Source organism: Microbacterium sp. CIAB417, assembly GCF_022788845.1.
Map to the genome: position 1 here is coordinate 1 of NZ_JAHZUT010000017.1, position 50827 is coordinate 50827.

The 50827-nt window shown below is 69.4% G+C and carries 57 protein-coding genes, 2 tRNA genes and 1 pseudogene; 34 read left to right on the top strand and 26 right to left on the bottom strand.

Features of this window, described 5'->3' with window-relative positions; genetic code table 11:
• Positions 1-45: 45 nt before the first annotated feature.
• Both KYX17_RS30810 and KYX17_RS30815 read right to left on the bottom strand, forming a co-directional pair.
• Positions 46-387, bottom strand: a complete 342-nt coding sequence (locus KYX17_RS30810; protein ID WP_243233476.1) for a hypothetical protein — start codon at positions 385-387, stop codon at positions 46-48.
• Positions 384-710 (bottom strand): hypothetical protein, encoded by a 327-nt coding sequence (locus KYX17_RS30815; protein WP_243233478.1) that lies wholly within the window; start codon positions 708-710, stop codon positions 384-386. Before KYX17_RS30815 ends, KYX17_RS30810 begins: the two co-directional genes overlap by 4 nt.
• Positions 711-807: 97 nt before the next feature.
• Between KYX17_RS30815 and KYX17_RS30820 the strand changes: the two genes are divergently transcribed.
• From KYX17_RS30820 to KYX17_RS30830, 3 genes are read left to right on the top strand one after another with little or no spacing between them, the layout of a single operon-like run.
• The gene (locus tag KYX17_RS30820; RefSeq protein ID WP_243233479.1) at positions 808-1323 is read left to right on the top strand and encodes a MarR family winged helix-turn-helix transcriptional regulator; all 516 of its coding nucleotides are present in this window, start codon (positions 808-810) and stop codon (positions 1321-1323) included.
• Between the two features lie 58 nt (positions 1324-1381).
• Positions 1382-1981, top strand: coding sequence for a hypothetical protein (locus tag KYX17_RS30825; protein ID WP_243233480.1), 600 nt, complete (start codon positions 1382-1384; stop codon positions 1979-1981).
• A gap of 26 nt (positions 1982-2007) precedes the next feature.
• A complete protein-coding gene (locus tag KYX17_RS30830; protein WP_243233481.1) occupies positions 2008-2955 on the top strand; it encodes a DMT family transporter in 948 nt (315 codons plus the stop codon).
• On the opposite strand, the gene KYX17_RS30835 is transcribed toward KYX17_RS30830, so the two are convergent.
• Together KYX17_RS30835 and msrB are read right to left on the bottom strand one after the other, a co-directional pair.
• Complete coding sequence (locus KYX17_RS30835; protein WP_243233560.1) at positions 2956-3471, bottom strand: nitroreductase family protein; 516 nt, start codon at positions 3469-3471, stop codon at positions 2956-2958.
• A gap of 20 nt (positions 3472-3491) precedes the next feature.
• Entirely contained in the window at positions 3492-3899 is a 408-nt protein-coding gene (gene msrB / locus KYX17_RS30840) for a peptide-methionine (R)-S-oxide reductase MsrB (protein WP_243233488.1), read from the bottom strand.
• Positions 3900-3968: 69 nt separating this feature from the next.
• Between msrB and KYX17_RS30845 the strand changes: the two genes are divergently transcribed.
• The 5 genes from KYX17_RS30845 to groL all read left to right on the top strand — a co-directional run bounded on the left by KYX17_RS30845 (position 3969) and on the right by groL (position 8042).
• The gene (locus KYX17_RS30845; RefSeq protein ID WP_243233489.1) at positions 3969-4973 is read left to right on the top strand and encodes a DUF2332 domain-containing protein; all 1005 of its coding nucleotides are present in this window, start codon (positions 3969-3971) and stop codon (positions 4971-4973) included.
• Between the two features lie 9 nt (positions 4974-4982).
• The gene (locus tag KYX17_RS30850; protein ID WP_243233490.1) at positions 4983-5252 is read left to right on the top strand and encodes a DUF3263 domain-containing protein; all 270 of its coding nucleotides are present in this window, start codon (positions 4983-4985) and stop codon (positions 5250-5252) included.
• Positions 5253-5298: 46 nt separating this feature from the next.
• On the top strand, positions 5299-5901 hold the full coding sequence (locus KYX17_RS30855; protein WP_243233492.1) for a LytR C-terminal domain-containing protein: 603 nt from the start codon (positions 5299-5301) through the stop codon (positions 5899-5901).
• Between the two features lie 135 nt (positions 5902-6036).
• Entirely contained in the window at positions 6037-6240 is a 204-nt protein-coding gene (locus tag KYX17_RS30860; protein WP_137417657.1) for a cold-shock protein, read from the top strand.
• A gap of 182 nt (positions 6241-6422) precedes the next feature.
• A complete protein-coding gene (groL, locus tag KYX17_RS30865) occupies positions 6423-8042 on the top strand; it encodes a chaperonin GroEL (RefSeq protein WP_243233494.1) in 1620 nt (539 codons plus the stop codon).
• Between the two features lie 80 nt (positions 8043-8122).
• Here the strand turns inward: groL and KYX17_RS30870 are convergent, their stop codons facing one another.
• From KYX17_RS30870 to KYX17_RS30895, 6 genes are all read right to left on the bottom strand, one after another.
• Complete coding sequence (locus KYX17_RS30870; RefSeq protein WP_137417655.1) at positions 8123-8410, bottom strand: WXG100 family type VII secretion target; 288 nt, start codon at positions 8408-8410, stop codon at positions 8123-8125.
• A gap of 108 nt (positions 8411-8518) precedes the next feature.
• A complete protein-coding gene (locus tag KYX17_RS30875) occupies positions 8519-10207 on the bottom strand; it encodes a HAMP domain-containing sensor histidine kinase (RefSeq protein ID WP_308220994.1) in 1689 nt (562 codons plus the stop codon).
• Between the two features lie 74 nt (positions 10208-10281).
• Positions 10282-10968 (bottom strand): response regulator transcription factor, encoded by a 687-nt coding sequence (locus tag KYX17_RS30880; protein WP_137417653.1) that lies wholly within the window; start codon positions 10966-10968, stop codon positions 10282-10284.
• A gap of 57 nt (positions 10969-11025) precedes the next feature.
• Positions 11026-12687, bottom strand: coding sequence for a DNA repair helicase XPB (locus KYX17_RS30885; protein WP_243233495.1), 1662 nt, complete (start codon positions 12685-12687; stop codon positions 11026-11028).
• A gap of 47 nt (positions 12688-12734) precedes the next feature.
• Complete coding sequence (locus tag KYX17_RS30890) at positions 12735-14456, bottom strand: helicase-associated domain-containing protein (protein ID WP_243233498.1); 1722 nt, start codon at positions 14454-14456, stop codon at positions 12735-12737.
• Between the two features lie 2 nt (positions 14457-14458).
• On the bottom strand, positions 14459-14734 hold the full coding sequence (locus tag KYX17_RS30895) for a multidrug ABC transporter ATPase (RefSeq protein WP_243233500.1): 276 nt from the start codon (positions 14732-14734) through the stop codon (positions 14459-14461).
• Between the two features lie 117 nt (positions 14735-14851).
• Here KYX17_RS30895 and KYX17_RS30900 point away from each other — a divergent pair, with 117 nt between their 5' ends.
• Together KYX17_RS30900 and KYX17_RS30905 are read left to right on the top strand one after the other, a co-directional pair.
• On the top strand, positions 14852-15235 hold the full coding sequence (locus tag KYX17_RS30900; protein WP_137419171.1) for a cold-shock protein: 384 nt from the start codon (positions 14852-14854) through the stop codon (positions 15233-15235).
• The gene (locus tag KYX17_RS30905; RefSeq protein ID WP_308220995.1) at positions 15219-16007 is read left to right on the top strand and encodes a DUF3027 domain-containing protein; all 789 of its coding nucleotides are present in this window, start codon (positions 15219-15221) and stop codon (positions 16005-16007) included. The genes KYX17_RS30900 and KYX17_RS30905 overlap by 17 nt, the downstream gene beginning before the upstream one ends.
• A gap of 109 nt (positions 16008-16116) precedes the next feature.
• Here the strand turns inward: KYX17_RS30905 and serC are convergent, their stop codons facing one another.
• Positions 16117-17229: a phosphoserine transaminase gene (gene serC, locus KYX17_RS30910; RefSeq protein WP_243233504.1), complete on the bottom strand. Its 1113-nt coding sequence runs from the start codon at positions 17227-17229 to the stop codon at positions 16117-16119.
• 96 nt (positions 17230-17325) lie between these two features.
• Here serC and KYX17_RS30915 point away from each other — a divergent pair, with 96 nt between their 5' ends.
• The 3 genes from KYX17_RS30915 to KYX17_RS30925 all read left to right on the top strand — a co-directional run bounded on the left by KYX17_RS30915 (position 17326) and on the right by KYX17_RS30925 (position 19935).
• Complete coding sequence (locus KYX17_RS30915; RefSeq protein WP_243233507.1) at positions 17326-18027, top strand: metal-dependent transcriptional regulator; 702 nt, start codon at positions 17326-17328, stop codon at positions 18025-18027.
• 226 nt (positions 18028-18253) lie between these two features.
• Positions 18254-19138 carry a M23 family metallopeptidase gene (locus KYX17_RS32170; RefSeq protein WP_283818263.1) on the top strand — a complete coding sequence of 295 codons (885 nt, stop codon included), beginning with the start codon at positions 18254-18256 and terminating at the stop codon, positions 19136-19138.
• A 299-nt stretch (positions 19139-19437) separates the two neighbouring features.
• Positions 19438-19935, top strand: a complete 498-nt coding sequence (locus tag KYX17_RS30925; protein ID WP_137417646.1) for an HNH endonuclease — start codon at positions 19438-19440, stop codon at positions 19933-19935.
• 6 nt (positions 19936-19941) lie between these two features.
• Here KYX17_RS30925 and KYX17_RS30930 read toward each other — a convergent pair whose 3' ends face one another.
• Positions 19942-20439, bottom strand: coding sequence for a MarR family winged helix-turn-helix transcriptional regulator (locus tag KYX17_RS30930; RefSeq protein ID WP_243233509.1), 498 nt, complete (start codon positions 20437-20439; stop codon positions 19942-19944).
• A 40-nt stretch (positions 20440-20479) separates the two neighbouring features.
• Between KYX17_RS30930 and KYX17_RS30935 the strand changes: the two genes are divergently transcribed.
• The 5 genes from KYX17_RS30935 (at position 20480) to KYX17_RS30955 (ending at position 27773) form a co-directional block, all read left to right on the top strand.
• On the top strand, positions 20480-21415 hold the full coding sequence (locus KYX17_RS30935) for an EamA family transporter (RefSeq protein ID WP_243233510.1): 936 nt from the start codon (positions 20480-20482) through the stop codon (positions 21413-21415).
• Positions 21412-22005, top strand: a complete 594-nt coding sequence (locus KYX17_RS30940) for a cysteine hydrolase family protein (protein ID WP_243233512.1) — start codon at positions 21412-21414, stop codon at positions 22003-22005. Before KYX17_RS30935 ends, KYX17_RS30940 begins: the two co-directional genes overlap by 4 nt.
• Before the next feature lie 141 nt (positions 22006-22146).
• Positions 22147-22830, top strand: a complete 684-nt coding sequence (locus tag KYX17_RS30945; protein WP_243233519.1) for a hypothetical protein — start codon at positions 22147-22149, stop codon at positions 22828-22830.
• On the top strand, positions 22831-24369 hold the full coding sequence (locus KYX17_RS30950; RefSeq protein ID WP_243233521.1) for a DNA polymerase Y family protein: 1539 nt from the start codon (positions 22831-22833) through the stop codon (positions 24367-24369).
• Positions 24369-27773, top strand: coding sequence for an error-prone DNA polymerase (locus tag KYX17_RS30955; RefSeq protein WP_243233522.1), 3405 nt, complete (start codon positions 24369-24371; stop codon positions 27771-27773). Before KYX17_RS30950 ends, KYX17_RS30955 begins: the two co-directional genes overlap by 1 nt.
• A gap of 46 nt (positions 27774-27819) precedes the next feature.
• Here KYX17_RS30955 and KYX17_RS30960 read toward each other — a convergent pair whose 3' ends face one another.
• The 4 genes from KYX17_RS30960 to KYX17_RS30975 all read right to left on the bottom strand — a co-directional run bounded on the left by KYX17_RS30960 (position 27820) and on the right by KYX17_RS30975 (position 29979).
• Positions 27820-28098, bottom strand: coding sequence for a Fe-S cluster assembly protein HesB (locus KYX17_RS30960; RefSeq protein ID WP_137417641.1), 279 nt, complete (start codon positions 28096-28098; stop codon positions 27820-27822).
• A 113-nt stretch (positions 28099-28211) separates the two neighbouring features.
• Positions 28212-28913, bottom strand: a complete 702-nt coding sequence (locus KYX17_RS30965; protein WP_243233524.1) for a hypothetical protein — start codon at positions 28911-28913, stop codon at positions 28212-28214.
• Entirely contained in the window at positions 28910-29392 is a 483-nt protein-coding gene (locus KYX17_RS30970; protein WP_243233526.1) for a DUF6114 domain-containing protein, read from the bottom strand. The genes KYX17_RS30965 and KYX17_RS30970 overlap by 4 nt, the downstream gene beginning before the upstream one ends.
• Entirely contained in the window at positions 29383-29979 is a 597-nt protein-coding gene (locus KYX17_RS30975) for a DUF6230 family protein (protein WP_137417638.1), read from the bottom strand. The genes KYX17_RS30970 and KYX17_RS30975 overlap by 10 nt, the downstream gene beginning before the upstream one ends.
• 142 nt (positions 29980-30121) lie before the next feature.
• Between KYX17_RS30975 and KYX17_RS30980 the strand changes: the two genes are divergently transcribed.
• The 5 genes and pseudogenes from KYX17_RS30980 to arr all read left to right on the top strand — a co-directional run bounded on the left by KYX17_RS30980 (position 30122) and on the right by arr (position 34156).
• A complete protein-coding gene (locus KYX17_RS30980) occupies positions 30122-30712 on the top strand; it encodes a TetR/AcrR family transcriptional regulator (protein WP_243233527.1) in 591 nt (196 codons plus the stop codon).
• A 66-nt stretch (positions 30713-30778) separates the two neighbouring features.
• On the top strand, positions 30779-32512 hold the full coding sequence (gene poxB, locus KYX17_RS30985) for a ubiquinone-dependent pyruvate dehydrogenase (protein ID WP_243233529.1): 1734 nt from the start codon (positions 30779-30781) through the stop codon (positions 32510-32512).
• A 57-nt stretch (positions 32513-32569) separates the two neighbouring features.
• Positions 32570-32644, top strand: a tRNA-Arg gene (locus KYX17_RS30990).
• Between the two features lie 423 nt (positions 32645-33067).
• Positions 33068-33712 carry an alpha/beta fold hydrolase gene (locus tag KYX17_RS30995; RefSeq protein ID WP_374209010.1) on the top strand — a complete coding sequence of 215 codons (645 nt, stop codon included), beginning with the start codon at positions 33068-33070 and terminating at the stop codon, positions 33710-33712.
• Between the two features lie 37 nt (positions 33713-33749).
• Positions 33750-34156 (top strand): annotated as a pseudogene (gene arr / locus KYX17_RS31000) (NAD(+)--rifampin ADP-ribosyltransferase).
• A gap of 16 nt (positions 34157-34172) precedes the next feature.
• Here the strand turns inward: arr and KYX17_RS31005 are convergent.
• Entirely contained in the window at positions 34173-34850 is a 678-nt protein-coding gene (locus KYX17_RS31005) for a HEAT repeat domain-containing protein (RefSeq protein ID WP_243233532.1), read from the bottom strand.
• Between the two features lie 148 nt (positions 34851-34998).
• Here KYX17_RS31005 and KYX17_RS31010 point away from each other — a divergent pair, with 148 nt between their 5' ends.
• Positions 34999-35397, top strand: a complete 399-nt coding sequence (locus tag KYX17_RS31010; protein ID WP_243233533.1) for a VOC family protein — start codon at positions 34999-35001, stop codon at positions 35395-35397.
• On the opposite strand, the gene KYX17_RS32410 is transcribed toward KYX17_RS31010, so the two are convergent.
• The 3 genes from KYX17_RS32410 to KYX17_RS31025 are packed head-to-tail and all read right to left on the bottom strand — an operon-like array spanning position 35373 to position 37539.
• Positions 35373-36053: a helix-turn-helix domain-containing protein gene (locus tag KYX17_RS32410; RefSeq protein WP_243233534.1), complete on the bottom strand. Its 681-nt coding sequence runs from the start codon at positions 36051-36053 to the stop codon at positions 35373-35375. The two genes, KYX17_RS31010 and KYX17_RS32410, sit on opposite strands and share 25 nt — an antisense overlap.
• 37 nt (positions 36054-36090) lie before the next feature.
• A complete protein-coding gene (locus KYX17_RS31020) occupies positions 36091-36537 on the bottom strand; it encodes an SRPBCC family protein (protein ID WP_243233535.1) in 447 nt (148 codons plus the stop codon).
• A gap of 45 nt (positions 36538-36582) precedes the next feature.
• Positions 36583-37539: an epimerase gene (locus KYX17_RS31025; protein WP_243233536.1), complete on the bottom strand. Its 957-nt coding sequence runs from the start codon at positions 37537-37539 to the stop codon at positions 36583-36585.
• 86 nt (positions 37540-37625) lie between these two features.
• On the opposite strand from KYX17_RS31025, the gene KYX17_RS31030 reads away from it, so the two are divergent.
• On the top strand, positions 37626-38015 hold the full coding sequence (locus KYX17_RS31030; RefSeq protein ID WP_243233537.1) for an ester cyclase: 390 nt from the start codon (positions 37626-37628) through the stop codon (positions 38013-38015).
• A 6-nt stretch (positions 38016-38021) separates the two neighbouring features.
• Here the strand turns inward: KYX17_RS31030 and KYX17_RS31035 are convergent, their stop codons facing one another.
• Both KYX17_RS31035 and KYX17_RS31040 read right to left on the bottom strand, forming a co-directional pair.
• Complete coding sequence (locus KYX17_RS31035; RefSeq protein ID WP_243233538.1) at positions 38022-38369, bottom strand: Lsr2 family protein; 348 nt, start codon at positions 38367-38369, stop codon at positions 38022-38024.
• Between the two features lie 27 nt (positions 38370-38396).
• Positions 38397-39245 (bottom strand): LuxR C-terminal-related transcriptional regulator, encoded by an 849-nt coding sequence (locus tag KYX17_RS31040; protein ID WP_243233539.1) that lies wholly within the window; start codon positions 39243-39245, stop codon positions 38397-38399.
• A gap of 131 nt (positions 39246-39376) precedes the next feature.
• Between KYX17_RS31040 and KYX17_RS31045 the strand changes: the two genes are divergently transcribed.
• Positions 39377-39730 (top strand): DUF485 domain-containing protein, encoded by a 354-nt coding sequence (locus tag KYX17_RS31045; protein WP_243233543.1) that lies wholly within the window; start codon positions 39377-39379, stop codon positions 39728-39730.
• Positions 39727-41343, top strand: a complete 1617-nt coding sequence (locus KYX17_RS31050; protein ID WP_243233545.1) for a cation acetate symporter — start codon at positions 39727-39729, stop codon at positions 41341-41343. The genes KYX17_RS31045 and KYX17_RS31050 overlap by 4 nt, the downstream gene beginning before the upstream one ends.
• Positions 41344-41364: 21 nt before the next feature.
• Here the strand turns inward: KYX17_RS31050 and KYX17_RS31055 are convergent, their stop codons facing one another.
• The gene (locus KYX17_RS31055) at positions 41365-41883 is read right to left on the bottom strand and encodes a methylated-DNA--[protein]-cysteine S-methyltransferase (RefSeq protein ID WP_243233546.1); all 519 of its coding nucleotides are present in this window, start codon (positions 41881-41883) and stop codon (positions 41365-41367) included.
• Positions 41884-42081: 198 nt separating this feature from the next.
• Between KYX17_RS31055 and KYX17_RS31060 the strand changes: the two genes are divergently transcribed.
• Positions 42082-45777, top strand: a complete 3696-nt coding sequence (locus KYX17_RS31060; RefSeq protein ID WP_243233547.1) for an AAA family ATPase — start codon at positions 42082-42084, stop codon at positions 45775-45777.
• The gene (locus KYX17_RS31065; protein WP_243233548.1) at positions 45764-45943 is read left to right on the top strand and encodes a hypothetical protein; all 180 of its coding nucleotides are present in this window, start codon (positions 45764-45766) and stop codon (positions 45941-45943) included. Before KYX17_RS31060 ends, KYX17_RS31065 begins: the two co-directional genes overlap by 14 nt.
• 4 nt (positions 45944-45947) lie before the next feature.
• On the opposite strand, the gene mscL is transcribed toward KYX17_RS31065, so the two are convergent.
• From mscL to KYX17_RS31080, 3 genes are read right to left on the bottom strand one after another with little or no spacing between them, the layout of a single operon-like run.
• Positions 45948-46367 (bottom strand): large conductance mechanosensitive channel protein MscL, encoded by a 420-nt coding sequence (gene mscL / locus KYX17_RS31070; protein ID WP_243233552.1) that lies wholly within the window; start codon positions 46365-46367, stop codon positions 45948-45950.
• A 34-nt stretch (positions 46368-46401) separates the two neighbouring features.
• On the bottom strand, positions 46402-46692 hold the full coding sequence (locus KYX17_RS31075) for an FmdB family zinc ribbon protein (protein WP_243233554.1): 291 nt from the start codon (positions 46690-46692) through the stop codon (positions 46402-46404).
• 21 nt (positions 46693-46713) lie between these two features.
• A complete protein-coding gene (locus KYX17_RS31080; protein ID WP_243233555.1) occupies positions 46714-47319 on the bottom strand; it encodes a 5-formyltetrahydrofolate cyclo-ligase in 606 nt (201 codons plus the stop codon).
• A gap of 53 nt (positions 47320-47372) precedes the next feature.
• On the opposite strand from KYX17_RS31080, the gene galU reads away from it, so the two are divergent.
• The 5 genes from galU to KYX17_RS31105 all read left to right on the top strand — a co-directional run bounded on the left by galU (position 47373) and on the right by KYX17_RS31105 (position 50336).
• Positions 47373-48257: a UTP--glucose-1-phosphate uridylyltransferase GalU gene (galU, locus tag KYX17_RS31085; RefSeq protein WP_243233556.1), complete on the top strand. Its 885-nt coding sequence runs from the start codon at positions 47373-47375 to the stop codon at positions 48255-48257.
• Between the two features lie 17 nt (positions 48258-48274).
• The gene (locus KYX17_RS31090) at positions 48275-48910 is read left to right on the top strand and encodes a GNAT family N-acetyltransferase (RefSeq protein WP_243233557.1); all 636 of its coding nucleotides are present in this window, start codon (positions 48275-48277) and stop codon (positions 48908-48910) included.
• 57 nt (positions 48911-48967) lie between these two features.
• Complete coding sequence (locus KYX17_RS31095) at positions 48968-49867, top strand: large exoprotein (RefSeq protein WP_243233558.1); 900 nt, start codon at positions 48968-48970, stop codon at positions 49865-49867.
• A gap of 46 nt (positions 49868-49913) precedes the next feature.
• A tRNA-Ala gene (locus tag KYX17_RS31100) sits at positions 49914-49986 on the top strand.
• 143 nt (positions 49987-50129) lie between these two features.
• Positions 50130-50336: a hypothetical protein gene (locus KYX17_RS31105; protein ID WP_243233559.1), complete on the top strand. Its 207-nt coding sequence runs from the start codon at positions 50130-50132 to the stop codon at positions 50334-50336.
• Positions 50337-50827: the final 491 nt, after the last annotated feature.

The following is a 50827-nucleotide window of genomic DNA, read 5'->3' on the forward strand; positions in this document are numbered from 1 at the left end:
GAAACCGGGCTTCGATGTGAACTCGACGCTCAGAGCTGCGAAGCCTCAGAAGCCGGGGAGCAGAACGCCGGCGGTGATGGCCACGGCGATGGCTGCGAGCCCCGCCCACGTCGCAGCGACGAAGGGCAGGCGCTCGCGCATGCGCAACCGCTGACGGTTGACCGGGTCCGAGACGACCGTCATCAGCGACGCCTTCGCGGCGGCGAGCGTGGTGTAGCGCCCCACCGGCGAGGAGAAGCGGTCGAAGGCGACGAAGCTGCCGTCATCGTTCCGATCGATGTAGCCGAAGAAGTCGCCGTCGCGCTGGGCGACGTACAGTCCGTCGTCGGCTTGATTCCACGTGGTCCGGGAAGCGACGGCGACGAACGGCGCGAGAGTCGTCGTCATGCCGCCCGCCGTCGCGGCTGCTGCTGAGCGGCCGGGACCTCTTCGTCGATGTCCACCGTGAGCCCCGCCGTCGAGCTGGCCGCCTCGGCGAGCGACTGGAGGAAGCCGGGGTTGAGCGATTCCGGCTCGGCGGAGGAGAAGACGAACCGCAGCGGGATCGACGAGTGGATCCACAACGTCTCGCGGCCCGCGGCGCCGCGGAGATTGATCGTGAAGGACTCCTGGCGTCGCAGCTTCGTCGTGGCGACGACCTTGACGTGCGCCAGCAGACGATCGCTCATCTCGATCGGGGCAGTGGCGTTGGCGTAGTAGAGCTGTCCCATGAGGGTGCCTTTCGATCGAGAGAAGCTTGTTCGAGGGGGACATTACTAGTTAGGCTAGCGATATGGCAAACAAACATTTCGCGAATCGTGAGGTCCGATGAGCGACCGCGCGATGTACTGGTACGACGCGAATGATGTGCGCCAGCAGGCCGGCCGGCGAGTCCTGGACGCCCTGCGTACCTATCGCGCCTCCGAGATGGCGATGCGTCGTCGTACGCAGCACTCCATGGGGATGGGCGAGAACGATCTCCTCGTACTGCAGTACCTGATGCGGGCAGCGAACCAGGGCGGGGAGGTCTCGCCTGTCGATATCGGCCGCTACCTCGGGGTCTCCACGCCCTCGGTCACCGGCATCCTGGATCGCCTCGAGCGCAGCGGGCATCTGCGACGCAAACCGCACCCGCAGGATCGACGGCGCCTCCTCGTCGAGACGACCGACCTCGCGCACGTCGAGGTGCGCCGCACTCTCGACGGCATGCACGCGCGGATGATGGCCGCGGTCCGGTCCCTCGACCCGGATGACGCGGATGCCATCGTCGGCTTCCTCCAGGCGATGACGGAAGCCGTCGATGCGGTCGAGCCGCCGCTCGTGCAGGGCTCCGTCCCCGCCTGATCCCCCATACCGTCCGCGACGGGCGCGGCGTACACTCGCCCGCACGAGGGGGTAGGCGATGGGTAAGACCACGTTCATCGGTGCCGCCGTGATCGCGGGCCTGACGCTCATGCTGACGGGATGCGGTGGCCCGGCCGGATCTCCCGCGGCGACCAGCGCGGCGGCCACGCCGGTCGATACGCCGATGTCGACGCCAGCCGCCACGACCACTCCGACCCCGGAGTCGAAGCCGGTGCAGATCCCCGCCGACTGCGGTGCGGTCGGCTCAGCCCAGACGCGCGCGGCGACCGTGGATCAGATGACGGAGTACGGCGACGCGGCCCAGTTCACGCGCCCGGTGCCGCCCGGCGCGAGCCTCGCCCTCGGCTGCAACTGGATCGTGGGGGATGCGACGGGATACCTCCTGCTGGTCAGCCGAGCGGATGCGGCCGCCGCGCAGTCGTACGCAGAGTCGACCCTGCCGGAGCAGGGCTACTCGTGCCAGGTGGGCGATATGCCCGCGTACATCTGCACGCAGACGATCGCGGGTACCACGTACCCCGTCGACACCGTCGAGACGATCTACGTGCGCGACGGCGTGTGGATCTATCAGTCGGCGACGAACACCGACGGCGAGGCGCTGCTGACCGACCTGGTCGCTGACATCTGGGGGTCGTGAACCGGGCGCCCGGGTAGGCTCGATCGGTGCCCCCGCTCCACCCGCGACGCCTGCCGCGACCGATCGCCGTGGCCGGCGCCGTTCTCGTCGGGGTGCTCACCGCCACCCAGACGCAGGTCAACGGAGCACTGGGTGCAGCGATCGGAGATGCGCTGACGGCCGCCGCGATCTCCTTCGGATCGGGCTTCGTCATCCTGCTCGCCCTCAGCTCGCTGCTGCCAGCCGGTCGCGCGGGAGTCGTCCGCCTCGTCGGAGGCGTCCGCGAGCGCCGCATCCCGGTATGGATGATCCTCGGCGGCGGGGCGGGAGCGTTCACCGTCGTCACGCAGGGGCTGGCGGTCGCTGCGATCGGTGTCGCAGCCTTCACGGTCGGTGTGGTCGCCGGTCAGACAGTGAACGGTGTCATCCTCGACCGGATCGGCTACGGGCCCGCGGGCGTCGTTGGGGTCACGGTCGGGCGCTTGGTCGGCGCTCTGCTCGTCGTCGCGGCGGTGGCGGTCTCCATGTTCGGTGAGGGAGCGGCATCCGCCCCGGTCTGGCTGCTCGTGCTGCCTTTGCTCGCGGGAGCGGGAATCGCCTGGCAGCAGGCCACGAACGGGCGGTTGCGCAACGAGGTGGGCAGTCCCTTGACGGCCACGCTCGTGAACTTCGCCGGGGGGACGGTGATCCTGGCGGCGGGAGCCGCCATCCATCTCGGGATCGCAGGCCCACCGCGGCTGCCGTCGGAGCCGTGGCTCTACACGGGTGGCGTCATCGGCGTGGTCTACATCTTCCTGTCGGCGGCGCTGGTCCGCCACACCGGCGTGCTGCAGCTGGGGCTCGGATCGGTGGTCGGGCTGCTCAGCGCTTCCGTCATCATCGACGCGCTCTTTCCCGGGCATGCCGGACCGCCCCTCGAGGTGGCAGTCATCGCCGTGGTCGTCGCTGTCACCGGCATCGTCGTAGCGACCATTCCCCGGTGGCGACGCCGGTGATCAGCGCGGCATCCTGGTGAGGAACGCGGCGCCGTCGATCTGCTTGACCCGGGTCTCGCGGGAACGGTCGGGCTTACCGCCGACGTAGAGCCAGCCCAGCAGCCGTTCGTTCTTGCGCAGCCCGTGCGCCTTGGCGACGGCCTTGCTGCGGGTGTAGCTCCCGGTGCGCCAGATGACGCCCCATCCCGCCTCGTCGAGCGCGAGGCTCAGCATGTGCGCGACTCCGGATGCGACCGCCTCCTGCTCCCAATCCGGGACTTTGTCCTTCTGGATGCGGGCGACGACCGCGATCAGCAGCGGGGCGCGCAACGGTTTGGTCGATGCGCCATGCTTCTTCTCCGCCTTGTGGATGGCGCGTCCGAGGCGCTCGCGGTCCGCGCCGCGCAGCTCGATCAGCCGCCACGGCCGCAGCGACGAGTGGTCGGCCACCCGTCCCGCGGCCGCGACCATGTCGACGAGCTCGTTATGCGTCGGCGCCTCGTCGGTCACTTTGGACCACGATCGGCGCACGCGCATCGCGTCGCGTGCGCCGGTGGTCAATCCCCGGCCTCCGGCGTGAACTCGAGCGCGATCGAGTTCATGCAGTAGCGGTCGCCGGTGGGGGTTCCGAAGCCGTCGGGGAACACGTGGCCGAGGTGGGAGCCGCAGGAGGCGCAGCGCACCTCGGTGCGCACCATCCCGTGGCTGTTGTCCTCGATCAGCTCCACGGCCTCGGGGCGGACCGACTCGTAGAAGCTCGGCCAGCCGCAGTGCGAGTCGAACTTCGTTCCGCTCTGGAACAGCTCGGCGCCGCACGCGGCGCACGCGTACAGACCCGCTCGCGACTCGTCGAGCAGCTCGCCCGTCCACGCGCGCTCCGTCGCCGCCTCACGCAAGACCGCGTACTTGTCTGCTCCGAGCTCCTCGCGCCACTGCTCCTCGGACTTGTTCACTGCGTAGCTCATTGGTCCTCCTTCTGCTCCATTCAACCCGACCCGCGAGGGCACTGTTCCCGTGTGACCGAGAATGAGCGGGTGAGCGAACTCGAGGCCGTCATCGCGCGCTACCGGCGCTTCGCCGAAGAAGAGGCGCCGGGCCGCAGCAGTCTCTACGAGCAGTGGGCGTACTCGGTGTGGACCACGCCGGAACTCGCCGCAGTCCTGGCGCGGATTCCGGCGAGCCATCGGCAGCCGCCCCTGGTGTTCGCCGTCAGCAGGCTTCTGGGAGCGCCGGAGACAGAGGGGGCCGACTGGGCGGCGTGGGTGCTCGCGCACGCCGACGCCCTGGTGGCGGAGTCCGCGGCGCGCTCCGTGCAGACCAACGAGCCGCTGCGCTGTGCGGCGCTGCTTCCGGCGCTGTCTCGGATCGAGGGGCCCATCGCGCTGCTCGAGATCGGCGCCAGCGCGGGCCTGTGCCTGTACCCGGATCGCTACTCCTATCGCTACACCCTGGACTCCGGCCGAACACGCGTGCTGGATCCGGCCGGCGGCCCCGCACCCGTCGTGCTCTCATCCACGTGGAGCGGTCCCGAGGTGGACATGCACCTCCCGACCGTGGTGTGGCGGGCGGGTATCGACCTGCATCCGCTCGACGCTCGCTCCACCGACGACCGCCGCTGGCTCACAGGGCTCGTGTGGCCGGGGGAGAGCGGGCGCCGGGAGCGCATCGACGCGGCACTCGACATCGCGGCCGCGCAGCCGCCGATCCTGCACGCAGCGGATGCGGCGGCGCCCGACGTGATCGCCGGACTCGCGCTCGACGCCCCGCCGGACGCGACCCTCGTGGTCACCACGCCCGGAGTCCTCGCCCACGTCCCTCGGGACGGGCGGCGGCGCATCATCGACGCTGCACGCGCATCAGGACGCTGGATCACGATCGACGCCCCGGGGCTGCACGACGGGTGGCGGCGACCGATCGATGCGTCCGCCTGGCCGAGCGACCGGTTCGCGCTGGCGCTGGACGGCGAGGTGCTCGCCGCGGTGGACCCGTTGGGATCAGCCGTGGAGTGGCGTCCGGATGCGGCGGGAGGACTCGGTTAGCGTTGCCCCGTGCCTGTGCGCGACTCCGCATCCGACGCTCTGAGTGAGCGGGACTCCCAGCTGCTCGCCTTCGAGGCGCGCTGGCTCGGACACACCGGTGCCAAGGAGGAGGCGATCCGCGTCGAGCTGCAGCTCACTCCGGCGCGGTACTACCAGTTGCTGGGGCGGCTGATCGACTCGCAGGCCGCCCTTGCCCACGACCCGCTCCTGGTCGGCCGCCTGCGGCGCATCCGTGACGAGCGTCGACGCGAGCGATCGACGGTTCGACGCGGCGCCTGAGGCCTCGCTCCGTGGGCGGGGTGACGCGCTCCGGTAGCATCGTGGGGTGTCCCGAACCCCGCATCCCCGCGACCGCTTCGACGACCTGCCGAACACCTCGGGGCGTGTGGGAGCCCATCGTGCCGAGAACCCGCGCATGCGAGCGGGTGTCGTCACCCTCTGGGCGATCGTCGTCACGATCGTCCTCATCGCTGCGGGGATCTTCGGGAGCCTGGTGCTCTCCGGGCGGATCGTGCTGGTGCCCTCCCCGACGCCCACGCCCACGCCGACCCCCGAAGTGACGCCCGTCGTCGACATGTCCTTCTCCGTGCTGGTGCTCAACGCGACGCCGGAGACGGGACTGGCGACCACCCTGAAGGACGAACTCATCGCGAAGGGCTGGGGTGCCGACCTCGTCAACGCGAGCAGCGCCAGCGCCACCGACTTCCCCCAGACGACGGTCTACTACGCGTTCCCGGGCGACGAGGCGGCGGCGAAGGGGCTCGCGGAGCTCATCGGCGGAGCGGAGATCGCCCAGAGCACCCAGTATCAGCCGACGGATGACGCCGGCACGGCCGATGTGGACGAGTCGCAGGCGAAGCAGCTGACGGTCGTCATCGGACTCGATCGCACCGCTGCGGGGGCACCCAGCCCCAGTCCGACCTCCTGAAGTTGATCGCCGAGGGTCCCGTGTTTCCGCGGCGTAAATAGTTCGCGGCTGCTGTGTCAACTGTGCCGAATCCGTCGCTTCGGCGCTGTTTCGGCTGCATACGATGACTGCGTTCTACAGCATCAGGAGACTCGTATGGCCCAGGGCACCGTCAAATGGTTCAACGCCGAGAAGGGGTATGGATTCATCACCTCCGGCGACGGTGAGGACGTCTTCGTCCACTATTCGAACATCGATATGACCGGATTCCGCGTCCTCGAAGAAGGGCAGGCCGTGGAGTTCACGGTCGGCAGCGGACAGAAGGGTCCGCAGGCCGAGTCGGTTCGCATCGTCGCCTGAGACCCCGCTCACGAGACCCCCGAGCACCCGTCGGTGCCCGGGGGTCTCGTCGTGTGTGCCGCGCTCTCGCGGCGCGTTCGCGGCGGCTTGCACTCCCCGGGGGCGAGTGCCAGAATGGATTAGCACTCGATATCACTGAGTGCTAAAGACACAAGCCAACGTCCGGGAGGGACGAGACACACATGGCAAAGATCATCGCTTTCGATGAGGAGGCCCGTCGTGGCCTCGAGCGCGGCCTGAACACCCTGGCCGACGCCGTCAAGGTGACCCTGGGTCCCCGTGGCCGCAACGTCGTCCTCGAGAAGAAGTGGGGCGCACCCACGATCACGAACGACGGTGTCTCCATCGCCAAGGAGATCGAGCTCGACGACCCGTACGAGAAGATCGGCGCGGAGCTCGTCAAGGAGGTCGCCAAGAAGACCGACGACGTCGCCGGTGACGGAACCACGACGGCCACGGTCCTCGCACAGGCACTCGTGCGCGAGGGTCTGCGCAACGTCGCCGCCGGTGCTGACCCCATCTCGCTCAAGAAGGGCATCGAGAAGGCTGTCGCCGCGGTAACCGAGGCGCTGCTGGCCGACGCCAAGGAGATCGAGTCCAAGGAGCAGATCGCCGCCACCGCGTCGATCTCCGCCGCCGACCCCGCGATCGGCGAGCTCATCGCCGAGGCGATCGACAAGGTCGGCAAGGAGGGCGTGGTCACGGTCGAGGAGTCCAACACCTTCGGCACCGAACTGGAGCTCACCGAGGGTATGCGCTTCGACAAGGGCTACCTGAACCCCTACTTCGTGACCGACCCGGAGCGTCAGGAAGCGGTCTTCGAAGACCCCTACATCCTGATCGCCAACCAGAAGATCTCGAACATCAAGGACCTCCTGCCGATCGTCGACAAGGTGATCCAGGACGGCAAGGAGCTCCTCATCATCGCCGAGGACGTCGAGGGCGAAGCTCTCGCGACCCTGGTGCTGAACAAGATCCGCGGCATCTTCAAGTCGGCCGCCGTCAAGGCTCCCGGCTTCGGCGACCGCCGCAAGGCCCAGCTGCAGGACATCGCGATCCTCACGGGTGGACAGGTCATCACCGAGGAGGTCGGTCTCAAGCTCGAGAACGCCACCCTCGACCTGCTCGGCCGTGCCCGCAAGGTCATCATCACCAAGGACGAGACCACGATCGTCGAAGGTGCCGGCGACTCCGCTCAGATCGAGGGTCGCGTGACCCAGATCCGTCGCGAGATCGACAACACGGACAGCGACTACGACCGCGAGAAGCTCCAGGAGCGCCTCGCCAAGCTCGCTGGCGGCGTTGCCGTCATCAAGGCGGGCGCGGCCACCGAGGTCGAGCTCAAGGAGCGCAAGCACCGCATCGAGGACGCCGTCCGCAACGCGAAGGCTGCCGTCGAGGAGGGTGTCGTCGCCGGTGGTGGTGTCGCGCTCATCCAGGCCGGCAAGACCGCCTTCCAGGGTCTGACCCTGTCGGGCGACGAGGCGACCGGTGCGAACATCGTGCGCGTCGCCATCGAGGCTCCGCTCAAGCAGATCGCCCTCAACGCCGGTCTTGAGCCCGGTGTCGTCGCCAACAAGGTGGCGGACCTGCCCGTCGGTCACGGCCTGAACGCCGCGACCGGTGAGTACGGCGACCTCTTCGCGCAGGGCATCATCGACCCCGCCAAGGTCACCCGTTCGGCGCTGCAGAACGCCGCGTCCATCGCCGGTCTGTTCCTGACCACCGAGGCCGTCGTCGCCGACAAGCCGGAGAAGGCTGCTGCCGCTCCCGCTGACCCGTCGGGCGGCATGGACTTCTGAGTCCAGACCTCACGAAAACGGATGCCCCGGCCCCGCAAGGGACCGGGGCATCCGCCGTTCCGGCGGGGGAACCGGAGACGTCAGCGGAACAGCGTCATGTTCGCCTGCTCCGCCTCGGTGTAGTGCTGCGCGGCCACACCCAGCGCCACGTGGATGCTCGCGAGGGCATCCTCCACGGTGCGCTGGGCGGCCCGCCACTGTTCGATCGTGCCCTGGAACATGCCGGATGCGGCCCCGGTCCACGAGCTCTGGAGTGCGCCCAGCTGCGCGAGCAGCGCGGTGGACTCTCCCTGCAGTCGGTCGATGGTTCCACGGATCGCGATGGTCGCTGACGCCACTTGATCGCTGTCTACGGCGAAGGTCGCCATGGGAGCCCCTCTCTGTCGGAGACTCCGACGTTAGGGGCCGCGTCCCTCGCGCCGCCGACCCTGCCGCGGGGACGGGGAGCACTCATCGGATCGTGCCGGTTGGGGAGATCAGGACAGCGGCAGATCCGGTAGACGCTCCAAGGGCTGGGTGTCGATGAGCAGGTGCGCGGACGCATCCTGGTCGACGGCGAGGGGGAGCGAGACCCGGAAGGTCGCTCCGCCGCCCTCGGAGTCGCGCACCTCGACGGTGCCTTGCAGCGACTCCACGATGGAGGCGACGATCGACAGACCGAGCCCCGATCCGCCCGTCTCCCGGGCGCGGGAGGTGTCGGCGCGCCAGAAGCGCTGGAAGATCTGCGTGCGGATCTGCTCCGGAATACCTTCGCCGTGATCGATCACGTCGATCCAACCCATGCGGTTCTCGAGGTCCGTGCCCACGCGCAGCTCGATGGGGGAGTCCGGCGCGGAGAAGCGCTGCGCGTTGCCCAGCAGGTTCGCGACGACCTGACGGATGCGGTTCTCCTCGCCCATGACGACCGGCGGCATCATCGGCGTGCGCGGATGGAAGGCCACCGGCAGCGGCTGTACCTCTCCGGTGTCGCCGCCGTCGCGCGAGCGTCGTCGCAGGCGCGCAGCCAGGGTGATCGCGGCCGTGGGAACGGCGCCGCGCCGCCGCGGCGGCACATCTGCGGGTGCCTGCGGTGAGGCCGAGACCGGGGGCGTCCGCAGGGGCTCGGGGGCGGCCGAGGTCGTATCGATCACGCTCACGCTGCGCTGCGGGGCCGAGGCGCCGACATCCAGTGCCGCATCGCGAGCGATCGGGCGCAGGTCCACGGGCGCGAGCACGAGATCGCGCTTCTCATCGAGGCGCGCGAGGGCCAGAAGATCCTCGACCATGGAGGTCATGCGCATGGCCTCCTTCTCGATGCGCTCCATCGCCTGCGCGGTGGCTTCCTCATCCGGGATCGCGCCCATCCGGTAGAGCTCCGCGTAGCCGCGCACGGTCACGAGGGGCGTGCGCAGCTCGTGGCTCGCGTCTCCGATGAACCGGCGCATCTGGCGGACGGTGGCATCGCGCTGCGAGATCGCCGCATCGACGCGCCCGAGCATCGTGTTGATGGCGCGCTTGAGGCGGCCGACCTCGGTGGTGTCCGGCTCGATGTCGGTCATGCGCTGACTGAAGTCGCCGCCGGCGATCGCATCGGCCGTGCGCTCCACCTGCCCGAGGCTGCGGAAGGTGAGGGTCACGACCCAGCGGATGAGGAAGGCGCTCGCGATCACGATGACCAACGCCAGGATCGCGTAGATGCCGAGATAGGTGGCGACGATCCGCTCCGTCGGACCGGTGGGCACCGCGACCAGCTGCACGACGGTCGCATTGGTCCCCTCCACCGGCGTCACGATGACCGTCGCGCGGAAGTGGGAGTTGTTGCTGCCGTCGAGCGTCGTGACGGTGTCTTGGTCGATGTAGGCGCGGTCGCAGGGATAGGTGTCGGGAAGCACTGGCGTCGTGGACGCATCCTGGCCTCCCGCGACCGCGAGCCGTGTGCCCTCCGCCGTGCAGGCGTACAGCGCCACCGTGTAGGCGGTGCCGCCGGCTTCCGCTCGCGGTGCGAACTCGAGATTGCCGTCGGAGTCGATCGTGGCTTCCACCAGCGCACTCGCGATCGCCGACTGGGCGACCTGCTTGAGGTTCTGGTCGAGGTTCGTCAGCAGCGTCGTACGCAGGAACACCATGGTGCCCAGGCCCGCCGCGAGCAGTCCGATGACGAGCACCGCCACCGTCACGCCGGTCACCTTCGCGCGCAGGCTGATCCCGCGCCACCAGCGTGTGACGCTGTCGCTCTCGGTGCCCAGGGCGCGCTCCGGTGTCAGGACTTGGTCTTCAGCATGTAGCCGAAGCCGCGCTTGGTTTGGATGAGAGGCTCCGAGGAGTGCGGATCGATCTTGCGACGCAGGTACGAGATGTAGCTCTCGACGATGCCCGCGTCACCGTTGAAGTCGTACTCCCAGACATGGTCGAGGATCTGCGCCTTGGACAGCACCCGGTTCGGGTTGAGCATGAGGTAGCGCAGCAGCTTGAACTCGGTGGGACTCAGCTCGATCTGCGCGTCGCCCACGTACACGTCGTGGGTGTCCTGGTCCATGGTGATCTCGCCGGCGCGGATCACCGACTCCTCGTCCGCCTGCATCGTGCGGCGCAGGATCGCCTGGATGCGGGCGACGATCTCGTCGAGCGAGAACGGCTTGGTGACATAGTCGTCGCCACCGGCGTTCAGTCCGGTGATCTTGTCTTCGGTGTCGTCCTTCGCGGTGAGGAAGAGAATCGGAGCGGTGTATCCGGCCTCGCGGAGGCGCTTGGTCACGCTGAAGCCGTTCATGTCGGGCAGCATGACATCGAGCACGATGAGATCCGGCTCCTCCTCGAGGACGGCCGAGATCGTCTGTGCCCCGTTGGAGACGGCGCGAACCTGGAAACCGGCGAACTTCAGACTCGTGATGAGCAGGTCGCGGATGTTCGGTTCGTCGTCGACGACGAGGATGCGCGGTGCGGTCATAGGCCCATTATGGTGACCGATTCGGTGGGATGGCTGGATGCGGGCCTTCCCGGCGGGTCAGCGCGTTGCGGCCAGCAGGTCGTCCGCATCCAGGATCGTGTAGCTGTAGCCCTGCTCCGCCAGGAATCGCTGACGGTTCTGCGCGAAGTCCTGATCGACGGTGTCGCGGGCGATGAGCGTGTAGAAGCTGGCCGTGTGGCCGTTGCTCTTCGGCCGCAGGAGGCGTCCGAGACGCTGCGCCTCTTCCTGGCGGGACCCGAACGATCCGGAGACCTGGATCGCCACGGACGCATCCGGCAGGTCGACCGAGAAGTTGGCGACCTTCGAGACCACAAGCAGCGGCACCGTTCCCTCACGGAAGGCCTGATAGAGCTGTTCGCGCTCGTCGACCGGGGTCGCGCCGGTGATCTTCGGGGCGCCGAGCGCCTCGGCGATGATGTCGATCTGGTCGAGGTACTGGCCGATCACGAGGATCTGCTCGTCGCTGTGTCGTGCGGCGAGGGCCCGCACGACGTCGATCTTCGCCGGGGCCGTGGCGGCCAGACGATAGCGGTCCTCGTCGACGGCTGCGGCGTATTCGAGCCGCTCGTCGGCGGGCAGGTCGACGCGCACCTCGAAGCAGGCGGCCGGGGAGATGAACCCCTGGGCTTCGATCTCCTTCCAGGGCGCGTCGAAGCGCTTGGGGCCGATGAGGCTGAAGACGTCGCCCTCGCGTCCGTCCTCGCGCACGAGCGTCGCCGTGAGGCCGAGGCGGCGTCGAGCCTGCAGATCGGCGGTCAGCTTGAACACGGGTGCCGGAAGCAGATGCACCTCGTCGTAGACCACGAGGCCCCAGTCCAGGGCATCGAGCAGCGCGAGGTGCGCGTACTCGCCCTTCCGCTTCGCGGTGAGGATCTGATACGTCGCGATCGTGACGGGCTTGACCTCTTTGACCTGGCCCGAGTACTCGCCGATCTCCTCGGGGGTGAGGGTGGTGCGCTTGAGCAGCTCGTCGCGCCACTGGCGCGCGCTCACGGCGTTGGTCACGAGGATGAGCGTCGTCGTCTTGGTGTCGGCCATGGCGGCCGCCCCCACGAGGGTCTTGCCCGCGCCACAGGGGAGCACGACGACGCCGGAGCCGCCCTCCGTGAAGATGTCCACGGCCTGACGCTGGTAGGGCCGCAGCGACCAGTCGGTCTCTTCGAGGTCGATCGGATGCGGGGTGCCTGGCGTATAGCCGGCCAGGTCTTCGGCGGGCCAGCCGATCTTCAGCAACTCCTGTTTGATCTGACCCCGCGCCCAGGCGTCGATCACGTGCACGCCAGGGGAAGGGTGCGCGATGAGCAGGGGCTGGATGCGCTTGTTGCGGGAGACCTCGGCGAGCACGGCCGCATCCGTGGAGCGCAGCAAGAGGGCGTCCTCGTCGTCGCCGTACGGACCTCGCTCGATGACGAGGCGTCCGTAGCGGCCGACGGTCTCGCGGATGTCGGTGGCGACCGACGGCGGCACGGGAAAGCGCGACCAGCGGTCGAGGGTGTCGAGCATGTCCTGCGCGTCGTGTCCGGCCGCGCGGGCGTTCCACAGTCCGAGGCGCGTGATGCGGTAGGTGTGGATGTGCTCGGGAGCACGCTCGAGCTCGGCGAAGACGGCCAGCTCGTGCCGTGCGTTCTCGGACTCGGGGTGGGCGACTTCGAGCAGAACCGTGCGATCGCTCTGGACGATCAGGGGGCCGTCGGACATAACCGTCGAGTTTACCGGCGCGGCGGCGGATGAGGGTCGGCTCGCCGTCAGCGCGGGCTCACCGAGACGATGCTCGTCATCGGTAGCGTGCGCTCGACGTCGGCGGCACGGTCGAGCCCGCGCAGGCGCCCGCCGCCGAGACCCGTCGCCTCGAGCGCGAAGACCCTCGTCGAACCGTCCGGCAGGCTCACCGTGACGTCGATCGTCGCGCGGGCGCGCACGGCCTGTTCGAGTTCACGCTCGAGCCAGGCGGCGTCCGCGTCCCCGGACTGCGCGCCGCGCAGGGCCGCGATGAGCTCCCGGTACTGTTCGCGCGGCGGCGGCTCGGACGCGGCCTGTCGCATCGAGCGGCGCAAGACCCGCTCGAGGTGGTCGTTCTCGTCGACGGCGACCACGGGGTAGCGCGCATCCACGAGCGACCAGTACACGGCGTCCCGCCCGGCGCGCGAGACGAGGGCGCCCTCGTGCTCCACGAGACCGACGGGGCGCAGCGACTGATCGACGGCGATGGTCGCCAGCAGCTGCGGCGACGAGCTGCGCACCACCGTACGGCCCGTGGCGGCATCCGTGCCGACGCGGATCGCGCCGTGACGCGCCGCGGTCGCGTCGATGAGATACGCCAGCGGCTGGGGGATGCCGGTGAGCGAGATTTCGGACAGGAAGGCGTGCAGGGACTCCGCGCTCTCGCCGCCGCTGATCGCGGCTGTCAACGACTCGGCGGTGAAGCGATAGGTCGAGGCCTGCGCCCTGGTCTCGCGTGTCGCCATCCGACGCAGGCGCTGCTCGAGTCGCGGCGCGAGCGGGCCGGGAGAGATCGCGGAAAGATCGGCCTGCAGGTAGATCTTGTCGACTTCCGGCGGCAAGGCCGCCGTCAGGGTGCGCGTGTCCACTTCTCCCGTGCGGGACAGCTGCGCCGTCCAGGGCAGCAGCCCATCGTCGGCGAGAACCCCCCACAGCACCCCCCGGCGCACCAGTGCCGCAGCCTGTTCCGGCCATTCGGGGTCGAGGCGGTAGACGCCCGGCCACGCGGGAGGCGGGAGGAAGCCGCCTTCGGGAGTGCGTAGAGCCTCGGGGAGAGCGCGCACGTACGCCGACGCCACTTCGCCCCACCGGTCGCTCGTGCCCTCGTCGAGCCACTCGGGTGCCGCATCCGTCGCCTGCCAGCTGCGATCCTCGTCGCTGAGCAGCCCCGCGTCGGCTCCGAGCACGATGAGATCCTCGAGCTGTTCCGCCGAGGCGACCGCGCCGTCGTCGATGAGTCGACGGCGTTCGGTCGCGCTGATCGCGCCGGCGCCCGTGCGCGACAGAGGAGCGGATGCGGCGGCGAGCAGGATGTCGGCGAGCGAGGCGACCTGCTCGAAAGCGCGCTCCGCGGCAGCCGCGACGCTCGGCGGATCCGCGGGGGCGAGAGGCGCCACCGCGGGGGAGGTGAACGCCTCGGACCCGGCCCGTTCGGCCAGTCGCGACCGCACCGTCTGGAACGGGACACCGTCGGCATCGAGCAGGGCGCGGGATGCGAGCGCTGAACGAAGGGGTGCAGCCACCGGCCCCGTCTGTGCGGCGGCCAGGGCGGCGAGCTCGGGTGCGGCCAGTCTGGTCAGGGCGCGATCGACGCTGGCGTCGGTGAGAAGCGTTGCCGCGACGTCGAAGAAATCCTGCGCGGGGGTCGACGGCGGGAGCTTTCGTGCGGCGAAGAGCTGGGCCAGTTCCTCGTCGCCGGACGCGGCAAGCAGCGACGCCAGCGCGCGTTCGTCCGAGGGGCCCGCCACCGTCACCTGGCTCGGTTCGCCCGAGCCCTTCTGATGAAGGCGCGGATGATGACCGTGAGCATGAGCACGAATGCCAGCGGGGGAGCGATGTATACGACGGCGCTCACGGCGGGCCAGATGCCCGTGCCGTAGTCCTCGTGGGTGAGGCCCATCGCGGTGCTGATCATGATCGACAGGAACGACAGCACCGAGAGCGCGAGAAGCCCCAGCGCCATGAACGCGAGGATGCGGTCGAGGCGGCTGACCGGGAGGTCGCTGTCGGGCGTGGGCTTGCTCATCCGCATCAGCCTATCGCCTCGCCGGGGGTGTCGTAGGCTGGAACCAGGGGATCTTCCGATCCGCGTTCCGTCGCGCCCGCGAACGATTTCCGGGTGCAGAGCAGCAGCGAGGTGTCCATGCCCACCGGCAAGGTCAGGTTCTACGACGAGGAGAAGGGGTTCGGCTTCATCTCCTCGGATGACGGTCAGGACGTCTTTCTTCACGCCACGGCTCTCCCGCAGGGCACGACCTCGGTCAAGCCCGGGACGCGGCTGGAGTTCGGTGTGGCCGACGGCAAGCGTGGTCTGCAGGCGCTGTCGGTGAGGGTGCTGGATGCCCCCGTCAGCCTCGCGAAGCGTGCGCGCAAGCCCGCCGACGACATGGCGATCATCCTCGAAGACCTCGTGAAGCTGCTCGACGGGATCGGCGGTGACCTGCGTCGAGGGCGCTACCCGTCGTCGTCGCACTCCAAGAAGATCGCTGCGGTGCTGCGCAAGGTAGCCGATGACCTCGACGCCTGAGTCCGGCGCAGAGCCGGTCTCCGACGAGGCCGTCGATGCGGAGCTCGTCGCGCAGGCCGACGAAGCCGTCGTGACGGAGGTGGCGGCGGAGGAAGCCGCCATCGCCGATGCCGACACCGTCGAGCCCGAGCCCGAGGTTGAGCCCGAGCCCGAGGTTGAGCCTCGTGAGCCGGATGCCGAGCTTCTCGCCGCTCATGAGCTGGCGCTCTCCGCTCTCCACGAGATCACCAAGCCTCAGACCGTGGGGCCGGCGGCCGGGTACACGCTCGAGCCCGACGGTGTCGTCTCGCTCCGCTTCGAGAACCGCCTGGCCGGATACCCGGGTTGGTACTGGACGGTTTCGCTGGCGCGCGTCGAGGGAGCCGAGCCCACGGTCCTCGAGGTCGAGCTGCTGCCGGGTGACGGTGCCCTCCTCGCGCCCGAGTGGGTGCCGTGGGCGACGCGCCTGGCGGAGTATCACGCCCAGCAGGCCGCGGCGGCGGAGGCGGCCGCGGGAGCCGAGGACGATGAGGACGACGCCGAGCACGACGACTCCGACGAGGATGCGGACGACCTCGACGAGTCGGAAGACGAGGAAGACGACGCGGAGGACGGCGGCGAGTCGATCCTGCACGCGGGCGATGTCGATGGCGTCGACATCGACGAGCTCGACGACGACTACGACGAAGACGAGGATCCCGGCGACGACGAGTCCGAGGAAGACGCGGACGACGAGTCCGACTCCGACGAGGACGAGGACGAGGATCCCGGCGACGACGAGTCCGAGGACTGAGTCCGCCACGGGCGACGCCCACTGAGCATCCGTTCGCCGGGTGAGCATCACATCGAATGCTCACCCGGCGAACGTGTACTCACCCGGCGGGGGTGCGGAGCCCCTCCGGTCAGAGGTGCTCGAGGGTGTAGTCGATGCTGCGCGTCAGCTGACGCACGTCGTCCGGATCGATCGAGGTGAACGTCGCCACGCGCAGCTGATTGCGTCCGAGCTTGCGGTACGGCTCCGTGTCGACGATGCCGTTCGCGCGCAGGCTCGCGGCCACGGCCGCCGCATCCACGCTCTCGTCGAAGTCGATCGTGACGACCACGGGGGAGCGGTCGGCGACATCGGCGACGAAGGGCGTTGCCACACTCGACGCCTCGGCCCAGTCGTAGAGCACCTGGGACGACTCGGCGGTGCGAGACGCCGCCCAGCCCAGGCCGCCGTTGGTGTTGATCCAGCGCACCTGTTCGTCGAGCAGCACCAGCGTCGACAGCGCCGGAGTGTTGAGCGTCTGCTGCAGGCGGGAGTTGTCGAGCGCGTTCTTCAGGCTCAGGAACTCCGGGATGTAGCGGCCGGATGCGGCGATGCGCTCGATCCGCTCGATCGCCGCGGGCGAGACGGCCGCGAAGAACAGGCCCCCGTCGGAGCCGAGGTTCTTCTGCGGGGCGAAGTAGTAGACGTCGGTCTCCGCGACGTCGAAGTCGATGCCGCCCGCCGCGCTCGTCGCGTCGATCACCGTCAGTGCGCCGGCATCCCCGGCGACGCGGGCGATCCGGGTGGCGACGCCCGTCGAGGTCTCGTTGTGCGGCCAGGCGTACACGTCGACGCCCTCCACGACCTCGGGGGAGGCGCTCGTGCCGGGCTCGGCCTTACGGACGTCGGGCGCCTGCAGCCACGGCGCGGCTGCAGCGGCGGCGAACTTGCCGCCGAACTCGCCGAACACCAGGTTCTGCGCGCGGTTCTCGATGAGGCCGAAGGCAGCCGCATCCCAGAAGGCGGTCGATCCGCCGTTGCCGACGACGATTTCGTATCCCTCGGGCAGGCGCAGCAGCGCCGCGAGACCCTCCCGCACACTCGCGACGAGGTTCTTCACCGGAGCCTGGCGGTGCGAAGTGCCCAGCAGCGACGAACCGCGCTCGGCCAGAGCAGCGACCTGCTCCGGGCGGATCTTGGAGGGACCGCATCCGAAGCGGCCGTCGGCGGGCAGGATCTCGCGAGGGAGCACGACGTGGGACATGGCTCGATTCTAGGGGCGTGCTCGCCGCCGACCGCCGTGACCATCGTCACGTTGGATAGGCTCTCCTCGGGCCCCTATGACTTCGAGGACACGTTCATGACCGACCTGATCGACACGACAGAGATGTACCTGCGCACCATCCTCGAGCTCGAGGAGGAGAACATCGTTCCGCTGCGTGCACGCATCAGCGAACGACTCGGTCACTCCGGCCCGACCGTCTCGCAGACCGTCGGTCGGATGGAGCGCGACGGTCTCGTCATCGTCTCCGACGACCGCTCGCTGGAGCTGACGGGTTCCGGTCGGCAGAAGGCCGTCGACGTCATGCGCAAGCACCGCCTCGCCGAGCGTCTGCTCAGCGACGTGATCGGGCTCGACTGGGCGTACGTCCACGAAGAGGCCTGCCGCTGGGAGCACGTCATGAGCGAGCAGGTGGAGCGTCGGCTCGTCGAGCTGCTCGGACACCCCACCGAGTCGCCCTACGGCAACCCCATTCCGGGTCTGGACCAGTTGGGGGATCTGCCCACCTCCACGTTCGAAGAGGGTGTCGTGGGTCTGGTCCGCAAGCTCGACGCCGAGGGCGGCCCGATCACCGGCACCGTGCGTCGCCTCGCCGAGCCCGCCCAGGTCGACCCCGAACTCCTGCAGCAGCTGCGGGCCGCCGGTGTCGTCCCCGGCGCCGCCGGATCGTTCCAATACAACGAGGGCTACGTCCTCGTGCAGATGGACGGTTCGGAGGAGGGGCTGGAGCTTCCTGTCGAGGTCGCGGGCCACATCTTCCTCGTCGCCGACGCTCGCTGAGAGCTGTCCTCCACAGCCCGTCGGGGTATTGATCCGGCCCACGCCGGCGTGACTTATTCGTTACCTTCGGGTAGCCTCGGACAGTCCGCAGGTGAGAAGCCCACCGATGGATCCCGCACGGATTGCCTCTCCGGCTCGTCGTCCGTGTGGTGCAACCCGCATATCGTGCCCCGACATCGAGTGCCGACGAGCCAGCGCCATGAGCGCAGAGGCGCCGGAGGATGATTTGGCTGAACAGAACGACGATTCGTCGGCAGGCGCGCCCGAGGCCGCCGCGAATCCCGTGACCAGTCGCCGCAGCATGCGCGAACTGGCTCGTACCGCCCAGGGTCAGGTGACCCGCACCAAGACCGCTGTCGCACGCGCCGCCCGTCCGGCCCGCACCGGCCGCAGCTTCCGCAAGCCCCTGCGCAGCGTCGTGATCCTGAGCATGGTCGGCGGCCTCGTCGCGACCGTCGCCCTTCCCGCCTACGCAGCCTTCAACGGCAATGCGGATGCAGCCACGATCGAGCAGGTCGCTGCAGAGAACCCGCAGTCGCTCGTCGTCGCCTCCACGGTGACCTCGGCAGATCTCGACCGCGGCAGCTACGGCGCGACCACGCCCGAAGAGGTCGAGAAGAAGAAGGCCGCTGAAGCCGCCGCCGCGCGCATCGCCGCCGCCGGTTCCGCCGCCTCCCTCTCCGCCGCCAACATCGACCTGAACATGGTCGCCCCCGGCAGCGGTGCCGTGCGCTGGCCTCTCGACATGTCGCAGATCCGCGTCGGCCGCGGATTCGGCGCCGACGGCTACCACCAGGGCGTCGACCTGCTCGGCGCGGCGGGCACCCCCGAGTTCGCCGCCGCCGCGGGAACCGTGCGTGTCGCGGGCTGGTACTACGGCTACGGGTACGCGGTCGTGCTCGACAGCGTGATCAACGGCCAGAGCGTCACGACCCTGTACGGCCACATGACCCAGACCCTGGTGAACCCCGGTGACTACGTCGAGGCCGGCCAGATCATCGGCCTGATGGGAAGCACGGGCTCCTCCACCGCCAACCACCTCCACTTCGAGGTGCGCATCGGCGGCGGCCTTGTCGACCCGTACGCCTGGCTGCAAGCCAACGCGGGCTGACCCCGACACGATTCCGAGAGTTCATTAAGCACGCGTCCCGGGCGCGTCGCGGTGGGCTACCCTGAGGGCACGACGCTGAGAGAAGCGGAGGGCGCCGATGGGCAGTTCACCACGCATCCGAACCATGGATGCGCTCGGTCTGCTCGTCCTTCGGCATCACGTGACCGACACTCACGGGTTTCCCGTGTGTTCAAGGCGCTGTCCATGAGACAGCGCCTTTTTTCATGCCCCCGCACCCCCGATGCGTCCATCGAATCGAATATCCGCGAAGCCGTCCGGGCCATTCGAGAGGACAAGGAATGCGCACACTGGTGTTGAACGCCGGCTACGAGCCATTGGCCGTCGTCTCCTTCAAACGAGCGCTCGTGCTCGTCATGAACGAGAAGGCGACCATCGTCGAACGCGTCGAGGACGTGCCCATCTGGGGCACGACGCAGATCTATGACCGGCCCGCGGTCATCATCCTCACCCGCTATGTGCGCATCCCGAACGTGCGCAACGTGCCCGTGACCCGCCGGGGAGTGCTGCGCCGCGACGGACACCGCTGCGCGTACTGCGGGAAGGCCGCATCCACCATCGACCACGTGCTGCCGCGTTCGCGCGGCGGGCGTGACACCTGGCAGAACCTGGTGGCATGCTGCCTGCGCTGCAACAACGTCAAGGGGGATCGCACGCCGCAGGAGATGTCGTGGACGCTGCGGCTCGTGCCCGACGTGCCGCACGGCTCGGGTTGGAGCGTGCGCGGAACCGAGCGCGCCGATCCCCGGTGGGAGCCGTACCTGGCGCTCGCCGCCTGAGCCCTGCTATCGCTCGAGCCGCTCGCTCCAGTGCTGCAGGATGCGGGCGAGCTGCTCCGCATCCGGTGCGTCCAGCATCTGGACCAGTCGGTGTTCGTTGGCGATGTGGGCGGTGAAGGCGTCATCGATCAGCGCGCGCCCGGCATCCGTCAGGCAGACCAGGCGGCGCCGGCCGTCGGCGTCGGATCCTGAGCGCGTGACAAGGCCGCGCTCGACGAGTCGGTCGACCCGCTTGGTGAGTCCGCCCGAGGTGACCATCGTGTGCTCTGCCAGCTCGCCGGCCGGCCGGCTGTAGGGCGCGCCCGCCCGCCGGAGTGAGGCGAGCAGGTCGAACTCCGCCTCGGTGAGCCCGAAGCGAGCGTAGACCGCGGTGAGCTCGCGGGTGAGGGCCATGCCCACCCGGTGGATGCGGCCGATGACGCCCTGCGGGGACGGATCGAGATCGGGACGCTCCCGTCGCCAGTCGTCTTGGATGCGGCTGACGCGATCCTCGGTTCCGCTCATGCGACCACAATATCTTCCATGGAAGATAGTATTTCCTTCCATGGAAGATAAATGGCGACGATGGGTCCTCATCACTGCGATCGCCCCGATCGCGTGGGGAAGCACCTACGTCGTGACCCGGCACCTGCTGCCGCCCGACGTGCCGCTGTGGGGCGCTGTCATCCGGTGTCTGCCCGCGGGGCTGCTCGTGCTGCTGTTCGCCCGCCGCCTCCCGCGCGGCTCGTGGTGGTGGCGGTCCCTGCTGCTGGGAGTGCTGAACGTCGGCGGCTTCAGCGTGCTGATCTACATCGTCGGGCAGCGACTTCCTTCGAGCCTGGCGGCGACCCTCATGTCCACCTCGGCGGCATGCATCATGCTCTTCGCCTGGGTGCTGCTGGGGCAGCGGCCGCGCGTCGCCGCCGCGCTGGGCGCGGCGGTCGGGATCGCGGGCGTCGTGCTCATGCTCGGTGTCGGCGCGGGCTCGATCGACCCGTGGGGCATCGCCGCCTCGCTGGGGGCCATGGTCGCCTCCTCGTTCGGCTTCGTCCTCACCTCGCGCTGGGGGCAGGAGGTGCCAGCCCTCGCGATGACGTCGTGGCAGCTGCTGGCGGGCTCCATCGTTCTCGTGCCCGTCGCGCTGGTCGTGGAGGGGCCGCCCCCGCACCTCACGCCCGAGGCTCTCGTCGGGTTCGCCTACGTCATGCTCATCGGCACAGCGGTGGCCTACGCTGCCTGGTTCGCCGGTCTCCAGGGGCTGCCCGCCGCCGCGGTCGGCCTCGTCGGGTTGCTGAACCCGGTCACCGGCGTGGTGCTGGGGGTCGTGCTCGCGGGAGAGCCGTTCGGTCCCGCGCAGGTGTTCGGACTCGTCCTGGTGCTCGGCGGTGTGGTGTGGGGCGTGCTGCCGCATCGCCGCTGCATGCGGCGGCAGGAATCGGTCGCCGGTCGGCAGTCGGATGAGGCGCCGGTGCCGGTGTCGCGTGGTGGGATGAAGACATGACGCGCACGCTCGTGGTGATCGACATGCAGAAGGGGTTCGACGACCTGGAGTTCTGGGGGCCGACGGCGAATCCGCAGTGCGAGCAGAACGTCGCCGCGCTGTTGCGGTATGCCGAGCTCGAGGGCATCCCGGTCGTCGTGGTCCGTCACGACTCGCGCAGCGAGACATCCGTGCTGCATCCGACCGCCACGGGCAACGCGCTCGTCGATGTCGTCGACCGGGCCCCGGCCGCGCTGCTGGTCACCAAGAGCGTGAACTCGGCGTTCTACGGCGACCCCGACCTGCATGCCTGGTTGCAGGAGCGGGGCATAGGGGAGCTGCTGATCTGCGGCATCCAGACCAACATGTGCGTCGAGACGACGGCGCGCATGGCGGGCAATCTCGGATACGACACCACGGTGGTGTGGGATGCGACCCGCACCTTCGATCTCGATGCCGAGATCAGCGGTATGGGGCGTGTGACGCGCACGGCGGCGGAGATCATGGCGACCACGGCCCTCGTTCTTCAGCAAGGCGGGTTCGCCCGCATCCGGACGACGGCCGAGATCGTCGCATCCGAGCGAGATGTGCACGATCGATCGCTGAGGTGATGTCACAGGCGGCACGTAGGGTGCCGCCTGTCCCACTCCTCGTGCACACGTCGCGGGTCGCCTCGCGAGGAGATGTCCGAACTCGTTCGTATCTTCGAATCTGACATTGAAGAAGTAGAACATCCGTTCTAGCCTGTCGGAGTGAAGGTGATCGTGCGAGAAGACGCCGTGGGTGAGGTTCACCGCCTCCGCGCGCAGCTCGAGCGCGTTCAGGGGCGGCGGATGGATGCGGCCGTGCGGCCGGTGCATCCGGCGCTGGCGGAGCTCCTCCCGGGTGGAGGGCTTCGCGCCGGCTCCGCGTACACGGTCGCCCCCTCGACGTCGCTGCTGCTCTCGCTGCTCGCACGCCCCTCGCGCGAGGGGGCGTGGTGCGCGGCCGTGGGGATGCCGGAGCTGGGTGCCGAGGCCGCGGCGGGACTGGGTGTGGCGCTCGAGCGCCTCGTCCTCGTCCCCGAGCCCGGCCCGCGCTGGCTCGCCGTGGCCGCCACCCTCGCCGAGGTCATGCCGGTGGTCGCCGTGCGGCCTGCCGGAGCGGTGTCGGATGCCGAGGCCTCCCGCTTCATGGCGCGACTGCGCGATCGCGGAGCGAGCCTTCTGGTGCAGGGGGTCTGGCCGCAGGCGGAGGCCGCTCTGCAGATCGTCGATTCCCGGTGGGACGGCCTCGGCGACGGCTACGGCTATCTGTCGTCTCGCACGGTGACGATCGCCGTGCAGTCGCGCCGCTCGCCCGTGCCCCGGCGAGCGCGACTCATGCTCCCCGATCGCGACGGCGCCCTCACTCCCGTCGCTCCCGCAGCTCCCGTGCCCATGAGGGCGGTGGGCTAGATGCCCGTGCGCACTCTCGTGGTCTGGATCCCGGACTGGCCGGTGGTCGCCTTCGGACGCGAGAGCGGCGAGGAGGCGGCGGCGGTCGCCGTCGTCGAGAAGAACGTCGTGGTCGCCTGTTCCGCCGCGGCCCGCGCCGAGGGGGTGCGCCGTGGCCAGCGTCGCCGCGACGCGCAGGGCGCCTGTCCTCGCCTGCGGATCGTGGCGATGGATGCGGCGCGAGACCACCGCGCCTTCGCGCCGCTCGTGGCGGCGATCGAACGCCTCGCGCCGCACGTGCAGATCATCCGTTCCGGGCTGTGCGCGTTGAAGGCGCGGGGCCCTGCCCGGTACTACGGCGGCGAGGAGGAGGCCGCGCATGTGCTGCGTGCGGCGCTGCACGAGGCGGGGGTGAGCGACGTCCGCATCGGTGTGGCCGACGGTCCTTTCACCGCCGAGCAGGCTGCCCGCGCCGCAACGACCGCCGAGGCACCGGTCCGGTGTGTACCGCCGGGGCTTTCGGGCCCGTTCCTCGCGCCCCTGCCCGCCACGCTGCTGCACGATGCCGGGGCCGAGTCCTCGCTCGCCTCGCTGCTGGCGCGCCTGGGCATCCACACGCTGGGCGCGTTCGCCGAACTGCCGACCGACGGCATCCGCGATCGCCTCGGAGAGCAGGGAGTTCGGCTTCAGGCGCTCGCCGCGGGAGCGGACTCCCGCACGGTGACCCCCCGCGAGGTGCCGCCCGAACTCGATCGAGAGGTCGTGTTCGAGCCGCCGGTCGAGCTCGCCGAGCAGGCGGCGTTCGGGATGCGGGTGGCGGCTGAGGAGTTCATCGCGCGTCTCGACGCGCTGCGGCTGGTGTGCACCGAGCTGCGGGTGGAGCTCGAGTCGGAGCGGGCAGAGCGCAGCGAACGGGTCTGGCTGCATCCGGGCACCTTCGACGCCGCGGCGGTCGTGGACCGGGTGCGCTGGCAGCTTGCCGAGCAGCAGGAACTGCGCAGTCCTGTGGCCCGCGTGCGCATCTCTCCCGAGGCCGTCGACGACCAGGCTCACCACGTGCCGGGGCTGTTCGGGCGGGGGGAGCGCGAGAAGGTGCATCACGCGCTCTCGCGAGTGCAGGCGATGCTCGGGCATCGGAGCGTTCTGACGCCGGTCATCGCCGGCGGGCGCTGGCTCGACGAGCGACAGGTGATGGTGCCCTGGGGCGACCGCGCGGTCGCCCCGCGCGATGTGTCGCTGCCCTGGCCCGGTTCGCTGCCGGCGCCGCTGCCGACCACGGTGTTCCCCGAGCCCCGTCCGGCGGAGGTGCGTGATGCCGAAGGCGCCCGCATCCTCGTCGATGAGCGCGGGGCGCTGTCGGGAACGCCCGCCGACATCGCCGTCGGGGGAGCCCGTCGCGGGGTGCTCTCGTGGGCGGGGCCGTGGACGGTCATCGAGCGGGAGTGGGATGCGGCCCGCCGCCGGGTTGCGCACCGGTTCCAGATCGTCGACGCGGCCCAGGTCGCCTGGCTGCTCGTGCACGAGAACGGCCGCTGGAGCGTCGAGGCGAGGTACGACTGATGGGCTGGCACAACCCGCCGGTCCCGTGGTCGGAGCTCGAACGCGCCCTCAGCGATGCGCGGCGACCCAGGCCCGTTCCTGCCGGGGCGGACGGCGGCGACAGTCCGGCGTGGTCGCACAAGCGCGGCCCCTATGTGCCACCGGTGATCGAGCGCCCCGAGCAGGTCGTGCCCTACGCCGAGCTGCACGCCCACTCGTCGTACTCGTTCCTCGACGGGGCGTCCTCGCCGGAAGAGCTCGTCGAACAGGCGGAGCGGCTGGGTCTGCATGCGCTGGCCGTCACCGACCACGACGGCTTCTACGGCTCGGTGCGTTTCGCGGAGGCGGCGGAGCCCCGCCGGCTGCAGACGGTGTTCGGTGCCGAGCTGTCACTCGATCTGCCCGCGCCGCAGAAGGGCCGCCCCGATCCGGTCGGGCGCCACCTGCTGGTGCTCGCCCGTGGGCAGGAGGGATACCACCGTCTCGCCGGTGCGCTCACCCGCGCCCAGCTGCGGGGAGCCGAGAAGGGGCGTCCGGTGTACGACGTGACCGAGCTCGCCGAGCAGTCCGGTGGCCCGAAGGATCCGCAGTGGGCCGTGTTCACCGGATGCCGCAAGGGTGCCGTGCGCCAAGCGCTCACGCTCGAGGGGCCGGCGGGGGCGGCGCGTGAGCTCGATCTGCTCATCGACCTGTTCGGACGGGATGCGGTGCAGGTCGAGCTCATCGATCACGGCGATCCTCGCGACACCCAGACCAACGACGTGCTCGCAGCCCTCGCCGCCGAGCGCCGGCTGCCCCTCGTCGCGACCGGGAACGTGCACTATGCGGTGCCCGAGCGCAGGCTCCTGGCGGCGGCGATCGCCGCCGTGCGGGCGAATCGCAGCATGGACGAGCTCGACGGGTGGCTTCCCGCGCACGGGGGAGCGTTCCTGCGCTCGGGGGCCGAGATGGCGGCCCGCTTCGCCCGGTACCCCGGCGCGGTCGCGCGCAGCGTCGCACTCGCCGACGAGCTGGCGTTCCCGCTGCGCAAGGCCGCACCCGCGCTGCCCAAACTCCCCGTTCCCGAGGGGCACACGCCCATGTCGTGGCTGCGGCAACTGGTGTGGGATGCAGTGCCGCGCAACTATCCGAACCTCACCGAAGACCAGCGCCGGCGCATCGAGCGCGAGCTCGAGGTCATCGAGATGAAGGACTTTCCGGGCTACTTCCTGATCGTCTACGGCATCGTGCAGGAGGCCCGGCGGCGCGGCATCCTCTGCCAGGGTCGCGGTTCGGCGGCCAACAGTGCCGTCTGCTATCTGCTCGACATCACCGCGGTCGACGCGATCGCCTACAACCTCCCCTTCGAGCGATTCCTGTCGAGCCTGCGCGACGAGGAGCCCGATATCGACGTCGACTTCGACTCCGATCGGCGCGAGGAGATCATCCAGTGGGTCTACCAGCAGTACGGGCGTGAGCGCGCGGCGCAGGTGGCCAACGTCATCCAGTACCGCCCCAAGAACGCCGTGCGCGACATGGCACGGGCGCTCGGGTTCTCGCCCGGACAGCAGGACGCCTGGTCGAAGCAGGTCGAGCGCTGGGGTGCGTCGCTCGAGAGCGCCCCCGACCACGACATCCCGGATCAGGTCGTGGCCTATGCGACTGAGCTGCTCAAGGCGCCGCGCCACCTCGGCATCCACTCCGGCGGCATGGTGCTCACCGAGCGGCCGGTGGGCGAGGTCGTGCCGATCGAGCACGCCCGGATGCCGGGGCGCACCGTCATCCAGTGGGACAAGGACGACGCCGCGTGGATGGGACTGGTCAAGTTCGACCTGCTCGGACTCGGAATGCTCTCCGCCCTCCAGTACTGCTTCGATCTGATCCGCGCGGCGACGGGGGAGACGTGGGAGCTGCGCTCCCTGCCGAAGGAGGAGGCGGCGGTCTACGACATGCTGTGTCGCGCCGATTCCATCGGGGTGTTCCAGGTCGAATCGCGCGCGCAGATGGGGCTCCTGCCGCGCCTCCAACCCCGGGCGTTCTACGACCTCGTGATCGAGATCGCCCTCGTTCGGCCCGGTCCGATCCAGGGCGGAGCGGTGCATCCGTTCGTGCGCCGCAAGCTGGGCCACGAGGAGGTGACGTACCCGCATCCCGACCTCATCCCGGTGCTCGAGCGCACCAAGGGGATCCCCGTCTTCCAGGAGCAGTTGATGCAGATGGCGATGGTGGTGGGTGATCTCTCCGGAGAGGACGCCGACCTCATGCGCCGGGCGATGGGCTCCAAACGCGGTCAGGAGCGGATCGACTCGCTGAAGGAGAAGCTCTACACGGGAATGGCGCGCCACGGCCTCGTCGACGAGGACGCGGATGCGATCTACCGCAAGATCCAGGCGTTCGCGAACTTCGGGTTCGCCGAGTCGCACTCGCTCTCGTTCGGCCTCCTGGTCTACGCGAGCTCATGGATCAAATTGCACTATCCGGCGGCGTTCCTCGCGGGGCTGCTGCGGGCGCAACCCATGGGCTTCTACTCACCCGCCACGCTGACCGCGGATGCCCGGCGCCACGGCGTCGAGGTGCGCCGACCCGATGTGCAGCTCTCGGGCGCCCAGGCCGGACTCGAACCGCTCGGGGAGAGCACCGAGCCGACGGGGATGGACGCCTGCCGCGGCCCGCAGCCGCCCGTGGGGCCATTCGATGCAGCGGCTCCCGACGAGTCCGCCGCGCATCGCCGCGACGGCGCGTTCGCGGTGCGGCTGGGGCTCGCAGCGGTGACCGGCATCGGTGAGAAGGTCGCCGCCCGCATCGTCGCCGCGCGCGACGCAGAAGGGCCGTTTCGCGACATGCGCGATCTGGTGCGCCGGTGCGATCTCTCCGTGGCGCAGCTGGAGGCGCTGGCGACGGCCGGTGCCTTCGACTGCTTCGGGCTGACCCGCCGCGAGGCCATCTGGTCCGCCGGCACCGCCGCGCAGGACAGGGCGGAGTTCCTCCCCGAGACCGTCATGGCGGTGCAGCCGCCGCTGTTTCCCGACCCGTCGAGCTACGAGACGCTCGCGGCCGACCTCTGGGCGACAGGCATCTCCACCGACGACCATCCGCTGACCCACTACCGCTCCGCGTTGGATGCGCGAGGAGTGCTGACCTCGCGCGAGATGCGCGCCCACGAGTCGGGGCGACGCATCCAGGTGGCGGGGCTGGTGACCCACCGGCAGCGGCCGGCGACCGCATCCGGCATCACCTTTCTCAACCTCGAAGACGAGCACGGGCTGGTGAACGTGATCTGCTCGACCGGCGTATGGAACCGATACCGACGCATCGTGCGCGACTCGCCGGCGCTGATCGTGCGCGGGATGCTGGAGCGTTCGGTGGAGGGGGTCACCAACCTCGTGGCGGATGCGTTCGAGGATCTCCGCGTGGGGGTCTCGCACCGTTCGCGCGACTTCCAATGACACGGCAAAGGCCCCCGGGCGAACCCAGGGGCCTTTGGGCGGGGTCTCAGCCCCGGACGCCGAGGGCGAAACGGACGGAGCCGTCGTCGCCGACCTCGGCATCGAGCACCCTGTCATCGAGGGCATCCGTCGCACCGGAGTCCACGAAGACACGAGCACCCGACGTCTCCACGACCGCATCCTGCGGCTCGGGGGCGGCAGCGAGCGCGAGCTCGAATCCGGTCTCGGTGCCGGTGTCGCGAATGCGCAGCCCGCCACCTTCCGCCGGGATCTGGGACGAGATCGTCTTGACCGCCGAAGCAGCGTTCTCCGTCAGAGTGAGCATGGTGCTCCCTTCCATCGATGTCTGCGGACCGGCCACGATTCCGAGAATCGAGAGCGGAATCAACCCCTCCGCGCGGATCGGATCGAACTCACACGAGGTTCACCGGGAACTTTTCAGGACGTCAGTTGTTGGTCCGTGTTCGAGTAGCTGATCGACTCGGCGGTCGCACCGACGAGTCCGAGCGTCACCCGCAAGAGCGTCGGAGTGATCCCGTCGCGGGGCGGGGGTGTCTCGGCGCCGAGCGTGTACGACGTGCCGTCGGCGCCGGTGGCGGTGAGGGAGTTCAGATACACCGACACGTTTCCCGAGAGCGTCATGGTGTCCGCCGTGGTGACCAGGGCGGGGCCCTCCGCGTGTCCTACGGTCAGAGCGAAGCCCGTGATCGTGATGCTGTCCGCGCTGATCTTGAGAGCGTGGGTCCGGGTGCCGTCGGCGAGTGGCACGGTCACGAGTGAGATGCCCCTGAGCCCGCTGATCGACAGGCCGTTCGAGCCGAGTTGTGCCGGCGGCTGGGTGAACACGGGCGCGGTCTCATCCGGCACCGCCTCGACGGGCGCCTCCGGCTCGGCGGGAGCCTGCGGGGTCGGCGACGCGCCCGGGATGGGGCTCTGCCCGCCGAGGTCAGGGAGGCCGGGCAGGCCGGGCTCCGACGAAGCGCTCGGGGAGGGGGTGGGTGACGGCGTGGGCGACGGGTCGTCGCACGACATGAACAGCGGAATGCACCAGGCCGTGGGTCGCTCGATCGGAGCGGCAGCGGCGCCCGTGGGTGCGAGCAGCGCCCCCACCAGGGCGACGGGCAGCAGGCGGCGGATCATGCGGTCTCCTTCTCGCCGTCGGCTCGCACCCCCTGCTCCTCGCCCGATGCGAGCGCGGATGCGGCCTCACCGGACCGCGGCGCCCACGAGACGACCGTGATGCCGCCAGCGCAACCCAGCAGCATCCCGACGATGAAACCTCCGAGGTTGACGCCGACGATCGAGTACACCGCGAGGCCGAGAGTGATCACGCCGTAGAAGATGCGGTGCGCCGGCATGAAGATCGACAGGGCGCCGAGCAGGACCAGAGCCAGCGGCACGATGGTCGCCTGCAGACCCTCGATGCCGAGCTGGATGTGCAGCTTGCCGAAGTCGAGCTGGCTGGACAGGAACATCACCAGACCCGCGACGATGACGAGCACACCGCCGACGAAGGGGCGCTGCCTGCGCCAGGCGCGCCAGCGCGACGGCTTCTTCTCGGTCTCGTCCTCGGTCACCTCACTTTCGGCGAGGGATCGGCGTGTGGCGTTCAGAAGCATGTCTTCGTTCCATCGGTCAGCTCCAGCTTCATCCCGGTCAGGGTGAAGGTCGACGCCTGCGTGCTCCACGAGTTCTGCTGGAGATTCGCGATGCTCACCGTGTCGGCGTCCTGCGCGAAGTCGCCGGCGGATCCCTTCGCCGCGGTGTTGACCGTCGACGCATCCACGCCGATGCGGATGTTGCCGAAGGACGAGTCTCCGCGCAGGCCCGTCATGCCGATCTGCAGGTTGGTGGCGCTCGCCGGGTTTCCGCCGCCGCCGGCCGTGATGAGCACGCCGACCTTGCCGAGCGGGGTGTCCGACACGACGGACTGGCATAGATCCGCCAGTGTCGCCGAGGCGATGTTCGCGATGGCGACCGAGTGCTGGTTGCCCGCGGTGTCCTGCGTGACGCCGGCGTACTGCGAGAACCCGCTGCCCTCGAGCTGTGAGGCACTGATCTGGAACTCGCTGCCGGACACCGCGAATGAGACGGGAACGGCGCCCTGGGCGACACCGCCGAACAGCAGACTGGATGCCGCCACGACGGGGATGGTGGCCAGGGCGACACGACCGGCGCGCGAGCGCACCATGTTGGGGAACTTCATCGATCCTCCGGGGGTGAGGGGACGGCGGCAATGCCGTCGGTGAGCGAGCCTAGACCTCGTTGACGAAGTGTCAATAGTGTGACGGCGGGTATGAGAGGACTCTCACCCCGAGCCCCGCGGGCCTCTCGCCTAGGCTCGGGCTATGGGGAGTGAGCGCCGCACCAGGCTGAGTCCGGACCAGCGTCGCGCGCAGCTGATCGCCCTCGGGGTCGCGTTCCTTGCGGACAGGCCGCTCGACGACCTGACGATCGAGGAGCTGTCGGAGCGGGCGCAGGTCTCGCGCGCGCTGATCTTCCACTACTTCGGCTCGCGGCAGGGCCTTCATCAGGCGGTGGTCGCGCGTGCGGGTGACGCGCTGTTGGAGGCGACCCATCCCCGTGAGGAGTTGGCCGCGGTGGAGCGGCTGCGCGACACCCTCCGCCGTATCGCGCTGTTCGTGCGCGAGAACCGTGGCACGTTCTTCTCGCTCGTGCGCGGCGTCGCCAGCGGAGACCCCGAGGTACGGCTGGTCGTGGACCGTGCCAGGGATGCCAACGCCCAGCGCCTACGCGAGGTGTTCGCCGAGCTGGGAGTTTCCGCCAGTCCGTTGCTCGACGTCGCCCTGCGGTCCTGGGTGGCGTTCGCCGAAGAGGTGCTGATCGAGCTGGCTGTCGATGACGACGTCGACATCGATGACATCGTCGGCTTCCTCGAGCGCAGCGTGCAGGGCGTCGTCTCCGCCGTGACGATCTGACACACGTCGGGCACCCGTTCGTCAATCGTCTTAGCCGGATCCGGCAGTCCGTTTTAGTGTGGAGCCATGGCCGGAAACGTCGCAGAACTCTTCGTCCGCACTCTTCGTCACGCCGGCATCACCCGCATCTGGGGGTTGCCCGGCGACTCCCTGAACGCCTTCACGGATGCCCTGCGCAAGGACGGCGGCATCGAATGGCTGCACGCCCGGCACGAGGAGTCCGCGGCGTTCGCGGCGGGGGCCGAGGCGGAGATCACGGGGGAGCTCGCCGTCGTCGCCGGCAGCTGCGGTCCCGGCAACCTGCACTTCATCAACGGCCTCTTCGATGCGCACCGCTCGCGCGTGCCGCTGCTGGCGATCGCCTCCCACATCCCGTCAGCCGAGATCGGCAGCGGCTACTTCCAGGAGACGCACCCGCAGGAGCTCTTCCGCGAGTGCAGCCACTACGCCGAACTCGTCTCCGACCCGGCGCAGCTGCCGTGGGTGCTGGAGACGGCCATGCGCACCGCGGTCGAGAAGCGCGGCGTGGCCGTCGTCGTCGTCCCGGGCGATGTCTTCTTCGCGGACGCGCCGCACCGTCGCCCGTCCGCTCCGATCCGCGCCACACGGCCGGTCGTGGTGCCGTCCGCATCCGAGCTGGAAGAGGCCGCCGCCGTGCTGAACGCGGCGGGCAAGGTCACGATCCTCGCGGGGGCCGGGGTGGCGGGCTCCCATGACGAGGTGCTCGCGCTCGCCGGGCGTCTGCAGGCGCCGATCGTGCACGCGTTCCGCGGCAAGGAGCACATCGAATACGACAACCCCTACGACGTGGGGATGACGGGGCTGCTGGGCTTCTCGTCCGGCTACCGCGCCATGGAGAAGTGCGACGCACTGCTGATGATCGGCACCGACTTTCCCTACCGGCAGTTCTTCCCCGAGAAGGCGAAGATCGTGCAGATCGACATCCGCGGCGAGCAGCTGGGACACCGCACGCCCATCGACGTCGGACTCGTCGGGGATGCGGGAGCGACCGCATCCGCTCTGCTGCCGCTGATCGATCAGGACCGCAAGGACCACCACCTGAAGGAGTCGGTCGAGCACTACCGCAAGACGCGGCGCGAGCTCGACGGGCTCGCCAACGACGACGGCAAGAAGCCGATCCACCCGCAGTACGTCGCGCGCCTGGTGGACGAACTGGCAGCGCCGGATGCGGTCTTCACGGCGGATGTGGGCACGCCTGTCATCTGGGCGGCGCGCTACCTGCACATGACCGAGCAGCGACGACTGCTGGGCTCGTTCACGCACGGGTCGATGGCCAATGCCCTGCCCCAGGCGCTCGGCGCGCAGGCCGTCGACCGTTCCCGCCAGGTGATCGCGCTCGCCGGCGACGGCGGGCTGGCGATGCTCATGGGGGATCTTCTCTCCATCCGTCAGAACGATCTGCCGGTGAAGATCGTCGTGTTCGACAACTCCGCGCTGGGCTTCGTCGAGGTCGAGATGAAGGCGGCCGGAATCGTCAACTACGGCACCGACCTGCACAACCCGGACTTCGCGGCCGTGGCCGAGGCCGTGGGGATCACCGGCATCCGCGTCGAGAGCGCCGCCGACCTCGAGCCCGCGCTGCGGCGTGCGCTGGCCGATCCCGGTCCGGTGCTCGTGAACGTCGTGGTCGCCCGTGAGGAGCTGTCGATGCCGCCCTCGATCACCGCCGCGCAGGCCAAGGGCTTCTCGCTGTGGGCGCTGCGCACCGTGCTCTCCGGTCGCGGCGACGAACTGCTCGATCTCGCCGACACGAACCTCTGGCGTCGTCTGTTCGACTGACGCGGCGTCATCCGGTCACCTGTCCGTCGCGTCGCTGCCGATAGACTCGACGGGCCAGCCTCTGTAGCTCAGTGGAAGAGCCACTCCGTCCTAAGGAGCGGGTCGGGGGTTCGAATCCCTCCAGGGGCACCATCGCGCTCCGATCTGTCGCGGCCGAGCCGCATCCGTCATCGCGAGACTGCATATGCGTCACGAGATCATGGGGTTTACCCGTGATCTCGTGAAGACGATGCAGTCTCGCGGGCAGAGTTCCTTTCTCACCCTTCCTTTCGTGTGCTGCACCTCTGACGCACCGCCCCGTCGCAGGTCGATGCGCCGCCCCGTCTCGGGCCGAATCTGCCGCGCTGCACCACGGGCGGAATCTGTCGCGCCGCCCCACGAGACCTGCGTGTCTCAACGGTTTACGCTCGGGGTCGCTCCGGCGTGCACCAATGAGACACGAAGCGCGGGTCGCCTCGTGCGTGTCCCCATCGTGCACGCGTTGAGACGACGCGGCGTGCACAACTCAGACACGCCTGACCGCGCAAAGCCTGCCCTGGTGCTCACGGCCCGACGATCCTCGTCGGGCACTCCTGGGGTGGCGCCGTCATCACGGAGGCCGGCGTGCACGAGAAGGTCGCGGGCCTCGTCTACGTCTCGCCGCTGATCCGGGATGTGGGGCAGACCAGCGGCGAGCAGTACGAGGGCTTCGCGGCCACTCCTGAGTTCGTCATCGACGTCGGCGACGACGGCTTCGGATTCCTCAACGCCGAGGCGTTCAAGCCCGGCGGCACGCGAGGCGGCATTGTCAACCAGCGCCTAAGTTCGGCTCCTAACCTGAGCGGCGTGTACCGCCGACTCGCCGTCCTGCCCCTGCTCGCCGTGCTGGCGCTGGCCGGATGTGCCTCCGCCTCCGCGCGCACCAGCGCGGAAGCCTGCCTCAACGTCATGAACTCGTGGCAGGAGTACGCGAACTTCGCCGAGACCCCCGGACGCGCCGACGGCGCGGTCGCCGGGGGACGGGCCGCGGTGCGGGATGCGGTGAGTCGCGCCTCGACCGGCGCGCCGGAATGGATGCTGGCCAAGATGAAGGACGCGGAGAAGGCTCTCGACGCCGTCACCGCCGCCCCCTCGGATCCCGAGGGCAAGGCTGCGTTCGAGGCCGCATCCGACGCGTTCGAGATGATCCGCGACCAGTGCAAGGCGGATCGGAACCTCTAGCGGCGATCCGCCCGCCCGCAGGACTAACCTGTGCCGAGTGAGCGATGCACTCGACGACGGCCCCTTCTTTCACGGCACGAGGGCGCACCTGTCGCCCGGTGATCGGGACACCGCTCGAACTACCGTCCCGAGGTCGTGATGAACCACATCTACTTCACGGCACTGGTGGACGGTGCGGGGCTTGCGGCAGAGATCGCGGCGCGAGGTGACGATGAGACCTCGCACGTCTACGAGGTGGAGCCGACCGGACCGTTCGAGAACGATCCGAATGTGACGGACAAGAAGTTCCCCGGCAATCCCACGCGCTCCTACCGCAGCGCGGCGCCGCTGCGGATCGTGCGGGAGGTGACCGACTGGACCCGTCTGACGCCCGAAGCGCTGCAGTCGTGGCGGGATCGCATCGACGCTCTCAACAGCAACCCGGACGCGCAGATCATCAACTGACCGGGGCCGGCGTCGGTCACAGCAGCGCCGAGAGGCGCTTCTTCTTGCGGTTCTCCGCGATGATCCACGCCACGTCGGCATCAGACGCGTCGAGCGTCAGGAAGGCGGCCAGACCTGGTGCGGGATCGGCGGCGACCGCAACGCTCCAGCCGTAACCCAGCGCCTGGCGCAACGTTCGCACGTCCGTGCCTCGGCGTTGCGAGGCGGGCCGCTGGGCCACCAGATCGGTCGTGCGCTGACACACCCGCACCGCGACGGCGGCGGACGCGGGGGAGCGCAGCAGACGCGGCTCGCAGATCGCTGCCACCGCGGCGCGCTGCACGAGCGGATCCTCCGACTCGGCCCATACGGTCACGATGTCGGCGACGCGGTCGAAGTCGCGATCGCCCAAAAGCTGCAGCCCCATGGCCACGCCCTCTCGCACGCGCCATCGCCCATCGGATGCGGCGCGCAGCGCGGCGGCAGCGTACTCCGACTCATTGGCGCGAGCGCCGTACGCCGTCGCGGCGCACATCGCGGTGAACTCATCGTCGCGGGAGCGCAGCGCGGCGAGAACGGGCTCGTCCGCGACGATGGCGAAGGCCGCGGCGAGGGCCGTGTTCGCGCGGGGTCCGGGCAGCCGGGAGTTCTCGTCGAGCAGGGGCGCCCACTCCTCGACGGGCAGTTGACGTAACCGCGCCTGCCAATCGGTCATACCGCTGACCGTATCCCCGCCTGACGCGAACGCATCGCCGCAGGCGCCGGCAGAATGACTGGATGCGGCGTGTGAATCGGCTCGAGCGTGGGCCGCGTGGCCGTTCGGTTCAAGACGCGGGAAGCGGCGCGCACCTACCGTGGTGTTCATGGCACTGAGACTCGGATTCATCGGCATCGTCACGCAGGACATGGCCGCCTCGCTCGCGTTCTACCGTTCGCTGGGAGTCGACATTCCCCACGGGCAGGATGATGCCCCGCATGTCGATGCGCGGATGGATGACGGGGTCGCCCTCGCGTGGGACACGGTCGACACGATCCGCAGCTTCGACCCGGCGTACGAGCCCGCATCCGGAGGTCATCGGATCGCGCTCGCGTTCGATCAGGAGTCTCCGGCCGAGGTGGATGTGGCATTCGCGCGGCTCGAGGCAGCGGGGTACGCGGGTCACGTCGCACCGTGGGATGCGCCGTGGGGTCAGCGGTACGCGACCCTCCTCGACCCCGACGGCAACTCGATCGATCTCTACGCGGCGCTCGACGCGAACTGAGCGGGGCTCGCGCCCACCAGTCGTCGGAACTCTCGTGTGAGATGCGGCTGGTCGGCAAAGCCCGCAGCCGCGGCGACGTCCGCGAGGGGGAGGCCCGTCCGCAGGAGTTCCTGTGCGCGCCGCGCCCGCTCGATACGCACCAGGGTGGCGTACCCGTACCCGAAGCGCTCACGCATCCGACGGCGGAAGGTGCGCTCGGTCTCGTTCATCTCGGCAGCGGCGCGGGCGGCGGGCATCCCGTGCTCCGCACGCGTCTGGACGGCGCGCGACCACGAATTATCCGCGGCGGCGCGGCCGGCGATCTCGACGAGCGGGGCGGTGGGATGCGGCCCGTCGCCGAAGCGGACCATCCGCTCGCGCAGGCGACGCGCCGCATCCGCGGCCACGGTGTCGGCGAGGGGCACGAGCCGATCCGCCAGTTGGGGGAGAGCCGCGGCGAGCAGTCCGTGCGCGCGGCCGGGCGACAGACGCAGCCCGAACGAGCCGTTCGCCGGGTCGGCGACGGTCGCGATCCATCGCGTCGACGGGCCGGCGACGTACACCGCGTCGTCCAGCAGGATCAGATCGACGCATCCGTCGGCGGGTACCGCGCCGCCGGCGCCGCCGGTCGAGCGCCAGAGCGCCGATCCATCGGGCAGCGCGAGCTCGTTGTACACGCTGCCATTGTGCCCGCGGGCCGGGACAGGCGTGCGGTCAGATTCCCGCTGCCCGCACCAGAACGTCGTTGCGTTGTCGGATGAGCCGCCGCAGATACGGGACCAGAACGAGTCGTTCGGCCAGTCGACCGAACACGGGAGACGCGATCGTGAGCACATCGGTCATGACCGTCTGCCCATCGTGCGTCTCGAATCGATGCTCGTGACGGAAGACGCGAAACGGGCCGCGCACCTGCTCGTCGACGAAGCGGCGAGGACGATCGAGCGCGGTGATCTCGGACGTCATCCGAAAGCGCCAACCGAAGTGCCGCGCGCTCCAGGTCACGGTCTCGCCGAGACCGATGCGGCCGCTCGTGACTCCGGCGATGGCGCGTTCACCGGAACGCGCCATCGACTCGATGTGCGCGTCGATGCTCAGCGACTGATCGAACAGTCGCTCGACGGACACCGGAGCGCGGGTGACGACGGTGAAACTCGAGACCATGCAGTGACCCCTCCTATCCGATGTGGTCCGGGCAGCGACCTCGCGTCAGATCGCATCCTCGAGATGCGGCCGTCGGAAGACGTAGCCGGCCGAGCCGAGCACGCCCGGGACGACCCAACGGCTCTTGAGGACGAGCTCCGGTTCGGTACGCAGCACCCACATCGCGGGCTCCAGCATCCATCGCCAGGCTGTCAGGCCGATCGGCATGCCGGCCTTCCGGCGCAGCGCGCGCATGAGCGTGCGGTTGTCGGTCGGCTCGGGGCTCGCGAGGTTCGCGGCGCCTTCGATCTCCTCGTGCTCGCCCAGGAACCGGACGGCGCCGATCACGTCGTCGATGTGGATCCAGCTGAACTTCTGACGTCCCCGCGTGCGGTGCCAGCTCGAGCGCGTGGGACCGGTGGGGTGCGCTCCGATGCCTCGGTAGCGGCGGTGGGGGAACCAGGGCGAGTCGATCTGCGGCCCACCCAGTCCCCAACGGGCGAGCCTGCGCAGCAGATCCGGCGCTGGGCCGTCGCCGAGCACGATCGCCATCCGCAGCGCCACGCGCCGAGTGCGGGGCAGCTCGCCCGCGAAGAACTCCCGTTCCCACTCACGCGCGACATCCACGGAGAATCCCTCTCCGACGATGCCGGACGCCTCGTCGTTGGGACGCTGCTCCTCGTGCCGATAGATGGTCGCCGTGGACGCGTTCACCCACAGCGACGGCGGATTCTCGGCGGCTGCCACGGCGTGGCGGAGGGCCCGAGTGGTGTCGACGCGGGAGCGAAGGATCTCGTTCCGGTTGACGTCGGTGTACCGGCAGTTCACGGACTTGCCGGCGAGGTTGATGAGGAGCTCCGCGCCGTCGACGGCAGCCGCCAGGGCGGCCGGGTCGTCCCAGTTCACGTGCTCCGTGCGACCGATGCGTCGTATCTGGTATCCGTCGGCTCGCAGCGCCTCGACGATCTCGCGCCCCACGAACCCGCTCGCTCCCGCGACGACCGCCGCCCGCGTGTCCGCCATCCAGTCCACCCTCTGTCGTCCGCCCGTGCCTCGACCGTACCGTCGTCTCGCGGCTCGGCCCCACGGAGCCCGCGATAATGGAGCGGATGGAGCCGTGGGAACTGCGCGAGTGGCATGCCGAGTACCTCGACGCCTGCAACCGTCACGACCTCGATGCGGTGCGCGGCCTCGTCGATCCGCAGGTGCGTCGGGCGCACCTGCCCGGCGGGCAGGGCACGTGGATCGACGATCTCGCGGATCTGTTCCACGCCTTCCCGGATTGGCAGTGGCGCCGCATCCAGCTCGTGATCGAAGACGACCGCATCGCCGCGCACCTGCGCGGCAGCGGAACCCACACCGGCGACTACCGCGGGATCTCCGCCACACGTCGCCATGTGAACGTCGCGGAGTTCGCGATGTATCGGGTGACGGGTGGGCGCATCGTCGAGTTCTCGGGAACCGGCGACGCCGAACTGCGGCAGCAGCTGGGGCTGTAGACCGCGTCAGTGCGCGGCGTCGTATGCGTCGATGACGGATGCGGCGACGCGTCCGCGCTCCGACACCTGGTGACCGTTGGCCTTCGCCCACTCACGGATCGCGGTGAGGTCGTGCGAGGAGGACGTCGAGCGCGCGCGTGACCTGGCGGGCGCTGCTGACCGAGCGGACGAGATGCGACGGGCCGCCGACACGTAGGGCGCCATCGCGTCGCGCAGGGCGGCGGCGTTCGCATCCGAGAGGTCGATCTCGTAGGCAATGCCGTCGAGGGAGAAGAGCACGGTCTCACCCTCGCCCACCTCCAGAACGGAGTCGTCGAGGTCGTCTACGAGCTGGTGGACGATTCTGCGCGCCATGACGTCACCATACAGATCCGCGGCTGATCAGGGCAGCAGCCGCGCCCGGCGCGCCTTCGCCACCGCGGCGTGCCGCGTCGTGGCCTCCAGCTTCGACATCGCCGCAGCCAGATACGACTTGACGGTCGTCTCCTTCAACGCGAGCTCCTGAGCGATCTGTGCGTTGGTCGACCCGAGAGCGGCGCACGCGAGAACGTCCAACTCGCGTGGGGAGAGCTGCACCGCTGTCGACGATGCGGGACGATCGCCCGCCACCACCTCGGCGAGGCGGCGTTCCACGGCAGCGAGACGTTCGCGCAAGGCGGCGTCGCTGACCGTGGCGGAGATCGCCCGTAGCTGGGCGAAACTCTCCCGCACCTGCTCGCGCGCCGCCGCATCCCATGCGCTCTCGGGGGCCGCATCCTCTGCACGCTCGACACGGCGCGCGACCTCGTCGCGGATGCGGAGCTCCGAGGCGAGGGCGTCTGCGATCTTCAACGCCGGCGCCGCCGTCACATCATCGACGACCGTCTGGCCCCAGGACCCGCAGTACAGCACTCCGCGGGTGCGGCCGGCAGCGATGACGGGAACCGCGAAGAGCGTCGCGATGCCTTCGCCGAGGATGGGGCCGTCGTAGTCGTGGGTGATCCCGCGCGCGCTGCGGTAGTCCAACGCGAGGCGCGGACGCTTCTCGGTGAGCGCCCGTCCGCCGAGTCCGCGCTGCTCGCGCACGATGAGACCCTCGATCGTCCGGCCGCGCGCGCCGACGATGGAACTCACGTGCACGGAGTGCTCGCGTACGAGCCCGCCGAAGGCGACGGGGAAGCGTGTGCGGGCGACCAGATCGTGCACGGCGCGCGTCATCAGCTGCAGGTCGCTGGTGGTTCCGGGGGACATAGGTGCTACCTACTTCCGGGGGTGTCGGCCTCGTTGCCGATTTTCGTAGCGTCGACCCTACCATCGCCGCGAAGAGGCGACGACGGCTCGGATGGACACCCCGCATCCGCGGCATGAGGCAAGGAGGCCACATGACTGAATCGCACGATCGCGCTGCCGACAGCGCGGGCATCGACTACATCGAGGTGGAGGAATCACCCCCGTTCCAGCGCCTCAAACGCGCACAACGAGCTTTCGTCTTCCCTCTCGCGATCGCATTCCTGCTCTGGTACTTCGCCTACGTGCTTCTCTCGTCGTTCGCCGCGGACTTCATGGCCACCCGCGTCTCGGGTGACATCACCGTCGGTCTGCTGCTCGGGCTCGGCCAGTTCGTCTCGACGTTCGCCATCACGATGGCCTACGTCGCCTATGCCAACCGGCGCCTCGACCCGCAGTCGCGCGCGATCCGCGAGGACCTGGAGCGGCGAGAGGCGGGTGCGCGATGAACGAGGTCTTCGGAGCCATCCATGCTGCCGTGCAGACGGTCGAGAACGATCCCGTCCTGAACATCTCCATCTTCGCGGCGTTCGTCGCGGTGACACTCTTCATCGTCATCCGCGCGTCGCGCAACAACAAGACCGCCGCCGACTACTACGCCGCCGGACGCTCGTTCACCGGACCGCAGAACGGATTCGCGATCGCCGGCGACTATCTGTCGGCCGCATCCTTCCTCGGAATCTGCGGTGCCATCGCGATCAACGGCTACGACGGGTTCCTCTACTCGATTGGCTTCCTGGTGGCGTGGCTGGTCGCGCTGCTGCTCGTGGCGGAACTCATGCGCAACACCGGCCGCTTCACGATGGCCGATGTCTTGTCGTTCCGCCTCAAGGAACGGCCGGTGCGGATGGCGGCAGCCATCACGACCCTCGCGGTGTGCTTCTTCTATCTGCTCGCGCAGATGGCGGGCGCGGGCGGCCTGGTCTCGCTCCTGCTGGGCATCGGCGACCAGATCGGGCAGTCCATCGTCGTCGCGGTGGTCGGCGTGCTGATGATCGTGTACGTGCTCATCGGCGGGATGAAGGGCACGACCTGGGTGCAGATCGTGAAGGCCTTCCTCCTCATCGGCGGCGCTGTCGTGATGACCGTCTGGGTGCTCGCCATCAACGGCTTCAGCCTGAACACGCTGCTCGAGGGCGCGGTGGCCGCCTCGCCGAAGGGTGACGCGGTGCTCGGCCCGGGCCTGCAGTACGGCAAGAACCCGTGGGACTTCATCTCCCTCGCCCTCGCGCTCGTGCTCGGCACGGCGGGTCTGCCGCACGTGCTGATGCGCTTCTATACGGTGCCGACCGCGAAGGAGGCACGGCGCTCGGTGGTGTGGGCGATCTGGTTGATCGGCCTCTTCTATCTGCTCACGCTCGTGCTCGGCTACGGCGCGGGTGCGCTGGTGGGTCCCGAGACGATCGCGGCGGCGCCGGGCGGCGTCAACTCCGCGGCTCCTCTCCTCGCTCTCTACCTGGGTGGTCCGGTCCTGCTCGGCTTCATCTCCGCGGTGGCCTTCGCGACGATCCTCGCGGTCGTCGCGGGCCTCACGATCACGGCGGCAGCATCGTTCGCGCACGACATCTACGCGAGCGTCGTGAAGAAGGGCAACGTGCCGCCGGACGGCGAGGTCAAGGTCGCGCGGCGCACGGTGATCGTGATCGGCGTACTGGCCATCCTCGGCGGCATCGGCGTGCAGGGACAGAACGTGGCGTTCCTGGTCGCTCTGGCGTTCGCCGTCGCGGCCTCGGCGAACCTGCCCACCATCCTGTTCTCGCTGTTCTGGCGCAAGTTCACAACGCGCGGGGCGGTGTGGAGCATGTATGGCGGGCTCGGGGCGGCGATCGTGCTGATCGTGCTGTCGCCCGTGTTCTGGGGCACGCCCACGAGCGTGTTCAAGGACGTCGGCGTCGCGATCTGGCCGCTCAACAACCCGGGCATCATCTCGATCCCGTTGGGGTTCTTCCTCGGATGGCTGGGGTCGGTGACCTCGCGCCGCGCTGAGGATCGGAAGAAGGCCGCGGAGATGGAGGTGCGCTCACTCACCGGGTTCGGCGCCGAGAAGGCCGTCGACCACTAGCGACATCGTCCGGCGGGCGGCCTACACGCCCGCCGGACGATGCGCGGCCTCCAGATCGAGCAGGTAGCGCTTGTGCTCGGGGCGCCCCCCGTACTCGCCGATCGAGCCGTCGGAACGGATGACGCGGTGCGCGGGGATCACGAGCGAGATCGGCGTGTGAGCGCAGGCCGAGCCGACAGCGCGATGCGCCCGCGGCGAGCCGGCCTCCGCCGCGATCTCGCCGTAGCTCGCGGTCGCGCCGTAAGGGATGCGGGAGATCGCCTCCAGCGCGTCGCGGGCGAAGCCGCCCACGAGACTCAGATCCAGGTCGATGTCGAACGCGGTGCGCGATCCCTCGAAGTACTCGTCCACCTGCGCCAGCAGAGCGTCCGCGTCGTCGTCGATCGGCACCGGCTCCCGGCCCAGACGCTCGGTCCACGCTGCGAGGGCGGAGCCGAGCGGGGCGGAGAGGAACTCGAAGCCGATGAGGCCGGCGTCGCTCGTGAGAACGAGCGCGTCGCCGAGGGGCGTGGGATGGATGCGGAAGCCGGTCGGAGTCATGAGTTCATCCTTCTCGTGCGCGCAGTCCGTCCCCGGTGGAAGCGTCCGACCGGCGCACAACGCGCGGGTCGGGTGATCGTGGGGAGGAGCGGCCGGTCCGTCCGGCGTGTCGTGAATCCGGCGAAACTCGGCCGTGGTTGAGGCCCGCTCGCCCATCTCACGCCTATGGTGACACGTGTGTGGCGTGGAGAAGGCACCATGATCTCTGGTGCAGACGAGGCGACGAATCCGGTGCGCCCGAGTGATCTCGGCGTCGCAGAGCCGGGTGTCGTCGTCGCGCACGTGGCCGACCCGGAGCGTGCCCGGCTTCGCGCGCAGGCGGCTCTGCTCGGCGGACGCTCGACGCTCCTCTTCTATGAGGACTCGCCCGAGCGCGGTATTGATATCAACAAGGCCCACCCGGGGAGCCTGCCGCAGTTCCTGACGGGCCGCTCCACGCTGCTATCCAACCTCTACCGCGACGAGGTGGCTCTGCGCACCGCACGGATGGCGGCCGAGCGGATCACCGCGAAGAACGTCGAACTGCGAACCGCACGGGGCCTCGAGACGGTGTCGCTCGCCGTGGGCATGGCATCCTGGCGCATCGGCGGGATCATGTGCACGGCCCCGGTGCTGCTGCGACCGCTCGCGATCCGGCGTCACCACACCGACTTCGAGCTCAAGCTCCACGGCTCCTTCGTCGTCAACCCGGAGCTCGTGCGCGCGCTGGGGACCCACTTCGGCATCCATCTGGACTCGGCGGCCCTCGCCGGCCTCGCTCACGACGGCGCCGTGTTCCGCCCGCAGCCGGTGATCGACCACCTGCGGGCGCTGACGACCCACATCCCGACCTTCACGGTCGTCCCGCGCCTGGTTGTCTCCAACTTCGTCGACGTCGGATCGGGCATGGCTCGCGACACGGCCGACCTCGACCACCCCGTGCTCAACGCGCTCGCCGGTCACCCCGACGAGCGCGCGCGCCTCGCTGTGCGTCCCGCGCTTCCCCGCGTCACGAGTCCCGATGAGCGCACGCCCGCGGCGGACACGCTTCTGCTGGATGCGGATGAGGAGCAGGAGGCGGTGCTCGCGCGCATCGCCGCCGGTCACTCGCTCGCGGTGCACACCCTGCCCGGCACCGGAGGCACGCAGACGGTCATCAACGCGATCGGTGCCCTCGTGCAGAGCGGTCGACGCGTTCTCGTGGTGAGCGCTCGCCGCTCGACCCTCGACGGCGTCCGCCATCGGCTCGCCGGCATCGGTCTCGATGCGCTCGCCGTCACGCCGCGACACCTGCATCGGGATCTCATCCGCGCCATCGGACGCAACGAGAAGGCCCAGCCGCCGAAGGTCGCCGAGATCGACGACGCGCTGCTGCGACTGCGTACCGTCCTGCGCGACTATCGAGGCGCGCTGACCGCCTCGCATCCCAGCCTCGGAACCTCGGCCCTGCAGGTCGTGCGCCGGTTGACCGAGCTGAGCGCATTGTCGCCGGCGCCGTCCACCACCGCCCGTTTCGACATCGCCACGCTCGAGGCCCTGCGCGACGCGCGGCCGGAGGCGGCGGCGAAGCTCGTGGCCGCGGCGAAGCTGGGGGAGTTCCGCTTCGGTCCCGACGACTCGCCCTGGTACGGGGTGAGCTTCGACACCACCGAGTCCGCGCGCGCCGCACATGCGCTCGCCGGCAAGCTCAGCGGCCGCGAGGTCCCGAGTCTGCTCGAGCGCGGCTACGAGATGATCGCGCAGACGCGGATGCGACCCTTCCGCACGATCGATGAGCTCGGCGACTATCTGCGCCTGCTGCAGGGCATCCGCGAGACACTCGACAAGTTCAGCCCGAGTGTCTTCGAGCGCCCGCTCGTCGAGCTCATCCAGGCGCACGCGCCCAAACGAGACTCCGCCGACATGTCCAGCGCGAACCGACGCCGTCTCAAGCGCCTGTCGCGCGAGTACGTGCGTCCCGGCGTACACGTCGGCGACATGTACGAGTCGCTCGTGCGCATCCAGCAGCAGCGCGCCGACTGGCAGCGCCTGGTCGACGCGGGCGTCGTGCCCGAGGTGCCGGTCGGTCTCGCCGACGTGCACGTCGCCTGGCAGCGGGTGCACGCGCAGCTCGGCGAACTCGACCAGATCCTGCGCCGTCGCGAGTCGAACCGACTGGCCTCGCTGCCGGTGGCGCAGCTGATGCGCGTGCTGGCCGGTCTCGCCGCCGAGTCGGCGTACTTCGAGAACCTCGTCGAGCGTGCCACTCTGCGCACAGAACTCGACCGTATGGGTCTCGCCCCTCTGCTCACCGAGCTGTCGGTGCGTCACGCTCCCGAGGACCAGGTCGCGGCCGAACTCGAGTTCGCGTGGTGGCAGTCCGCCCTCGAGCATCTGCTGCGCACCGACCGTGCACTCCTCGGCGCGAACACCGCGGTCCTGGACCGCCTCGAACGCGATTTCCGGCTGGTGGACGAGGCGCACGCCGCCGCATCCGGGCCCGTCCTCGCGGCGCAGCTCGCGACGCAGTGGAAGATCGGTCTGGTCGATCACGCCGACGAGGCCGCCGCCCTCAAGCAGGCGCTCAAGGGCGGTGTCTCCGCCCCCGAGCAGCTCGTGCGAGCGGCGCCCACGCTCATGCGCACTCTCGCGCCCGTGTGGCTCGCCTCGCCCTACGAGGTGCCTGAGATCCCCGATCACCCGCCGTTCGACGTCGTGATCATCGCGGATGCGGCAGCGCTCTGCCTCGCGGAGGCGGCGCCTGCCCTGCGCCGCGCGCGGCAGGTGGTGCTCTTCGGCGATCCCGTCACCCAGAAGCCGACCCCCTTCGCCGTCGGCGCGGGCGAGCGCGCGGTGACTGACGAGTTCGACGAGCCGTTCGATGAGGTTTCGGTGTTCGAACGGATGGCGGAACTGCTCGACGTCGCCACGTTGACCCGCAGCTACCGCGCCGGCGGCGAGGATCTGGCGCAGCTCGTGAACGACGCGTTCTACGGCGGTGAATTGGTCTCGCTGCCCTGGGCCGGTGCCTACCTCGGTCGGGGGAGCCTCAGCGTCGACTACGTCGAGGGGGGAACGGGAACCCCGGATCCGATCTCGGGCGCCGTCGAGAGCCCCGATGCCGAGGTCGCGCGCGTCGTCACCCTCGTGACCGAGCACGCGGTCAACCGCTCCGGTGAGAGCCTCATGGTCGTCACGGCCAGCAGGCGGCACGCGGAGCGCATCCGTGCGTCCGTGGACGTCGCCTTCGCGGGCCGCGCCGACGTGGCCGACTTCGTGTCGCGCGAGACGGCCGAGCCGTTCGCCGTGCTGACGCTCGAGGAGTCGGTCGCCGAGAGTCGCGACCGTGTCATCTTCTCGCTCGGATTCGGGCTGACCAAGCACGGCCGCGTCCTCAGTGACTTCGGTGACCTGTCCACGGCGGACGGCGAGCGACTGCTCACGGTGGGGATGACTCGTGCTCGTCGTTCCATGGTGATCGTTTCCTCCATCCGCCCCAGCGCCTTCGAGGACGGCCGGCTCGAACACGGTGCGGCGACGCTCATGAGCATCCTCGGCGGAGTGGCGGCGAGAGCGCGCGAGACGCGTCTCGAAGACCTCGCCGATCCGCTCACCCGAGCCCTCGCGCGTGAACTGCGCGCGAAGGGCATCAAGGTCGATCTCGACTACCGCGGGTTGCTGCCGCTCGTCGCGGGCCATGATGGCAAGGCCGTCGTCGTCGAGAGCGACCCGGAGACGCGTCCCGAGTCCCTGCGCGAGTCGCTGCGTCTGCGGCCGCAGATCCTTCGACGTCTGGGGTGGCACTACCTGCGGGTGCACGCCTTCGACCTCTACAGCGACCCCGCGGCGGTCGCGGCGCGCGTGGCGACGCTGCTCGGTGTCGAGGCGGCTGCGTCGCCGCAGGCGAGCACGCAGCCGATCGATGTCACCGAGTGACGACCGCCAGCGCGTCGTCCGCGTGCAGGGAGCACGGCGCGCGCGGCTGACACCTGCTCCCGGTGCCGTCGAGGCACCCGAGGGCGCAGACGACGACGCCGCATCCGCGTCCGAGACGGGCCCGAACGATGAACGGATGCGGCGCGAGGTCCCGCCGCACTACTGACGCGTCAGGGCTGAGTCTTGTTCTGCTGCTCGAGCAGGTCGCGGATCTGCACCAGCAGTTCCTGCTCGGTGGGAGCCGGAGCTGCCTCGGGCTCGGGAACACCGGCGCGCGCGGCCTGGCGCGCCTTCCAGAGGTTCATCGGCATGACGAACGCGAAGTAGACGACGATAGCGACGGCGAAGAAGCTCACGATCGCGGTGATGAGACCGCCGATCGGGAACGTCACCGTGCCGCCGTAGATGTCGGGCACCTCGATGCCGGGAACGCCGTTCTCGTCCGCCTTCCAGAAGATGGCGATGAGCGGCGTGATGATCGACGCGACGATCGCGTTCACGACAGCGGTGAAGGCCGCGCCGATGACGACAGCGACCGCGAGGTCGATCACGTTGCCGCGGAGGATGAACTCCTTGAAACCCTTGATCATCGAATCTCTCCTCATGTCTCCGGCGCCCGGCCGGTCAGGATGCCGCGGGGGCGGCGGGAGCGGGGGCTCCCGTGCTCGATGATGCCCCGGACGAGCCGGAGTCTCCACCCGACGTGCCGGTCGAGGTCGAGGTCGAGCTCGAGGTGCCGGCGCGCGAGTCGGTGCGGTAGAAGCCGGAACCGTTGAACGTGACGCCGATCGAGCCGTACTCCTTGCGCAGCACGCCGCCGCAGGTCGGGCACTCGGTCAGCGCAGGATCGGAGAAGGACTGGACGGTCTCGAAGCGATGCCCGCAGGACTTGCAGGCATAGGCGTAGGTGGGCATGGTGCCTCCGGGGTCGGGCGCTCAGCGCGCGCGCAGGGTCAGGGTGCGGGTGGGGGTGACGACGCCATCGACGGGCTGGTCGTGCACGTCCGTCGGGACGTCGTCGAGGATCTCGGAGTCATACACGACCGCGTAGACGGGAGGACACTTCTGCATCGAGCCGATCGTCTTGTCGAAGTAGCCGCGCCCCCATCCCAGCCGCATCCCTCGACGGTCGACGGCGGCGGCGGGCACGATCATCAGGTCGACGTCGTTGACGGCGATCGGGCCCAGCAGTTCGCCCACGGGCTCGGGGAGGCCGAACAGGCCCTCCGCGATCTCGCCGTCCTCCGTGGCGACGGCCCAGTCCAGCAGGCCGTCCACCCGCGTGACGGGCAGGAGCACCCGGATGCCGCGCCGCACAGCCTCGCGCACGAACTCACGCGTGTCGGGCTCGGCATTGGTCGACAGGAAGCAGGAGAGCGATCTCACGTGGTGCGCCGCGGTGAGGGCGTCGAGTTGCTGGTGGACTCCCGCGCCTGCGCTCTCCCGCGCGGCGGCCGAGAGCGTCTGCCGCCGCTCACGCAGGTCGGCGCGGAGTGCGCGCTTGACGTCGTCCACTGCATTGCGATCGTCACCGTCTGACATGCACATGATTCTAAGGACCGCAACCGCCGCAGGCGTGCCGATAGGATCGCGGCATGAGTCACAAGCCCTTCAAGGCCGTCATTCCCGCTGCGGGTCTGGGAACACGATTCCTGCCCGCCACGAAGGCAATGCCGAAGGAGATGTTGCCCGTCGTCGACAAGCCCGCCATCCAGTACGTGGTCGAAGAGGCTGTCGAGGCCGGCATCCAGGATGTGCTGATCATCATCGGCCGCAACAAGAACAACATCGCCAATCACTTCGACGCGATGCCCGAGCTGGAGCAGAAGCTGCGGGAGAAAGGCGACACGAGCAAGCTCGCGAAGGTGGAGCATTCCTCCGACCTCGCCGACGTGCACATGGTGCGCCAGGGAGAGCCGAAGGGACTCGGGCACGCGGTGCTGCGTGCGCAGGCGCACGTCGGAGACCATCCGTTCGCGGTGCTGCTGGGAGACGACTTGATCGACGAGCGCGACCCGCTGCTGTCGAAGATGCTCTCTGAGTACGACAAGCGCGGCGCGGCGGTCATCGCCCTCATGGAGGTCGACCCGGAGAACATTCACCTGTACGGCGTCGCAGCGGTCGAGGAGACCGACGAGGACGGCGTCGTCAAGGTCACGGGCCTCGTCGAGAAGCCCAAGAAGGAAGACGCCCCCTCCAACCTCGCCATCATCGGCCGGTACGTGCTCGGGCCCGAGGTCTTCGAGGTGCTCGAGCGCACCGAGCCCGGTAAGGGAGGCGAGATCCAGTTGACCGATGCGCTGGAGGAGCTCGCTACGGATTCGGAGCGCGGCGTGTACGGCGTCGTCTTCCGTGGCCGGCGCTACGACACGGGTGACAAACTCGACTACATCAAGGCGATCGTCCAGCTCGCCAGCGATCGCGACGACCTCGGCCCGGACCTGCGTCCCTGGCTGAAGGACTTCGTCGCCGGACTCTGAACCGGGGGAGGTTCGAGGTGGACCTGTCGGCACCGCGCGAGCACGGGCGGGTCGGCATCCGTCTGATCCGTGCGCGCGACGCGCGCGTGCTGCAGGATCATCTGATGTCGAACCGCGCGTGGCTGCGCCCGTGGGAGGCGACGAGCCCCGACGGTGCCGTGCTCCTCGACATGAAGATCGGAATCCGTCGGCTGCTCCAGCAGTATCGTGACGGTGCCGGCGTACCGTTCGTCATGGAGTACGACGGCCGCGTCGCCGGCCAGTTGAATGTGTGGGGGATCGCGCGGGGATCGCTCGCGTCGGCGACGATCGGCTACTGGGTGGCCCGCGAGTTCGCCGGTCGCGACATCACGCCGACGTCGGTGGCTCTCGCGACCGATCTCTGCTTCACGGAGCTGCGGCTGCACAGGATGGAGATCTGCATCCGACCGGAGAACGATGCGAGTCTGCGGGTCGTGCAGAAGCTCGGGTTCCGCTACGAGGGTCTGCGCCGTCGCTACATCCACATCGACGGCGACTGGCGCGACCACTACGCGTTCGCCCTCACGCGCGAAGAGGTCCCCGAAGGCGTGCTGGCTCGATGGGTGGCCGGGCGTGCCCCGGCTGATGCCGCGCACGTGCCGGAGCGCGACCGCATCGCCCCCTCCGACTGACGCCGACACGCCGACGCTTGCCGTGTCGGCCGGGATGCGTCGCCTACCGTTGACGGCATGGGTGGACAGGTGCTGGGCGGAGGAGTGATCTTCCTCGTCGCTGTGACGCTGTGGCTGCTCTATCTTCTGCCGTCATGGCACAGCCGGCACCAGTACAACGCGGCCGAGCGCAACGCCGTCCGACTCAATCAGGCCTTGCGCGTTCTCGCCGAGACCAGCGAGACCCCCGAAGAGGTACGGCTCGAGCTGACGGCTCGCACCGCATCCGCGCAGCAGAAGCTCGCCCGTCAGACGCTTGCCGAGCGCGAGCGGGCTCAGCTCGAGGTCGCGCGCCAAGAGCTTGCCGCGGCCAAACAGGAGGCCCGCGCGGTACGCGAGCGCCCTGAAGTGCGCATGGCGCGGGCCCGCAGGCGCGCACGGCTGACCGCCACCGTCCTCGCGCTCCTCTCGCTCGCAGGAGCGGGGCTGGGTATCTGGGTGCAGCTGACAATGGCGAGCGCCACCGTGCTCTGGGCGTCGGGCACCGTCTTCGTCGTCTCGGTGCTGATGCTGCAGCAGATGTCGCGTGTGGCTCGCCGTGCGGCTCGCCGAGTCGCTCCCGCTCCGCACGTGGCGGTCGAGACCCGCCAGGCTCATGTGCAGGATGTCGCACTGCCGACACGGTCGGCGCCCGCCACCTGGGAGCCGCGTTCGTTGCCCCGTCCGCTGGCGGCGACCTCGGGGTCGCGCGCGTCCCTCGTTCAGGACGCGGCGGATGCCCGTGAGGCGCTTCGTCGTGCCGCCGTCGAGGAGGCCAAGCGCGAGCGTGCGGAGCAGGCCGCACCGCCGTCGATCGACACCGCACGGGTCGCCAAAGCGCCCGAGGAGTCGCCCTTCGCGCGGATGGGATACGTCGACGATGCGGAGATCGAGGATCACGTTCGCCGGCTGCTTTCCACCCGCCGCGCAGCGGGCTGATGAGGTTCATTCGCCTCTTCGGGCCGTGATAGGCTCGTTGAGTTCCGGGCCTGTGGCGCAGTTGGTAGCGCGCTTCGTTCGCAATGAAGAGGTCAGGGGTTCGAATCCCCTCAGGTCCACCGGAAAGGCCCCCGCTCAGCGGGGGCCTTCGTCGTTCTCGGCAGCATTGTCGAGAGGATGCGGGAGGAGCCTCAGCGATCGGGCGCCAACCGGGACGGTGGGCAGGGCGTGGGCGGCGCGCGAGAGAATCGGCGCACCGCCGGTGGCGATGCTGGTCGAGGTCATCGAGCGCTGGATCCGCCGCGGTGTCGTGTCCGCGGATGTCCCGGTCGCACGGAGCGCCGACATCGTGCCGGCGGCCGCGTTCAGGAGCGTGGTGCTGCAACAGCGCGGGCTCCCACGGCAGAGCGTCCTCGATCTCGTCGACCACGTGGTGCTTCCCGCGCTCACGGTCGGGGCGAAGCAGTGACCCACCTGACGCGATGCCGCACGTCGGTGGTCCTCGTTCTGGTCGTTCGCGCTCCCCACCACCCGCGAGACTGCATCTCTCGCACGAGATCACTGTCATTACCCGTGATCTCGTCACGCAGATGCAGTCTCGTGGGAGTGGGAGTGGGAGTGAGAGGCGCGGGGAGGAGCGGGACGTCATCGGCCGGAAACATGCGCGACACGCCCGGGGTGTGCGCCCGAGTTGGCAGATGCCCGGAACCCACGTAACTTATTACTTGTTCGCCCCACAGGGAAGAACGGAGAGGCTGAAGCCCCGTTCCCCTCAAGCGGAGAACACACTCCCACACAAGCGAGAAGATCTCAGATCTGACGTGCGTGTGGGGTGCCGATCGTTCCGTCGATCGCCGCCTCGGCGGTGAGAACGATCCGCTCCGGCGGATTTGACACGGCGAGCGAAACGGCTAAGATGGAGAAGTTGCCCTGCGGGCGAGGCTGAGAGGCCGAGCGGCA

Bases quoted from the DNA above. Each gene is read 5' to 3' on its own strand.
- KYX17_RS31035 (WP_243233538.1), bottom strand. From the start codon at position 38,369: ATGGCGCGCAGAATCGTCCACCAGCTCGTAGACGACCTCGACGACTCC.
- KYX17_RS30810 (WP_243233476.1), bottom strand. From the start codon at position 387: ATGACGACGACTCTCGCGCCGTTCGTCGCCGTCGCTTCCCGGACCACG.
- KYX17_RS30895 (WP_243233500.1), bottom strand. From the start codon at position 14,734: ATGAGCAAGCCCACGCCCGACAGCGACCTCCCGGTCAGCCGCCTCGAC.
- KYX17_RS31075 (WP_243233554.1), bottom strand. From the start codon at position 46,692: ATGCCCACCTACGCCTATGCCTGCAAGTCCTGCGGGCATCGCTTCGAG.
- KYX17_RS31020 (WP_243233535.1), bottom strand. From the start codon at position 36,537: ATGGTCTCGAGTTTCACCGTCGTCACCCGCGCTCCGGTGTCCGTCGAG.
- KYX17_RS31060 (WP_243233547.1), top strand. From the start codon at position 42,082: ATGATCTCTGGTGCAGACGAGGCGACGAATCCGGTGCGCCCGAGTGAT.
- KYX17_RS30975 (WP_137417638.1), bottom strand. From the start codon at position 29,979: ATGAAGTTCCCCAACATGGTGCGCTCGCGCGCCGGTCGTGTCGCCCTG.
- KYX17_RS30885 (WP_243233495.1), bottom strand. From the start codon at position 12,687: ATGTCCGACGGCCCCCTGATCGTCCAGAGCGATCGCACGGTTCTGCTC.
- KYX17_RS30870 (WP_137417655.1), bottom strand. From the start codon at position 8,410: ATGGCGACCTTCGCCGTAGACAGCGATCAAGTGGCGTCAGCGACCATC.
- KYX17_RS30955 (WP_243233522.1), top strand. From the start codon at position 24,369: ATGGGCTGGCACAACCCGCCGGTCCCGTGGTCGGAGCTCGAACGCGCC.
- KYX17_RS30900 (WP_137419171.1), top strand. From the start codon at position 14,852: ATGCCCACCGGCAAGGTCAGGTTCTACGACGAGGAGAAGGGGTTCGGC.
- mscL (WP_243233552.1), bottom strand. From the start codon at position 46,367: ATGATCAAGGGTTTCAAGGAGTTCATCCTCCGCGGCAACGTGATCGAC.
- KYX17_RS30915 (WP_243233507.1), top strand. From the start codon at position 17,326: ATGACCGACCTGATCGACACGACAGAGATGTACCTGCGCACCATCCTC.
- poxB (WP_243233529.1), top strand. From the start codon at position 30,779: ATGGCCGGAAACGTCGCAGAACTCTTCGTCCGCACTCTTCGTCACGCC.
- KYX17_RS31080 (WP_243233555.1), bottom strand. From the start codon at position 47,319: ATGTCAGACGGTGACGATCGCAATGCAGTGGACGACGTCAAGCGCGCA.
- KYX17_RS30935 (WP_243233510.1), top strand. From the start codon at position 20,480: ATGGAAGATAAATGGCGACGATGGGTCCTCATCACTGCGATCGCCCCG.
- KYX17_RS31030 (WP_243233537.1), top strand. From the start codon at position 37,626: ATGGAGCCGTGGGAACTGCGCGAGTGGCATGCCGAGTACCTCGACGCC.
- serC (WP_243233504.1), bottom strand. From the start codon at position 17,229: ATGTCCCACGTCGTGCTCCCTCGCGAGATCCTGCCCGCCGACGGCCGC.
- KYX17_RS31065 (WP_243233548.1), top strand. From the start codon at position 45,764: ATGTCACCGAGTGACGACCGCCAGCGCGTCGTCCGCGTGCAGGGAGCA.
- KYX17_RS31095 (WP_243233558.1), top strand. From the start codon at position 48,968: ATGGGTGGACAGGTGCTGGGCGGAGGAGTGATCTTCCTCGTCGCTGTG.
- KYX17_RS30970 (WP_243233526.1), bottom strand. From the start codon at position 29,392: ATGCTTCTGAACGCCACACGCCGATCCCTCGCCGAAAGTGAGGTGACC.
- KYX17_RS31010 (WP_243233533.1), top strand. From the start codon at position 34,999: ATGGCACTGAGACTCGGATTCATCGGCATCGTCACGCAGGACATGGCC.
- KYX17_RS30980 (WP_243233527.1), top strand. From the start codon at position 30,122: ATGGGGAGTGAGCGCCGCACCAGGCTGAGTCCGGACCAGCGTCGCGCG.
- KYX17_RS31040 (WP_243233539.1), bottom strand. From the start codon at position 39,245: ATGTCCCCCGGAACCACCAGCGACCTGCAGCTGATGACGCGCGCCGTG.
- KYX17_RS31005 (WP_243233532.1), bottom strand. From the start codon at position 34,850: ATGACCGATTGGCAGGCGCGGTTACGTCAACTGCCCGTCGAGGAGTGG.
- galU (WP_243233556.1), top strand. From the start codon at position 47,373: ATGAGTCACAAGCCCTTCAAGGCCGTCATTCCCGCTGCGGGTCTGGGA.
- msrB (WP_243233488.1), bottom strand. From the start codon at position 3,899: ATGAGCTACGCAGTGAACAAGTCCGAGGAGCAGTGGCGCGAGGAGCTC.
- KYX17_RS30925 (WP_137417646.1), top strand. From the start codon at position 19,438: ATGCGCACACTGGTGTTGAACGCCGGCTACGAGCCATTGGCCGTCGTC.
- KYX17_RS30905 (WP_308220995.1), top strand. From the start codon at position 15,219: ATGACCTCGACGCCTGAGTCCGGCGCAGAGCCGGTCTCCGACGAGGCC.
- KYX17_RS31055 (WP_243233546.1), bottom strand. From the start codon at position 41,883: ATGACTCCGACCGGCTTCCGCATCCATCCCACGCCCCTCGGCGACGCG.
- KYX17_RS30965 (WP_243233524.1), bottom strand. From the start codon at position 28,913: ATGATCCGCCGCCTGCTGCCCGTCGCCCTGGTGGGGGCGCTGCTCGCA.
- KYX17_RS30930 (WP_243233509.1), bottom strand. From the start codon at position 20,439: ATGAGCGGAACCGAGGATCGCGTCAGCCGCATCCAAGACGACTGGCGA.
- KYX17_RS30825 (WP_243233480.1), top strand. From the start codon at position 1,382: ATGGGTAAGACCACGTTCATCGGTGCCGCCGTGATCGCGGGCCTGACG.
- KYX17_RS30835 (WP_243233560.1), bottom strand. From the start codon at position 3,471: ATGCGCGTGCGCCGATCGTGGTCCAAAGTGACCGACGAGGCGCCGACG.
- KYX17_RS30960 (WP_137417641.1), bottom strand. From the start codon at position 28,098: ATGCTCACTCTGACGGAGAACGCTGCTTCGGCGGTCAAGACGATCTCG.
- KYX17_RS30860 (WP_137417657.1), top strand. From the start codon at position 6,037: ATGGCCCAGGGCACCGTCAAATGGTTCAACGCCGAGAAGGGGTATGGA.
- KYX17_RS30820 (WP_243233479.1), top strand. From the start codon at position 808: ATGAGCGACCGCGCGATGTACTGGTACGACGCGAATGATGTGCGCCAG.
- KYX17_RS31045 (WP_243233543.1), top strand. From the start codon at position 39,377: ATGACTGAATCGCACGATCGCGCTGCCGACAGCGCGGGCATCGACTAC.
- KYX17_RS30940 (WP_243233512.1), top strand. From the start codon at position 21,412: ATGACGCGCACGCTCGTGGTGATCGACATGCAGAAGGGGTTCGACGAC.
- KYX17_RS30950 (WP_243233521.1), top strand. From the start codon at position 22,831: ATGCCCGTGCGCACTCTCGTGGTCTGGATCCCGGACTGGCCGGTGGTC.
- KYX17_RS31050 (WP_243233545.1), top strand. From the start codon at position 39,727: ATGAACGAGGTCTTCGGAGCCATCCATGCTGCCGTGCAGACGGTCGAG.
- groL (WP_243233494.1), top strand. From the start codon at position 6,423: ATGGCAAAGATCATCGCTTTCGATGAGGAGGCCCGTCGTGGCCTCGAG.
- KYX17_RS31025 (WP_243233536.1), bottom strand. From the start codon at position 37,539: ATGGCGGACACGCGGGCGGCGGTCGTCGCGGGAGCGAGCGGGTTCGTG.
- KYX17_RS30880 (WP_137417653.1), bottom strand. From the start codon at position 10,968: ATGACCGCACCGCGCATCCTCGTCGTCGACGACGAACCGAACATCCGC.
- KYX17_RS30815 (WP_243233478.1), bottom strand. From the start codon at position 710: ATGGGACAGCTCTACTACGCCAACGCCACTGCCCCGATCGAGATGAGC.